Raw genomic sequence first — 57,671 nt, 5'->3', positions numbered from 1 at the left:
GGCTGATTCCGCTGCCTCGGGAGTTCACCGCCGCCCAGGCAATGGCGATCGGCACGGCCGGTTATACGGCGATGCTGAGCATCCTTGCGTTGGAACATAACGGTGTGACGCCTGAGCAGGGTGACGTATTGGTCACAGGCGCCAACGGCGGTGTAGGCAGTTTCGCCATCGCGCTGTTGAGCAAGCTCGGCTACCGGGTGGTCGCGTCCACTGGCCGCACCTCCGAACACGACTACCTTAAACAATTGGGTGCCAGCGACATCATCGATCGCGCGACGTTGTCCGAGCCGGGAAAACCGCTGGCCAAGGAGCGTTGGGCGGCCGTGATCGACTCGGTCGGCAGTCACACGCTGGCCAACGCCTGTGCCGGCACGAAAGCCAACGGCACTGTCGCGGCATGTGGCCTGGCACAGGGCATGGACTTTCCGGCCTCTGTCGCTCCGTTTATTTTGCGTGGTGTGACCCTGGCCGGAATCAACAGCGTGACCCAACCCAAAGCCAAGCGGGTATTGGCCTGGAACCGTCTGGCCAAGGATCTGGACTTTGCCTTGCTGCCGCTGATCAGCCATGAAATCGGTTTGAGTGAGGCGATCGAAGCTGCACCGCGATTGCTCGCCGGTCAGTTACGTGGCCGTGTGGTGGTGGATGTAAATCGCTAACAGCGAAAATCGCAGCACTGCGCCAGCGCCTGCACAGTCCGCAGGCGCTGGCGCAGGCTGCGATCTTTGGATCTAGAGGCCTTCACGCTCCAACAACTGCCGCTTGCGCTCCACCCCCCAACGATACCCGGACAAGTTGCCGTCACTGCGCACCACGCGGTGGCACGGGATCGCCACCGCCAGACTGTTCGCGCCGCAGGCCTGGGCCACGGCGCGTACCGCTTTCGGTGAGCCGATGCGTTGTGCGATATCGGCGTAACTGGCGGTGCTGCCCACAGGAATTTCCCTCAGGGCTTGCCAGACGCGCTCCTGAAACGCTGTGCCGCGTACATCCAGCGGCAAGTCCAGGCCGATCGCCGGCGCTTCGATAAACCCGACAACCTGGGCGATCAACTGCTCGAACCCGTGATCGGCACCGATCAGATTGGCCCGCCGAAATTTGTCCTGCAGGTCGCACACCAATTGGTGCGGATCATCGCCCAGCAGGATCGCGCACACCCCGCGTGCGCTTTGCGCCACCAGAATCGCCCCCAGGGAACACTCGCCGACGGCAAACCAAATGTCGTTGTTCTGGCCTTCGGCACGGTAGTCGCCGGGTTTCATCCCCAGCAACTGATCCGCTGCCTCATAAAATCGGCTGTTGGAATTGAAACCGGCGTCATACAGGGCATCGGTCACCGAGCCTCCATCGGTCAGGCGTTGGCGGACTTTGCGTGAGCGGTGGGCCGTGGCGTAGCCCTTGGGCGTCAACCCGGTAACGGCTTTAAACACGCGGTGAAAGTGGAAGCTGCTCAATCCCGCGGCGCCGGCCAGTTCACTCAGTGCCGGCAGATGTTCTGCGGACTCGATCTGACGGCATGCGGCAGCCACCGTTGCGGCATGTTGGGCGGCGACGTCACTTTGATCCTTCGCCGCGCGTTTGCTCGGGCGGTAACCGGCCGCCCGGGCTTGCTCGGCCGTATCGAAGAATTCGACATTCTGCGGATTGGGCAAGCGCGCCAGACTGCTGGGGTTGCAATAGATGCCAGTGGTCTTCACTGCATACACAAACTGCCCGTCTGCGCGAGGATCGCGCGCGACGACGGCGACCCAGCGCGGATCGTTTTCGGTGGCGATTTTTGTCGTTTGGCGTGTCATGGCTTCTTGTCCGTTGACCTGTTTGATTCAGCTTAATCAGGCGGCGGAGTCGTCACACTCCGGTGCTTGCGGTCAAATTCGAGGATTCATTCAGCGGTACGGAAAGTGAAGTTGATCCGTTGCTCGCCCATTCGCCGGTGCTGACCTTCCTTGATCGGCAAGACACCGTGATAACGCAAGCGGTCAACGCCGCCCCAGACCACGATATCGCCATGCAACAGTGGCACTCGCTGGCTTTTATCGCTGCGTTCAAACCCGCCGAACAGGAACATCGCCGGTAAGCCCAGGGATACCGAAACGATCGGCGCTGTGTAGTCCGCTTCATCCTTGTCTTGATGCAATGACATTTTGGCGCCGGGGACATAGCGGTTGATCAGGCAGGAATCGGGTACGAAATCAGCAAAACCGGCTTCGCGCGCTGCCGCTTGTGCAAGCGCAAAAAACACCGCGGGCATTACCGGCCAGGGAGCGTCGGTTTGCGGATCATTGCGCGTGTAGCGATAACCGCTGCGGTCGGTGGTCCAGCCCCAGGTGCCGCAACTGCTCATGGCGGCCGACATGGTAAAGCCGCCGGGTGTGACCATTTGCCGAAGCGGTGCGGCGGTCAGAACGGCTTCCAGTTCCGGCAGCAGTTGATCCAGCCAGGGTAGGGCAAAGCCTCTCAGCACGCAGGATTGTTCGCCGATCTGCTCGCGCCGAGGTTGCTGCTCGGGCTCGGCGTCGGCAAACAGGTCAACAGTGGTCGGGCTCATGGGTTCATGACGCATCGTGGAAGATGATTCCAAGGGTATGCCGTTTTCCGCTGTGCAGGCGACTCACCCCGTGCCGCAAGGTGACCCGGTAGTAGCCGCGAACGCCTTTTACCGGCCGTTGGTTGACGGCAAAAATCAGTCCGTCACCTTTCTTCAGGCCCATCACTTGGGGGCGAGACTGCATCCGTGGACGTTGCTCGGTCAGTACAAACTCGCCACCGGTGAAATCTTCGCCGGGCTCTGACAGAAGAATCGCCACTTGCAACGGAAAGACGTGTTCACCGTACAGATCCTGATGCAGGCAGTTGTAGTCCTGTGGCCCATATTGCAGCAATAACGGCGTTGGGCGCTCCTGACCGGCGGCATGACAGCGCTCAAGGAACGCCTCGTGCCGTGGCGGAAAACGGATCGGCAAGTCCATCTGCTCGTGCCAGCGATTGGCAATCGGCACCAGTCGCGGGTAGAGCGTACTGCGCATTCGGCAGACGAGATCCGGTAGCGGGTAGCGGAAATACTTGTACTCGCCGCGGCCAAAGCCGTGACGGGCCATGATGACCTGCGAGCGGAAAGGCTCAGGGTTCGCATAAAGCGCGCTGATGTCGTCGCACGCTTCGACGCTCAGCAATGACCGGATGATGGCGCAGCCATCCTGATCGAGTTGCTGGTACAGGCCGTCCCAGTCGAGTGCATCGAGCGTACGCTCGTTAAACATGTGCTGACTCCTTAACCCAGGGTTGAGGTGGCCAGTCTAGGGAGCGCTGCCGTCGTGAACACTCCGGTGCTTGCGGTCGAATTCAACGGACGGAGCAGACTTCCCGGTTGTCGCTCCGAATCCCGTTACAGCGCTTTGCTGACGCTGATGTCGCTGATGACGTCTTCGCTCTGGCCATGAAGGGCGTCCAGTGCGGCTTTGGCCTCTGCTTCGGTGCCGTTTTCAAGTTGGGCAAATTCGAAGCGGCGTTCGCCGTTGAGTTTGTATTTGATGACGTACTTGGTCGTTTGGGCCACGGTCATATCTGCCTGTGTTCGAGTCGGGGGCTTAGCTCAGCTTCGTGGTAGAGCGGCGGATGATCTTGATCGAGTGAGTCAGGGTCGGCTTGCGGGTCACACTGATTGGCCGACGGTTGACGGTGTCGATGGTGATGTTCCAGAAACCGGTGCTCGGTGCAGTAATGCGGGCCGGGAAGGTGTCGAACGCACCGCCATGATAAGTGTGACGGCCGCCATTCTTGAAGCTGCGAAAATTGGCGTCGTTCATCAAGCGGATGTTGCACGTTTGCGAGCATTGGATGACGACGATGTCGTCTTCGTTGAGGTGCTCGCGCTGGTGGATAAATTTCATGAGGCGCCTCCAGAAGGGCTTTTTCTACAAAATCAAAACGATAGCATGGACGATTGGCGCAGTTTATCAGCCCGAACAGGTTATTATCCGGTCGTCGGGCTCCGCTTTGACAATTAAAAACAGTTATTCGGAATTCTATGAGCGATAAAAGCAGTGGTCCTCGGAGAAAACCAGCATTTGTGCTGTCGGAGGGTCTTTATCGGAGGTTTTGTATGAAGTGGGGTGTGTTGGGCTTGCCGTTGGTGTTGGCGATGAGTGGTTGTGCGAGTGTCTCGGAAATCAACGAGACGCTGCCCACCATGAACGTGATTTCAGGCAAGAAGCCCCATGAGTACGCACAATGCCTGGCCGAGAAACTGGCCAGCAGTCGCGGTGCCCTGCAGGTCGAGCCGCAAGAGAAAGAAGGTGTGCGGGTCATCGTGCCGCAAAAATTCTCCTCAGGCCCGGCCGCCGTATTCGATATCGAAGAACGCTCCAGTGGCAGCAGCATCAAGCTGCATGAGCGCATCTCAAATGTGCCGTTACGCCCCATGGATGTACGCAATGCCGCTACCGCGTGCATTTCCGGCTGATAGAATGGCGACAGTCAGCATCGATGCCGTCAAAGCAACGCTTTGGCGGCATTGTCATTTCTGGAGTCGAGCATGAAGCGAGAGCAGGTACGGGAGCGGCACGCAGAGGGTCAAATTTCTGCTACCCACGTGATTCAGAATCCGGCTGATCCGGGAGAATGGATCGTATTTTTCAAGAAAAGCGCCGGGCGCAGCTACTTTCTGGTGGACGATAACGATGAAGTCGAGTCCTTCAATCGTCTCGACGAGCTGATCGAGACCGTGCGCGGTCTCGGGATCAAATTCGCCGAAATTCACATGTAGGGCAGGGCGCCTTACTTGCAGACCACCACGACGCTGCGGTTTTTGTAGTTGCCTACGTCGACGCCGAGGGTCTTGTCGCTTTCCTTGGTCGAAGGCGTACCGTCGGTGCCGACGATTCGATAGCCGGTGCCGGCGCAGGAGGCATCGGCTTTTTCATAGCAGGTGGCCCAGGAATTGGCTTCGCCGGAGCAGTCGATTGACAGGCCTGTTTCGCCATTGTCCAGGTAAGTCTTCTCCGAAGTGGCACAGCCGCTCAGGGCCAGTATCGCAATCAAAGGCAAAAATCTATTCATGTCGTTGTCGTCGTCAGGATGATGGGGCTTAGCCTGTGACAGCGCCGTAATCAAAAGGTTATAGCGAAAGGCCACTTCGTTTCAGCCAATCACAAAAAAGCCCTGCGTTGCGGCAGGGCTGGGTCATGCCAATTGGCTTCAGATCAGGACTTGTCCTTGCCGCGACGTTTCGGGGCCGGGTGTTCGAGTTCCAGCACGGACGCCACTTCAATGGCCAACGCTTCGGTCGGGAATGGCCCGGCGATGTTTTCGCCGCCGACGCTGTCTACCCACCACTGGCCGTCTTTCGCCTGATTGATCAGGAACCCGTTGACACTTTTTGCTACCGACATCTATCTGCCTCGTTGGCTGGTTCAATTGCGCAATGATAACGCCAAACGCACGCAACGGGTGCTGATAGGCGTATGGTGGTTTCGTTTGATTCGCAGGCGCAGGTCGGAAACTCTGCTATCTATAAGAGGCAGCGCGACCTTCTGCGGAACTATCCGCGAGAATATTTCTCTATGATGGCATCGGTTAGCCAGTGCGGGGCATTGTAAGGTGCACGCCGCCTGATTAGACTGCGCCGAAACTCGTACACACAGCCCTTTCAAGGACTTTTATGATCAAGAAATGCTTGTTCCCAGCAGCCGGTTACGGTACTCGCTTCCTGCCAGCGACTAAAGCCATGCCCAAAGAAATGCTGCCGGTGGTAAACAAGCCACTGATCCAGTACGGCGTCGAAGAAGCACTGGATGCCGGTTTGACCGAAATCTCCATCGTCACTGGTCGTGGCAAGCGCGCCCTGGAAGACCACTTCGACATCAGCTACGAGCTGGAAAACCAAATCAAGGGCACCGACAAAGAGAAATACCTGGTCGGTATCCGCAAACTGCTCGACGAGTGCTCTTTCTCCTACACTCGCCAGACCGAAATGAAAGGCCTGGGTCATGCCATCCTGACCGGTCGTCCGCTGATCGGCGACGAACCGTTCGCCGTGGTGCTGGCGGATGACTTGTGCGTCAACCTCGACGGTGACGGCGTACTGACGCAGATGGTCAAGCTGTACAAACAGTACCGCTGCTCGATCATTGCGATCCAGGAAGTCGATCCGCTGGAAACCAACAAGTATGGCGTGATTGCCGGTGACCTGATTGGTGATGATCTGTACCGTGTTCGCAACATGGTCGAGAAACCAGCCCCGGAAGACGCACCGTCGAACCTGGCAATCATCGGTCGTTACATCCTGACGCCGGACATCTTCGACCTGATCAAGCAAACCGAGCCAGGCAAGGGCGGCGAGATCCAGATCACCGACGCCTTGATGAAGCAGGCGCAAAACGGTTGCGTCATTGCCTACAAATTCAAAGGCAAGCGTTTCGACTGCGGTGGCGCTGAAGGCTACATCGAAGCGACCAACTTCTGCTTCGAGAACTTCTACAAGACGGGCAAGGCTTACTGATAGCGTTTGAGCTGCTTGTACTGAAAAGCCCCGACTTGTTCGGGGTTTTTTTTGGTCGAATCAAAGGTAAATATTTCCGCCAGGAAATACTTTTCCTGTTGCCCGATTGATTGGTCGTTGTCATTAATGAAGCTGATTCAATCTTGGCAAGGGAGTGCCAAAGGTATGGTTCGCGGCTGCATTACTGAATGCCCCCGTGAATTTTCTGGCGGTGACAGGGAGTTTGGCTAATGGCGTTAACAAATGAGGCGATTCATAGCGGAGCAAAATCGAAAAGGTGGCTAGGCCTCAGCGTGCTGATGCTGCCAGTGTTGCTAGTGACCGTTGACAATACGGTGCTTGGATTCGCGTTACCAAAGATTGCCGAGGCCTTGCGTCCGAGTGCTAGCCAGCAGTTGTGGATGATCGATGCATACTCGCTGGTGTTGGCGGGATTGCTGGTGTCGATGGGTAGTCTGGGAGATCGAATTGGTCATCGTAAGTTGTTGCTGGTCGGGTCTTTGGGTTTTGCCATTGTGTCGGTGCTAACCGCGTATTCCGATACCACCACGCAACTCATTACTGGGCGAGCTTTTATGGGCGTTTTCGGTGCGATGCTAATGCCCTCAACGTTGGCGTTGATACGTTCGGTGTTCGAGGATCGAGAAGAGCGCCGACTAGCAGTCGCGATCTGGGCTACGACGTTGACGGTCGGCTCGGCACTCGGTCCTTTGGTGGGCGGGGTGTTGCTGGAATTTTTCAGTTGGGGATCGATTTTCCTGTTGGCGGTGCCCGTGTTGGTGCCACTGCTGGTATTGGGGCCATTGTTGTTGCCCGAATCCGAGCGAGATGTTTCAGGACCGTTGGATCCGATAAGCATCCTGCAATCGATGGTAGCCCTTGGTGCCATCGTTTATGGCATTAAACACAGCGCCAGTAATGCTATCGACTGGACAGCGCTGACAACATTTGCAGTAGGCGCAGTGGCGGGCTGGATGTTTGTGCGTCGACAGTTACGTCTGCCAGTGCCGCTGATGGACCTGAGTCTGTTCCGCAGTGGCACCTTTAGCGGCTCTGTCGCGATCAATTTGATGAGTCTCGCGTTTCTCGTCGGCTTCGTATTCTTTACCACTCAGTTCTTGCAGATCGTTCTTCAGATGTCGCCCTTGAGTGCTAGCCTCGCGTTGGTCCCTGGTCAGATCATGGCGATCCTGGTGGGGATGGCGGTCGTGCCTGTCGCGCAGCGATTACCGGTGCATGTGCTGATACCGATTTTGATGGCGTTTGCTGGAGCGGCGTTTTTGCTGGTCGCCAGCATGGGCAGTAGCCTGACCGTTCTCGTGGTGGCTTTTGCCTTGCTGAACATTGGCGTGGGCGCGATCGCGACGGTGTCCAATGATGTGATTTTGTCAGCCGCACCACCGGCAAAGGCTGGCGCTGCGTCGGCCATTAGCGAAACGGCCTATGAAGTGGGCGTGGTTTTGGGGACGACAGTGCTCGGCGGTCTCGTCACCGCCTACTATCGCGGTGCATTGCAGCTTCCGGGGTTTCTGAGCGAAGTGCAGATGATGCTGGCGAGTGAGACGCTGTCTGGTGCCCATCATGTGGCGGCAGACTTGTCGGGTGATCAGGCAAGAGAATTGATGACTCAAGCGGGAAGGGCATTCGAAGGTGGGATCGGATTGGTTTCGTGGGTGACGTTCGGCTTGGCGCTCATGGCGATTTTGATTGCTTGGCGCACTCTGCAGATACCGAAATGCAATCTGCAGAAGGGCATTGATCGATAGCGAAGATCGGGCCGCGCACCTTACGGCACCAGCATTTCAGCGTAATGCTTGCTCAACGGACGTCTGCGGGTATGCTGTTTGCCTGCCGAGGAGATTGAAAATGGCCTACGATTTTGACCTTTATGTGATTGGCGCCGGTTCCGGCGGTGTGCGAGCGGCGCGTTTTTCGGCCGGTTTTGGTGCGAAAGTGGCCGTGGCCGAGAGTCGCTACCTGGGTGGTACGTGCGTGAACGTTGGCTGCGTGCCGAAGAAGTTGTTGGTCTACGGCGCGCACTTCGCTGAAGACTTCGAGCAATCTTCGGGCTTTGGCTGGACCCCGGGCGAGGCGAAGTTCGATTGGGCGACGCTGATTGCCAACAAGGATCGCGAGATCAATCGCCTGAATGGCATCTATCGCAACCTGCTGGTCAACAGTGGCGTGACCTTGCATGAAGGCCACGCCAAAATCGTCGACCCCAACACCGTCGAGATCAATGGCGAACGCTTCACCGCCAAGAACATCCTGATTGCTACCGGCGGCTGGCCGCAGATCCCGGAGATTCCGGGGCACGAGCATGCGATCAGCTCCAATCAAGCGTTCTTCCTGAAAGAGCTGCCCAAGCGTGTTCTGGTGGTCGGGGGTGGTTACATTGCCGTCGAGTTCGCCGGGATTTTCCATGGCCTGGGCGCCGAAACCACGTTGTTGTATCGCGGTGACTTGTTCCTGCGCGGTTTCGATGGAGCGGTGCGCAAGCACTTGCAGGAAGAGTTGACCAAGCGTGGCATGGACTTGCAATTCAATGCCGACATCGAGCGCATTGAAAAACTCGCCGACGGCAGCCTGAAAGCAACGCTCAAGGACGGTCGTCAGCTGGAAGCCGATTGCGTGTTCTACGCCACCGGACGGCGTCCGATGCTGGATAACCTCGGTCTGGAAAACACCGGGGTCAAACTCGACAAGAAAGGCTTCGTCGAGGTCGATGAGCAATACCAGACCGCCGAGCCATCGATCCTCGCGCTGGGCGATGTGATCGGCCGGGTTCAGCTCACCCCGGTCGCGCTGGCGGAGGGCATGGCCATTGCGCGTCGTTTGTTCAAGCCTGAGCAGTATCGCCCGGTGGATTACAAGATGATCCCGACCGCGGTGTTCAGCTTGCCGAACATCGGCACTGTCGGCCTTACGGAGGAGGAAGCTCGCGAGGCCGGTCATGACGTGGTGATCTTCGAAAGCCGTTTCCGTCCGATGAAGCTGACCCTGACCGAGTGTCAGGAGCGCACACTGATGAAGCTCGTGGTGGACGGCAAAACCGACAAGGTTTTGGGTTGCCACATGGTCGGGCCGGATGCCGGCGAGATCGTGCAAGGTCTGGCGATTGCCTTGAAGGCGGGCGCTACCAAACGCGACTTCGACGAAACCATCGGCGTGCACCCGACAGCCGCCGAAGAGTTCGTCACCATGCGTACGCCGGTCGCGGGTTAATCGGCCTTGGCGGCGTCTGGCGCTGTCGCAATGACTGCTGCCAGGCGCACGCTTTCATCGAGGCTCGCCTGAGTCTTCACCAGTTCGATTTCCAGCGCCTTGTTTATCTGCGACTGCTCATCGACGTTCTGCTTCAGCGACTGGCTCTCCAGCAGCGCTGCGCGCAAGCGTTCCTGGAGGAGTGTGCGTTCGCTGTCGATTCGATTGACCTGTTCCAGCAGTTGATCCTGACGGCTATGGGTGTGCTTGAGCTGTTCCTGCAGCAAGCTCAACTCGCGTAACGTGCCGCGGTTTTCGGTGAGCAGGCGCTCGTTGTCGCGGTGCAACTGAGTGATTTCGTCCTGGCGCACCAGGGCGCTTTGCTGAGCCTGGCGCAACTCCATCTGAATCTGCTGCACCTGACCTTCGTGGCGGCTTTGGTCCTGCTCGCGCTGCTCTTTGACGGCGTTGCGGTAGTGTTCCAATGCGTCACGAGCATGCAGGTGTTTTTCTTCGAGGGAGTGGATCTGCTCGTCCTTGTCCTGCAAGCGCAACTCAAAATCGGCTAGCGCCTGGTTCATTCCGGCGTTGCGGGTTTGCTCGGTCTGCAGCATTGAGAGGGTGTTTTGCAGGGTGTCGGATTCCTGCGTCAGCGCCAGGGTTTGAATCTCGTACTGCTGCTGCAATTCGCTGTTGGCTTCCTGGGCTTTCGTCAGCTGGCTTTCGAGGTCTTTTCGTTGCTGTTCGAACTGCGCGCGTGCCTGATCGATGGGTTCTTGCGCCTGCTCTTTGAGGCGCTGAGCCAAGCGTGAAACCAGCCCTGCCAACTCGTCATCGATGGGCTCGGAGGAGGGGGCGGCGGTTTCAGCGCCGTCGTCCAGCTCCTTCAGATAGCGGTGGATGGTGGTTTTCGAGCCAGTATTGCCCATCTCGATCCGTACTGCGTCGATGCTGGGGTTTTCACCGCGAGCCAGAATTGCCAAGCGTGCCGCTTGCACCACTGCTTTGTTTACACCGCCGCGTGCCATGAACTCTCCTACGATTTCGTACTGTGGTACATACCACTAAAGTACATAATGTACCACGCTAGCAATTAACTTTAAATACGTGAAGTATTCATGCGGGATATACTGGTATTACCCCGTGTGATGCACGCTGGCGCGGCTTTTCAGCCCAGAAAAAGTACGACTTCGAGAAGTAAGCCCATGAGCGATCTGGATCGTTACCTGCAAGCCGCAACGCGCGACAACACTCGTCGCAGCTATCGCGCGGCCATCGAGCATTTCGAAGTCGGTTGGGGCGGGTTTCTGCCGGCCACTGCCGACAGCGTTGCGCGCTACCTGGTGGCGTATGCGGGTGAGTTATCGATCAATACGTTGAAGCTGCGGTTGTCGGCGCTGGCGCAGTGGCATAACAGCCAAGGGTTTGCCGATCCGACCAAGGCACCTGTCGTGCGCAAAGTCTTCAAAGGCATTCGCGCACTGCACCCGGCGCAGGAAAAGCAAGCCGAGCCATTGCAGCTTCAGCATCTGGAACAAGTGGTGGCCTGGCTTGAACAGGAAGCGCTCACCGCGAAATCAGAAAACGACCGACCGGCGCTGCTGCGGGCACGACGTGACACGGCGTTGATCCTGCTGGGCTTCTGGCGCGGTTTCCGTAGCGACGAGTTGTGCCGCGTACAGATTGAGCACGTTCAGGCCAGCGCCGGTTCAGGCATCACCTTGTTCCTGCCACGTAGCAAGAGCGACCGCGACAACCTGGGCAAGACCTACCAGACACCGGCATTGCAGCGATTGTGTCCGGTACAGGCATACATCGCCTGGCTGACCGAAGCGGCATTGGTCCGCGGGCCGGTGTTCCGTGGTATCGACCGCTGGGGCAATCTGGGTGAAGAGGGCTTGCACGCCAATAGCGTCATCCCGTTATTGCGTCAGGCACTGGAGCGCGCCGGCATTCCGGCCGAGCACTACACCAGCCATTCGTTGCGACGCGGTTTTGCCACGTGGGCCCATCAAAGCGGTTGGGATTTGAAGTCGTTGATGGGTTACGTCGGCTGGAAGGATATGAAGTCGGCCATGCGCTACGTGGAAGCCAGCCCTTTTCTGGGGATGGCGCGGATTTCGGAAAAGCCGCTGGCGCCCTAGATACCGTTTCCTTCTATTAATACTGCCTGCTAATAGCGAAAACCAATCAGTAGCATGAGGTTTGCCAATGAGCCATCCGTCCGTCGAGTGGGTAGAGTTCACTCCATCAACTTCTTAACCCCTGACGGAGAGTCAACGATGCCTATCATCAACAGCCAAGTTAAACCGTTCAAAGCTACCGCTTACAAAAATGGCGACTTCGTACAAGTGTCGGACGCTGACCTGAAAGGCAAGTGGTCTGTCGTGTTCTTCTACCCAGCCGACTTCACCTTCGTTTGCCCGACCGAACTGGAAGACCTGGCTGACAACTACGACGCGTTCCAGAAACTGGGCGTCGAGATCTACAGCGTTTCCACTGACACCCACTTTGCTCACGCTGCCTGGCACAACACTTCGCCAGCCATCGGCAAAATCCAGTACACCATGATCGGCGACCCGACCCATGCTATCTCCCGCAACTTCGACGTACTGATCGAAGAAGCCGGTCTGGCTGACCGTGGCACCTTCGTGATCAACCCTGAAGGCCAGATCAAAATCGTTGAGCTGAACGATGGCGGCGTTGGCCGTGACGCTTCCGAGCTGCTGCGCAAAATCAAGGCTGCTCAGTACGTCGCTGCTCACCCAGGCCAGGTTTGCCCAGCCAAGTGGAAAGAAGGCGAGGCCACTCTGGCTCCGTCCCTCGACTTGGTCGGCAAGATCTAAGTCTGTGAAAGCATCATCAGGGCGGGTTTCCGCACCTAAGTAAGCTGCAACCGCCCAATAGAAAAGCCCGGGCGAGATTCGCTCGGGCTTTTTTTCGCCTCAAGAAAATCAAGGAAATCGCCCGTATGTTGGACGCCAATCTTAAAGCCCAGTTGAAATCGTACCTGGAACGGGTCACCCAGCCGATCGAGATCGTTGCATCCCTCGACGACGGTGCGAAATCCCAGGAAATGCTCGAACTGCTGAAAGACGTTGCCAGTCTTTCCAGTCAGATTACCCTGCTCGATAACGGTGACGACGCACGCAAGCCATCGTTCTCGATCAACCGCCCGGGTGCCGACATCAGTCTGCGTTTCGCCGGCATCCCGATGGGCCACGAATTCACCTCGCTGGTGCTGGCCTTGCTGCAAGTCGGCGGCCACCCCTCGAAAGCCAGCGCGGAAGTGATCGAACAGATCCGTTCGCTCAAAGGTCAGTTCAGCTTCGAGACTTATTTCTCGCTGTCCTGCCAGAACTGCCCGGACGTCGTTCAGGCGCTGAATCTGATGGCCGTGCTCAACCCGAACATCCGCCATGTCGCCATCGACGGCGCATTGTTCCAGGCCGAAGTCGATGATCGCAAGATCATGGCCGTGCCAAGCATTTACCTGAATGGCGAGATTTTCGGCCAGGGCCGCATGGGCCTGGAAGAAATCCTCGCCAAGATCGACACCAGCGGCGCTGAACGCCAGGCCGAGAAAATCAGCGCCAAAGAAGCCTTTGACGTATTGGTTGTCGGTGGTGGTCCGGCCGGTGCTTCGGCGGCGATCTACGCGGCCCGTAAAGGCATTCGCACCGGTGTGGCGGCTGAACGTTTTGGTGGGCAGGTGCTGGACACCATGGCCATCGAGAACTTCATCTCCGTGCAGGAGACCGAAGGGCCGAAGCTGGCCAGCGCACTCGAAGAACACGTCAAGCAATACGACGTGGATATCATGAACCTGCAACGGGCCACCGCGCTGATCCCGGCGAAGAATCCCGGCGAGTTGCACGAGGTTCGCTTCGACAGTGGCGCCACCCTAAAGACCAAAGCGCTGATCCTCGCAACGGGTGCGCGGTGGCGTGAAATGGGTGTGCCGGGCGAGCAGGAATACAAAGCCAAAGGCGTGTGTTTCTGCCCGCACTGTGACGGCCCGCTGTTCAAAGGCAAGCGCGTAGCGGTAATCGGCGGGGGTAACTCCGGCGTTGAAGCGGCGATCGATCTGGCCGGTATTGTCAGTCACGTCACGCTGCTGGAATTTGATAGCAAGCTGCGCGCCGATGCGGTGCTGCAACGCAAGTTGTTCAGCCTGCCCAACGTCGATGTCATCACCAGCGCACTGACCAGTGAAGTGAAGGGCGACGGCCAGAAGGTGACCGGTCTGGTCTATAAAGATCGCGATTCGGGTGAGTTCAACACGGTGAACCTTGAAGGTATCTTCGTGCAGATCGGTCTGCTGCCGAACACCGACTGGCTAAAAGGCACCATCGAGTTGTCGCCGCGTGGCGAGATTATTGTCGATGCGCGTGGTGAAACTTCGATGCCGGGCGTGTTCGCTGCCGGTGACGTGACGACTGTGCCGTACAAGCAGATCGTGATTGCGGTAGGCGAGGGCGCCAAGGCTTCCCTGAGTGCCTTCGATCACCTGATCCGGACCTCGGCCCCGGCCTGATTTTACCAACGCTGAAACACAAAACCCCATGAGTGATCATGGGGTTTTTTTGTATGCGCAGCAGATCTCTGTAGGAGCCGGCTTGCTGGCTCCTACAGGACGATGTTGTGTTTCAGAGCGGGGCTGGCTGAATGATCTCGACCCAGTAAGCATCCGGGTCCTTGATGAACGCCAGGCTCTTCATGCGGCCGTCGTTCAGGCGCTTCTGGAAATCGCAGCCCAGCGCTTCGAAGCGTTCGCACGCAGCGACGATGTCGGGCACCGAGATGCAGATGTGGCCGAAACCGCGCGGGTCGGTGTTGCCGTTGTGGTAAGCGAAATCCGCATCGTTTTCGGTGCCGTGGTTGTGGGTCAGCTCGAGGATGCCGGGGATCGATTTCATCCATTCAGTGCGGGCTGCGGCATCGGCCGGGATCTGGTTTTTATCGACCAGCGCCAGGAAATACAGGCTGAACTCGGCTTCCGGGAAGTCGCGTTTTTCCACCAGCGAGAAACCCAGGACCCGCGTGTAGAAATCCAGGGACTTGGTGATGTCCTTGACCCGCAGCATCGTGTGGTTGAAGACGAAGTTCTGCGTCGCGGTGTCAGGTTGGGCGGTGACGCCTGGGAAGGTGTTCAATTCGTGCAGGCTCATGGGCCCTCCGGAAAATAAGTGGGGCTAACGAATGGCGCCAATGATACGCAAGGGCGCAGGCATCACCAAACCCGAACCGTCAGCTATTGCCTGACAGACGGGCGAGGCTCAGACTTTATCGCTCAATCCGTGAGTGTTCATTGCAATGATCCGATCCTGTAAAACGCTGTTCGTTCTGATTTTCTGGCTGTCAGGTGTTGCAGGTGCTCATGCTGATGCGCCGGTCGTGACCTGGCCGGATGGTTGGGTCGTTGAATCGACCCCGCCAGATCAGGCCGCGCCTCAGGTGTCCCGGCAGCGCGCGGTGAAAAACGATCAAGGCGGTGCACCGTTGATGGTCATGGAGTTGACCATGACGCCAGTGGAAAGCGGTCATCAGGTCAATTTGCAAGGCGTGTTGCTGGAGATGCGCAAGGCCGTGCAGAAGGACTTCTTTCAGGGCGGCTATCAAAGCGTGTGCAACAAAATCCATCCGGCAACGTTGAGCCGCTTGGCGGCACTGGAAACGACCTGCACGATTACGCAGAACGGGCGGCATGTGCTCTCGCAAACATTGGTCGCGGCGGTGGATGCCGATAAGGCTTATGTTCTTTCGTACGCAGGGCAGGCGGAGGCTTATAAGGCCAGTCAGGAGGAAATAGAGCGTGCTCGCAACAGCTTGAAACTTTAATTGACGCCAAAAATCTCCAGCTCGGCCCGTAATCTTTAGATACCTAAACGGATTAAGCACAAAGTTATTTGGCAAGTAGCGAGTGGATCGATTCAAATCGTTGCATTTAGAGGGTATCCATGAAAAAGCCCTGCAATTGCAGGGCTTTTTTTTTCACCGCGAGTGATTAGCCGCGCAGCCAGGAGTCAACGGTGGAAGCGCCGTATTGTTCCTTCCAGGCTTTCAGGCCGCGGTGATTGCCGCCCTTGGTTTCAATCAGTTCGCCGGTGTGCGGATTCTGATAAACCTTGACCACGCGAGCGCGGCGGGTTTTAGGCGCGGCGCTCTGTTGCAGGCCGGATTTTGCCGGGTTCGGATCGAGAATGGCGATGATGTCGCGCAGGCTCTTGCCGTAGGTTTTCATCAGCCCCTGGAGCTTTTCTTCGAATTCGATTTCTTTCTTGAGCCCGGCATCGTTCTTCAGGGATTCCAGCTGCTTGAGCTGCTCTTGAAGGGCCTTTTCAGCTGCACGAAATTCAGCGAGTCTGGACAATATCTTTACTCCAATAGTGTGTTTGGCTGATACCAACCGCAAACAAAGCTATAAGCCAGGAGCCTTGTAGCGACTCGGTGATAATGGCTCACCTGCTAATTCAGCGCAGGCACGAAAAATTGTAGTAGTTAATGGGCAAAGAGTAAATCCTGACTTTTTCTTCATGTAACGAGAGTAGTCTTTTGATTCAATTTGGTGCGCAGCCCTGTTGCCCGTCGCTTAATGCCGTAAGTTAATGGTGACTTAATGCATTAATGAAGTCTGCACCGGACATCGGCCGACCGAACAGATAGCCTTGCAGAAAGTTCACGCCATGGGCGGTGAGGTAATCACTTTGCTCTTCGGTTTCCACGCCTTCGGCGACAATGCCCAGATCGAGCTTGGCCGAGAGCTCGATGATGGTATCCAGAATATGCCGGGAGAGGGCGTCCGCGCCGATCATGGCGACAAAGCTCTGGTCGATTTTCAGGAAGTCGACATTGAACTGGCGCAGATAACCCAAGCTTGAATGACCGGTGCCGAAGTCGTCGATGGCGATCATCACGCCGAGCTCATGAAGTTGCTCGAACAGCTGAAGCGTGATGGCGGTGGGTTCGATGAGCTCTCGCTCAGTGAGTTCCAGCACCAGGCTGATGGCGCCGGGCGCGAAGGCGGCGAGGAACTCTCGGCAATCGGCGACCAGTTCAAGGTCCTTGCAGTGGCTGGCGGTGATGTTGATGCCGACGTGAAATGGCGCATCGAATGTCGCCGAATGCGGCGCCAGGAGGGCGGCGGTTTGCTGCATCAACGAGCGGGTCATCGGCACGATCAACCCGGAGTGTTCGGCAAACGGGATGAACAGATCCGGACGTACCAGGCCTTCCTTGGGATGGTTCCAGCGCATCAGGACTTCGGCGCCCGACCACTTTTTGCTGTCGCCATGAACCACGGGTTGAAAATACGGAACGAATTCCGCCGCTTCCAGGGCTCGTTGCATTTCATGACTGGGCGACGACGAGCGCTTCTGCAAAACATGGCCGATGAAGCCGGAAACCACGCCGAAAAAGATCAGCAGACTGAACAGTGAAGGATATTCGCTACTCATGTAACGCCAGGTTTCTCCTTCGGGGAAACCGGCCTCCACGCTAAACGCATAACGTGAGGACGTCAGCGTGCTCTGCGCGACGGGTAAAGCGAGCAGGGCGTCGTTGTGGAACTGACCGTCAGCGGACAACCAACTGGAGCCGACTTGCAGTAACAGCACCGTCTTGCCACCGATCATGCGCAACACGTTACTCAGGTGATAACCGTCCAGGGTGCTTAACGCGCCCTGTTTTCCTTCGCCCAGCCGATACACCAGTAAGGCGGTATCGGGGGTGACCAGATTGCCTTTCATCAGCAACAACTGTCCTTGGGTGTAATCCCCGGCATCGATTTTTTCGTGATAATCCCCAAACAGCGAACTGCAATAAATCGTGTTGTCCCACACCAGATTGGTCGAGCGCACGAATGGGCGGCGAGTCACTTGCTCGCGTAACGCCAGGTTGACGTCGATGCAACTTTGCCCGGCCAGCGGTAGCAACTCGCGTGCGGCCTGGGCGGTGTTGTCGAGCATCAACTCGAACTGGCGAACAGCTTCTTCGGCCGTCTGCTCGGTACTGTGCTTGAGCGCGCGTTCCGCCTGCATATAAAGAATGGCGAACCCCAGTAACATCGGGAGCAAACCACTCAATACAGTGACAACAATCCGCTTGCCGCGTTGGCGGCGGGTTTTTACAGTCAGGGGCATTTGCGAAACCTGTAGCGATGAAATAGGGCTCTCAAATGCAGGCAGGACAACGGCAAGCCTCCCCAAAAGAGTTCGGTCAGAAGCCATGATAGTTGGGCTTTGTAGCTTATGCCGCTCATCGGTAGGCCAAATTTGCGGCCAGTTTGATAAAGGCCAGTGCCGCTGGTGAACTCTGGCGTTGATCGAGTACGGCCAGACCGACCTGGCGTGCGATCGCCGGCGACAGAGGTTTTTTCAGGTAACGGTCGTCGTGATACGCGGGCAACGAGCCTTCGGCGACCACGGTCAAGGCATCGCCCCGGCCAACGGTATCCAGTGTGCTGAGTAGCTGCGAGCAGCGATAACGGATGTTGGGCGTCAACCGCGCGGCACTGAACAGGCGGGAAACCAGCTCCGAAGAGCCGGCTTCGGTCAGCACGAAAGGGTCGTGACACAAATCGCTCAGGGTCAGGCTGGCGCGAGCCGCCAGCGGATGATTGGCGGGCAGCAAAGCGACCATCTGGTCTTCAAACAGCGCAACGGTATCGAAGCGTTCTTCAGGCAACACCACGAAGCCGATGTCGATGCGCCGCTCTTCCAGCCACTGGATCACCTGCCGGTCGGGGCCTTCATCAATGTGCACCTCGATGCCGGGGTGAGCGGCGCGGTAGTGCTGCAGGATCGTCGGCAACAACTTGATCGACGAGGTCGGGCCGAACGAGCCGATGCGCAATGTGCCGCGTTTCATGCCCCGAGCATCTGCCGCTTCCTGGCGCAAAGTGTTGGCCAACCCGAGCATTGCCCGGGCGCGCAGTAACAGCTGTTGGCCGATGTCGCTGAGTTCGACCTGAGACTGATGCCGGCGTAGCAGCTCGACGCCCAATTCCTGTTCCAGCGACTTGAGGGCGTGGGACACCGCGGATTGAGAAATACCCAGACGATTGGCCGCCGCCGTAAAGCCGTGCAGCTCGGCGACGAGCGAGAAGATCTCCAGTTGAGTAAGGGTCATGAGTTTTTACTCATTTTACGATGATCAAGTATTAACGGAATGATACCCCATCAAATCGATTGGTCGTTCTGGAGACTTATGACTGCATATGAGCAAAACCTGTCGGGGCCTTCCTATGTCGCGGTTTATTTCAAACTCGCGGCGGTCACCATGATTTGGGGCGGCACCTTCGTCGCCGGGCGATTTCTGGCGGACAGCCTCAGTCCGTTGTTCGCCGCGAGCCTGCGGTTTTTGCTGGCCAGCGTGGCGCTGCTGCTGTTTTTACTGCTGGCGCGCATTCCATTGGCCCGACCCAGCTCCCGGCAATGGTTACAACTGACGCTGTTGGGTTTCTTCGGGATTTTTTTCTACAACCTGTGCTTCTTCTATGGCCTGCATTACATCAATGCTTCGCGGGCGTCATTGATCGTCGCGCTGAACCCTGCCGTGATCGGGCTGGCCTCGTGGTTGCTGTTCAAAGAGCGCATGAGTCGAGCGAAAGTCATCGGCATCGCGATCTGTATTGCCGGGGCGAGCCTGGTGATTGTCAGTCGTCATCCACAGTTGATGGCCGGTCAGGCTGATGCCTGGATCGGCGACTTATTGATCTTTGGCTGCGTGCTCGGTTGGGGCATCTATTCACTGTTCTCAAAAGACCTGAATCAAACCCTGGGGCCGGTGCAAACGGTGACGTATTCGATTTTGCTCGGCACGGTGATGCTCTGGGTGGTCAGTGCCGTCAGGGGAGAGGTGAGTGTCGCGGCGCTGGTCGGCCTCGGCTCGGCGCAATGGTTGAGCCTGATCTATCTGGGCGTGTTGGGCTCGGCGCTGGCGTACATCGGCTATTACGACGGTCTGCGCACAATCGGCGCGACACGCTCCGGGGTGTTCATCGCCTTGAATCCGCTGACCGCTGTGATCCTCGGTGCGTTGCTGCTCGGCGAGCAGTTGACGCTGACGATGTGCCTGGGCGGCGGGCTGATTCTGGCGGGGATTTTCCTCTGCAACAAACCCCTTGCGCGAGCAGGGAAAAAGGGGATTTGATACAGAAGGCGGACAAACCGATTTACGCTGTGTAGAATCCGGTTACGCATATAAGAATAAATGTCTTCTGGCAGCAGAAGCCTCGCCCGTAACAGCCTTGGGTCGACAATGAAGAGTTTTGGGTTTCAATTGATCTACGGTGATTTCCTCGCCCGCAGCGTGCGGGGCATCTCCTGCGCGCCACCCGTCGGTCTCAGCATTGCCAGCAACTAACGATTCGTTAATTGACCAGAAAATGATGAGGCGCCGACCATGGCAGATTTATACGAAAACCCGATGGGCCTGATGGGCTTTGAATTCATTGAGTTCGCATCGCCAACCCCGAACACGCTGGAGCCGATCTTTAAGATCATGGGCTTCACCAAAGTCGCGACCCACCGTTCCAAAGACGTGCACCTGTATCGCCAGGGCGCGATCAACCTGATCCTCAACAACGAACCCAACAGCGTCGCTTCGTACTTCGCGGCCGAGCACGGCCCGTCGGTGTGCGGCATGGCATTCCGCGTCAAGGATTCGCAAAAGGCCTACAAGCGTGCGCTGGAACTCGGTGCGCAACCGATCCACATCGAAACCGGCCCGATGGAGCTGCACCTGCCGGCGATCAAAGGCATCGGCGGCGCGCCGCTGTACCTGATCGACCGTTTCGGTGAAGGCAGTTCGATCTACGACATCGATTTCGTGTTCATCGAAGGCGTTGACCGCAACCCGGTTGGCGCCGGCCTGAAGATCATCGACCACCTGACTCACAACGTGTATCGCGGCCGCATGGCGTACTGGGCGAACTTCTACGAGAAGTTGTTCAACTTCCGTGAAATCCGCTACTTCGACATCAAGGGCGAATACACCGGTCTGACCTCCAAGGCGATGACCGCGCCGGACGGCATGATCCGCATCCCGCTGAACGAAGAGTCCTCCAAGGGCGCCGGGCAGATCGAAGAGTTCCTGATGCAGTTCAACGGCGAGGGCATCCAGCACGTGGCCTTCCTGGCCGACGACCTGGTGAAAACCTGGGATCACCTGAAAAGCATCGGCATGCGCTTCATGACCCCTCCACCGGACACTTACTACGAAATGCTCGAAGGCCGTCTGCCAAACCACGGCGAGCCGGTTGACCAACTGCAAGCGCGAGGCATTCTGCTGGACGGTTCGTCCGAGTCGGGCGACAAGCGTCTGCTGTTGCAGATCTTCTCGGAAACCCTGATGGGCCCGGTGTTCTTCGAGTTCATCCAGCGTAAAGGCGACGACGGGTTCGGTGAAGGCAACTTCAAGGCGCTGTTCGAATCGATCGAACGCGATCAGGTTCGTCGTGGCGTGTTGTCCACCGACTAAACCACCACCGCCGTAAAAACTGTGGGAGCGAGCCTGCTCGCGATGGCGCCAGGTCAGTCAACCGAGAGGTTGAATGTCAGGCTCTTATCGCGAGCAGGCTCGCTCCCACATTTGTTTGGTATGTGTTTAAGGCCTGCGCTGTCGCATCAGGTGCTTGAACCCTTCGAACACCAGCACCAGCACCGCCATCCAGATCGGAATGTAGGTCAGCCATTCTCCGGGCTTGATGCTTTCCCCGAGCAGCAACGCCACGCCAAGCAACAGCACCGGCTCGACGTAGCTCAACAGCCCGAACAGGCTGAACGGCAACAGTCGGCTGGCGATGATGTAGATCACCAGCGCCGACGCACTGATCACGCCAAGCATCGGGATCAACAGCGACAACCACGGATGCTGATCAAACACATTGAACCCTTGCTCGCCGGTCTGTACGAACCAGAAGGCCACCGGCAGCGTCAACGCCATGTCCAGCCACAAACCGCCGAGGTTGTCCGCCGCCAGACGCTTGCGCAGGATGAAATACGTTGGATAGCCGATGCACACCAGCAAGGTTGCCCAGGAAAAACCGCCGACCTGATACACCTCATTGATCACCCCGAGGCAGGCGAAAAACACCGCAATTTTTTGCAGGTAGGAGAGGCGCTCACCATAGGCGAGCCGTCCGGTCAGGACCATGGTCAGTGGCAACAGGAAATAGCCCAGCGACACATCGAGGCTGTAGCCGTTGAGCGGCGCCCACATGAACAGCCAGAGTTGCACGCCGAGCAAGGCCGAAGAAGCGATCAGGCCGGCGATCAGTTTCGGCTGGGCAATGGCTCGCCGAACGAGCTCGACCACGCGCTTCCATTCGCCGGACACCACCATGAACACGGTCATGCACGGCACTGTCAGCAGCATTCGCCAGCCGAAAATTTCCACGCCGCTCAACGGAGTGAGCAGTGAGGTGTAGTAATACATGACGGCAAACAGCACCGAGGCCGAAACCGAGAGAGCGATACCTTTAGACAAACTGTCCTCGCGAAGTTGAAGGTGAAACGGGGGCGGAGGATACGTGGTTTTACGGTCGAATATTGTCCGATCGATCAACACCGATCCATTGTGGGAGCGAGCCTGCTCGCGATGAGTGCCTGACATTCAACATCCCGGTTGACTGATCTGGCGCTATCGCGAGCAGGCTCGCTCCCACATTAGGTCTGTGTTGCTTCAGGTGTTGCGGGGCTTACGGCCCGACACGAAATGGCTCACATCATTGAACCCCGGCGTGGACGCATGCCCCGGTGTCACCAGCGAATCGATAAACGCCTCATCTTGCGCCGTGATCTTCACCGCTTGGGCTTTAGTGTAGGCATCCCATTGCGCTTCCGTGCGCGGCCCGACAATGGCCGAGGTCACGGCGCTGTTGTTCAGCACCCAGGCAATCGCGAACTCGACGATACCGACGCCGCGGTCCTGGGTGTATTGCTGGATCTGTTGGGCGATGCGCAGGGATTCGACGCGCCATTCGGTTTCCAGAATACGTTTGTCGGCGCGCCCGGCGCGGCTGTCGGCATCCGGTTTTACATCCGGCGCATATTTGCCGCTGAGTACGCCGCGCGCGAGCGGGCTGTAAGGCACCACGCCCAAACCGTAGTTCTGCGCGGCGGTGATCTGTTCGTTTTCGGCTTGACGGTTGACGATGTTGTACAGCGGCTGGCTGATGACAGGGCGGTCGACACCCAGTTTGTCGGCCACGCGAATGACCTCTGCGATGCGCCAGCCGCGATAGTTCGACAACCCCCAGTAGCGAATTTTGCCCTGGCGGATCAGGTCGCCGATGGCCGACACGGTCACTTCCAACGGCGTGTTGTGGTCTTCGCGGTGCAGGTAATAGATGTCGAGGTAGTCGGTGCCGAGGCGCGTCAGGCTGGCATCGATGCCATTGAAGATGTGCTTGCGGCTCAGGCCGCTGCGGTTCGGCACGCCGTCCACCGGGCCGAAACCGACCTTGGTGGCGAGCACCCATTCGTGGCGGTTGCCGGCAATCGCCTCACCGACGATTTCCTCGGAGCGGCCGCCCGTGTAGACGTCGGCGGTGTCGATGAAATTGATGCCTTGGTCCCAGGCCTTGTCGATGATCCGCAGGGAATCTTCGGTGCTGGTCTGTTCGCCGAACATCATGGTGCCGAGGGTCAGGGTGGACACCTGCAAACCCGAATGACCCAACGTGCGATAGCTCATGACGAAATCCTTTTACCGGTGGGAAAGGCTCAATCAAATACCAGAACTGTGACAGGGAGCAAACGCAAATCTCAAACATCCCCGGAACAAATGTGGGAGCTGGCCTGCTAGCGATGGCGGTTTGTCAGCAACATCAATGCTGACTGACATTCAGCCATCGCTAGCAGGCTAGCTCCCACAGGGGTTTTGCGGTGCTTAAGCGCGCAAGGTGCGGGTCATGCGCAATGCCAGCAAGCTGCCGCAGACAATCACGCCCGCCAGCAAGTAAAGCGCGGCATCGGTCGAACCGGTGCTGTCCTTGACCCAACCCACCAGGTACGGGCTGAGGAAACCGGCCATCTGGCCCATGGAGTTGATCAACGCCAGACCACCCGCCGCAGCGCCGGCGCTCAGCAGTGCGGTCGGCACCGGCCAGAACATCGGCAGGCCGGTGAGGGCGCCCATGGTAGCGATGGTCAGGCCTAGGATCGCGATGGCGGGCGTGGTGGCGAAGTTCACCGCGATCAGCAGGCCCACCGCGCCCATCAACATCGGCACCACCAAATGCCAGCGACGTTCTTTGCGCAAATCCGCCGAGCGGCCGACCATCAACATGAACACGGCCGCCAGCAGGTACGGGATCGCACTCAACCAGCCAATCACCAGGTTATCGCTGAAGCCCAGGTTCTTGATGATCGACGGCAGCCAGAAGTTGATCGCGTACACGCCGCTCTGAATGCAGAAGTAAATCAGGCCGAACGCCCAGATCGCCGGGTTCTTGAACACCGCCAGCAGCGAGTCGGTGGTGGTTTTCGGTTTGTTGGCGAGGTCTTCGGCATGGTCGGCTTCCAGCACCGAGCGCTCGAACGGCGTGAGCCATTTGGCGTTGGCGTAACTGTCGCTGAGCAGGAAGTAGGCGAGGGCGCCGAGGATTACGGTCGGGATGCCTTGGAGCAAGAACATCCACTGCCAGCCGGCCAGACCGCCCTGGCCGGCGGCGAAGTGGTTGAGGATCCAGCCAGAGAACGGGCTACCGAGCAGGCCGGACACCGGGATTGCCGACATGAACAGCGCCATGATGCGGCCACGGCGGAAGGTCGGGAACCACTGCGAGAGGTACAACACCACGCCCGGGAAGAACCCGGCTTCGGCCGCGCCGGTGAACAGGCGCAAAGTGTAGAACTCGGTCGGGGTGGTGACGAACAGCAGGCAGGTCGACAGCGTGCCCCAGACGATCATCATCAGTGCGATCCAGCGGCGCGGGCCGAATCGGGTCAACGCCAGGTTGCTGGGCACGCCGCACAGCACGTAGCCGATAAAGAAGATCCCGGCACCGAGGCCGTACACGGTTTCGCTGAATTTCAGTGCATCGAGCATCTGCAGCTTGGCAAATCCAACGTTCACCCGGTCGAGGTAGTTGAACAGGTAGCAGATGAAAATGAAGGGGATCAAACGCAGGGTGATGCGTTTGTAGACGGCATTTTTTTCGTCAACGATGGCCTGGGTAGCGGCGGCGCTCTGTGACATGGCGGGCTCTCTCTTTATTATGATTTTTTGCGATGCAAAGGGTAACGTTGATCGCCCTGAGAGTCTCGACCACCCTCAGGGCTGCTGTCTTTGTGCCTGAGCACAGGGTTTGCCACCAAGCCCTGTGCGGGTGAACAACCGCGTTTTCAAGGACCACCACCATGTTCGAACTCGATCACGACCTGGCCCAGGACATCGTCGACCGGGCGATGGCCATCCTGCCGTACAACGTCAACGTCATGGACAGCCAGGGGTTGATACTCGGCAGCGGTGAGCCGGAGCGAGTCAACACCCGGCACGAAGGCGCGCAACTGGTGCTGGCCAACGGGCGCGTGGTGGAAATCGATGCGCAAACCGCTATCCACCTCAAAGGCGTGCAGCCCGGCATCAACCTGCCGCTGTTGCTCGATCAACGGCTGATTGGCGTGCTCGGCATCACCGGCGAACCCGAGCAATTGCGCACCTACGCCGAACTGGTGCGCATGACCGCCGAGATGCTGGTGGGCCAGCGCAATCAGCAGGCCGAGCAGCAATGGCGGCGCCAGCGTTGCGATGATTTGTTGGCGTTGCTGTTGAGCGAGTCCGGGGATTCACCGCGCCTGATCGATGAGGCGCAGCAGCTTGGGCTCAAACCGCAACTGACGCGGGTGCCGTATCTGTTTGAGCTGGGGATGGAGCACGGTCCGGGGCAAACCGTCGACGCACTCAGCGCCTGGTTGACCTCGCGCTACCCGGACAGTTGGTGCGTGAGTTCGGCCAAGTCGTCGTTGCTGTGGTGCCGACCGGCAAACCAGGCGATCGAGAACGACCGTCTGCTGGAAAAACTCGACGGCCTCGGCTGGAATATCTTGCGCATCGCCGTGGGCGGGCAGGCCGAGGGGTTGTCGGGCTTGCGTCGTTGCTATCGCCGGGTCGGCGACTTGCTCGCCTACGGGCGCGATGTGTTGCCGCATTCACGTCTGCTGACGCTGACCCGTTATCGATTGCCGGTGATGCTCTGGCGCCATCGCAACGACGATGCGCTGGACGAATTGCTCACGCCTTTGCGCAAAGTCATCGCCAAGGACGGCAACGGTCAACTGCTGGCGACCTTGCGCAGTTGGTGCGATCACGATGGCCAGAGCCAGGCCTGCGCCGATGCGCTGGGCATTCACCGCAACAGTTTGCGTTACCGAATGGAGCGGATTGCCGAGCTCAGCGGCGTCGATCCGTTGAGGCTCGATGGCATGCTTGCCCTTTATCTCGGTGTGCAACTGCTTCCGCAAACTGACGCGCCCGCGCCTTTGTAGGAGCCGCTGGCGATGGCGATCTCAAGGACGCTTTCGCGAGCAGGCTCGCTCCCACATTTGATTCTGTTCGCTCTTCAATTTTGTGGTCACTGAAGATCCCCTGTGGGAGCTAGCCTGCTAGCGATGAGGCCCTCACATCCAACATCAATGCTGACTGGATCAAAGCCTTTGTAGAAATGAACAATAATCCACCATGCCGCTTGTGCAGCGGACTGGCGTTATTGTTCAGGCCGGCTGGCAGCATGAGGGCATTGGAACTGGAGAATTCGCATGAAAATCGTCATCGCCCCCGATTCGTTCAAGGACAGCCTGAGTGCACAAGGCGTGGCCGATGCCATTGCCCTTGGTCTGGTTGAAGTCTGGCCCAATGCGCAACTGGTCAAATGCCCGATGGCCGATGGCGGCGAAGGTACGGTCGAGTCGATTCTGGCAGCATGCGATGGCGAACTGCGCCGGACCACCGTTCGCGGGCCGCTCGGCGTAGCGGTCGATGCGGCGTGGGGTTGGTTGCCCGACAGTCACACCGCGATCATCGAAATGGCAGAAGCCAGCGGTTTGCAGCTGGTTGCGGTGGACCAGCGCGATGCCTGCATCAGCAGTACGTTCGGCACCGGTGAACTGATCCGCACCGCGCTCGACGCCGGTGCGCAGCGAGTCATTCTCGCCATCGGCGGCAGCGCCACCAACGACGCAGGCGCAGGGGCAATGCAAGCGCTGGGCGTGAAACTACTCGATGCTCAAGGCCAAACCCTGGCACCCGGCGGGTTGGCGCTGACGCAACTGGCCCGCATCGATCTGAGCGACATCGATCCGCGTCTGGCCGAGGTGCGTTTCGACATTGCCGCCGACGTCAACAATCCACTGTGCGGCCCCCACGGCGCCTCAGCGATTTTCGGTCCGCAAAAAGGCGCAACGCCCTCGCAGGTCGAGCAACTGGATCGCGCGCTCGGGCACTTTGCCGAACTGTGCGCACGAACCCTCAACAAAGACGTCAGCGACGAACCGGGCAGCGGCGCGGCGGGCGGCCTGGGGTTTGCCGCCAAGGCCTTCCTCGGTGCGCAGTTCAAGGCCGGGGTGGAAGTGGTCGCCGAACTGGTCGGCCTGGCCGAGGCAGTGATGGACGCAGACCTGGTGATCACCGGCGAAGGCCGTTTCGATGCGCAGACCCTGCGTGGCAAGACACCCTTTGGTGTTGCGCAGATCGCGCGGCAACACGGCGTGCCGGTGATCGTCATCGCCGGCACCTTGGGTGAGGGCTATCAGGCCTTATACGAGCATGGCATCGATGCCGCGTTTGCCGTCGTGAGCGGGCCGATGACGCTGGAACAGGCCTGTGCCGAGGCCCCCCGATTGTTGTGTGAACGGGCGAGCGACATTGCCCGGGTCTGGCGTCTCGCCGCCCGCAAAACCTGATACCCCACGATCCTGTAGGCGCCCGCAGCAAACTGGCTCCTACAGGATTTGTGTGATTCTTGAGTGTTTCATGGGTGAAGCACTCTTGATCCCTTAAAAAATATTTCGCAAATCCCCCGCAGAAATCCTCAAACCCAGCCGATACAACTATCAGGCGCACACAAACCTATTACAACAGTGGCGCCAACCTGAACGGTGTGCCTCAGCGCCCACCCGCCAGTGATTACGGCAAGGACGCTCGAAGCCTCTATCACCCGAGTACCGTCCTATGTCCCTGCGTAATCTGAATATCGCGCCTCGAGCTTTCCTGGGTTTTGCCTTCATTGCCTTGCTGGTGATTGTGCTGGGTGTGTTTGCGGTCAACCGCATGTCGATCATCCGCCAGTCCTCGATCGACATGGGCAGCACCCAACTGCCCAGCGTCGGGTTCCTGGGCAATGTCACCGAAAATATCCTGCGCATGCGCATTCTGTCGTTCCGCATACTGGTCAATCGCGAGCCGGCCAGTTTGCAGGAAGCGGAAACCCGTATCGGCGTGTTGACCGACAAGGCACTCAAGGCCCAGGCCAGCTACGCCGCATTGCCGATGGGCCCGGACGAAGCGGCGCTGTATAAGGTGTTCAGCGCGACTCTGGACAATTACATGCAAGCCCAGCGCGAAATGTTGGACCTGTCGCGCCAGAGCAGACTTGACGAGATGCGCAACCTGATCAACACACGGATCAAGGACGGCACCGACAAGATGGGCGAACAGCTCAATCGACTGGTGACTTACAACACCGAGGGCGCCAAGGCAGCAGGGCTCGTCGCCGAAGACAACTACAACACCGCCGTGAACGGGATCATCGGGGTGTCAGTGGTGGCGGCGCTCATGACCGTGCTGCTGGCCTGGCTGCTGACCCGCAGCATCGTCACGCCGTTGAACCGTGCGGTGCAGGCAGCGGAAACCATCGCCGGTGGTAACTTGACCAAGGCCATTGAAATCGATGGCAAGGACGAACCGGCCCGCCTGCTCGGCGCCTTGTCCACCATGCAAGACAACCTGCGTAAAACCATCGAGCAGATCGCCGGTTCCGCCACGCAACTGGGCGCCGCCGCCGAAGAGCTCAGCGCCGTGACCGAAGAAGCGTCCCGCGGCCTGCAACAGCAAAACAACGAAATCGAACAAGCCGCCACCGCGGTCAACGAAATGACCGCCGCCGTGGAAGAAGTGGCGCGCAATGCGGTGTCGACTTCCGAAGCCTCGAACCAGTCGACCCAGGCCGCTCGTGAAGGTCGTGACCGTGTGGTGGAAACCGTCGACGCCATCCAGACCATGACCCACGACGTGCAAAACACCTCGCTGATGATCGAAGGCCTGGCGGCTCAGGGCCGCGACATCGGCAAGGTGCTGGACGTGATCCGCGCCATCGCCGAACAGACCAACCTGCTGGCCCTGAACGCGGCGATCGAAGCGGCCCGCGCCGGTGAAGCCGGGCGTGGTTTTGCGGTGGTGGCGGACGAGGTGCGGGCGCTGGCGCATCGCACCGCGCAATCGACTCAGGAAATCGAGAAGATGGTCGCCGGCATTCAGAACGGCACGGGGGAGGCGGTGTCGTCAATGCAGCAAAGCAATCAGCGCACCCAAAGCACCCTGGAAATGGCCCGTGCCGCTGGCATTGCGCTGGAGCAGATCACCCAGTCGATCCATCTGATCAACGAACGCAACCTGGTGATCGCCAGCGCGTCCGAAGAGCAGGCACAGGTGTCCCGTGAAGTGGACCGCAACCTGGTGAACATTCGCGACCTGGCTACTCAGTCCGCTGCCGGGGCCAATCAGACCAGCGCCGCCACCCACGAATTGTCGCGACTGGCAGTGGATTTGAATGCGATGGTGGCGCGGTTTGTGATTTGATCGATGGCTCGGAAGTGATAGTTGCGAATATCTGCCGAAGGTGTCGCTGCCCGCGAAAGCTGCCTGAATATCATCGGGTTTTTCAGCCCTGCCACGCAGTGCTGTTAACCCGATTGCCGCTTCTGACAAACCCCTGTACAGATCTCCACCTGTCAACTCTGACAGTATCGCGATTATAAAAACTGCTGCTTAATTCGCTCAAGGCCTCAGTGGCCTCGCAGAACGAGGGGAGCGGCTCGCCGTGCCCGACTGTATCGATCTGCCCGACAGATATTTTGACTGCCATTGCATTCGCAGTGGCTTGAACGATATGAGTGGGAGAGCGATAACATGGCGAGTGACGGCAGAAAACAACCCTTACCTGCGTGGAGCCAACGAGTGCCGGGGCGTGCTGACGCAGATCCGTTTACCCCCCCGGTCGTGGACGCGGTCACACTACCCGGTTTGCCGGCGGGGCTGTTCCCCCGTGCATCCCTTGACACAGGGATCACGTTGGAAATCCCAAGATGGGCCACCGTTCCAACGGATCCAATAGATGTTGAGACAGTAGAAGTCCAGCTCGCGCGTGTTGGCTCTTCCAACTATGAAACTGTCGACACCGCGAGCTACGTTCCTGGCACGACCACATTCCCTATCGAAGTAACGATACCTGCCGACTGGTTATTGAAAGACGAAAACGAAGGCGCATTCAACCTGAGGTATCGCCACGAGAATTATCTCGGGACACCCAGCGAGTCCGCGCCCGTACTTGTTTTCGTCGACAAGATTCCTCCCAATGGCACCGCTGCGCCTGAGAAGCTGACGTTTGCGTTTACAGGCCCGATTGTCGATGCCACGCTCACGGGGATAACAGAGCTGGAAGCGACAGTTCCCGAGTGGACCGGTGCGGCGGAGGGCGACCAGGTTGCTTTCACCGTGGTTGCAGACAAACTGCCTGACGACCCCGAGGACATCGTACCCATCGCCGTGGTCCCGTTGCCGGCGGACCGAAAGATCAAGTTCCCGGTGACACTGATAAAAGACTTGCTCGACGGTAATTACTGCTTTGGCTATGTGATCGTGGACAAGGCTGGCAATCGAAGCCGCATCTCCCTTTACGACTTGATTCCGGTGGCACTCGGCCAGTTCCCCCCCCTTCCATATCCCGCACTCAGCGTGCCCGAGAATGAAGATGACGGCAAAATAGACCGGGCAGACGCCCTGCAGGGGGTCTTCGTCGAGTTTCTAAGAATTTTGCACGCCAAGGCAACGGATCAGATCGCGATCAGTTGGGGGGGCAAGGAGCTTCCTTACCGGACACCGGTGGGCTCCAATCCTCCGAACATGATGAGTGTCTCTGTCATCTGGGAGCATATGCGGGACGAGTACGGCGCAGCGACAGCGCCGGTCATTACGCCTGTGGAATACAAGCTGTACCGTGGCTCGGTGCCCATGGGCGGTGCGACCGGTAACGTCACGGTCGATTTCTCGACGACAGGCCCCGAAAACCCCAAGCCTGAGCCCGGCAACCCGGCCCTTCTCCCGCTGGAGGTGTACGGCGACAGCAATACGGCCAACAAACTGGTCGCGAACGATGAGAACAAGCCTGTCGTCGCGAGGATCGAACTCTATGACCCCCTAACGGCCGGAGATAAAATCCAGGTGTACTGGGACGGAACGGCTATCGGTGCTCCCTATTCTGTCGACCCTGCCACCGACGATCCTGGTGACGAAATCGAGATTGCACTGGATTGGGACATCATCAGGAGGGCAGGCAACAACGCTGCAATGCCGGTGACCTACCAGCTAACCAATACCGCTGTTGCCAACCCTCAGGAACCGTTGGAACCCACCGAAGTTGAAATCACGTTCTTTACCGTGACGTTGCCGTTGGCTATTCCACAAGATCTCTTCAATTCCAGGCTGACTTGCCGCTCATTACATTTTGACGGTACCAAAATCGGCTTCCAGTACCTGATTCCTCCAAGCGACTACCTCAAAGCAGGTATGACCGTGAAGCTCGAGTGGAAGGCAGCACATACCTATGCAACACCCGTCGATGTTCCAGCAGCCGGAAAAACGGTGACATATGGGCCGATTACCGCGGATGAGGCCGTGTCCGGCTTCCTCTGGTTTATCGAGCCTTATGACACTCATATCTTGCCGACATGGGCGAGTGCAACCAACCAGATAGGCAAGGGTGAAGTCCGCTACACGCTGGACATCGGTGGCGTCCCGGTGCCATCCAGCTTCTCGGATACGCAGGTGGGGCTGACACAAGGGATCGGTACCTGTGATCTGACGCCACCCACTTCCTGAAATTTACTCGCACAGCAGCAGGTACCACGCGGTGCCTGCCGCTGTTCTGCGAATGACTCTTGCCTAGCTTGCAGGATAAATCCTACAGATATGTCAGGAAGGTCCTGCATCTCGATAGGAGGTGTCTGGATATTCTGCGGCTCCTTTGTAGGTGGGCTCGTCGCTGATTGTCAGGATGAGCCTGCCTTCGTGTAGTCCAGATCCCATGGAGTCGGTCATGTCTGCCAGTCAGCTTTTTTTGCTAAGCCCTCTTTCACGGGCTTTACGTCTGTTGCCCTTCTTACCGTTTTTAATCATCAGCGAACAAGCTCAGGCCATCCGCTTTATCGATGGCAGCCTGGAGCCCGAGGCCTCCATTGACGGGACAACCCCGCAGGACAAATACAGCGTGTTCAATGGCGCCACCTTGAATGCCGTGGATGCGCAAACGCTGGATATCACTGTGAAAGATTCGACCCTGAACCTGACCGGCACCCAGGTACAGGGTACTGGCACCAACGGGGTGCATCTGGATAGCAGTCTGGCAACGATCGTCGGTAGCCACATTTCCAGTGACAGGATCGGTCTGGTCCTGAGTCACGATTCGGCGAACACCACCGGGTCCACCGCCCACGTAAGCGGCAACAGCACCATCATCGGCACGCGTAACGGCGCGACCGTCAACGGCTTGAGCGAGTTGAACCTGACCAACAGCACGGTCATCGGCACCACGCTGGCAGGCATCCGTATGTTCAATGGCACGGTCAACGCGACTGGCAGCTCGATCCAGGGTGGAACCGTTGGCATTCAATTAAATGCCGACCCGGGCGTCGCTGGCCCCAACACGCTCAACTTGAGTAATACCCGGGTCGAAGGGCTGAACGGCGCGGCGATTCTGGTCGACAATGCCGAGGCTAATATTGCCGTACTGAACAATTCAACGCTGGTCGGCAGCAACGGCATCCTGATGCAGTTGACCAACGGTGCCGAAGGTAATCTTCGGGTCGGCAGTAGCCACCTGGTGGGCGATATCGTCGCGGACGGCAGCAGCACCGCCAATGTGCTGCTGGAAGACTCCGCGACCCTGACCGGGCGCTTGCAGAACGTGCAAAACCTGGGTGTCAACAGCAATGCGCGCTGGATCATGGTCGGTGACGGAGAGGTGGAAAACCTGTCCATGAACGGTGGTGCCATCCAGTTCGGCAATCCCGGCGAATTCTTCAAGTTGAACGTCGGTACGTTGTCGGGTTCCGGCGGTACGTTCCATATGCATACCGATTTCAGGACCGGTCAGGTCGATACCCTGACCGTGACCGGCGCGGCCACCGGCAACCATACCGTGGCGATTGATTCCAGTGGCACGGAGCCCGCGGGCAGCGGCTCCATTCGGGTTATCCAGATCGGAAGCGGCGATGCAACGTTCACCCTGGCCGGTGGCGCTGTGGATCTGGGCGCGTTCTCCTACAACCTCGACCAACTGAGCAGCACCGAGTGGTACCTCAATACCCTCACGCGTGCCCCCAGTTCGGGCACCCAATCGGTGATCGCGCTGTTCAACGCCGCGCCGACCGCCTGGTATGGCGAACTCAGTACCCTGCGTACTCGCATGGGTGAAGTGCGCATGGACCATGGCAAGGCCGGTGGCTGGATTCGCGCCTATGGCAACAAATTCGACATCGACGCCAGCTCGGGCGTTGCTTATCAGCAAGTCCAGCAAGGCCTGTCGTTCGGTGCCGACGCGCCGTTGCCGATGGGGGACGGGCAGTGGCTGGTGGGTGTGTTGGGGGGTTACAGCAAGTCCGATCTGGATTTGAGCCGTGGCACCACCGGTACGATCAACAGCTATTACCTTGGCGCTTACACCACCTGGCTGGATGAGCAGAGTGGCTACTACTTCGATGGTGTGCTCAAACTCAACCGTTTCCAGAACGAGTCCGACGTGCATTTGAGCGACGGCAAGAAAACCAAGGGCAATTACGACAGCCATGGCGTCGGCGGATCCCTGGAGTTCGGCCGTCATATCAAGCTGGCTGATGACTATTTTGTCGAACCCTTTACCCAACTGTCGGGCGTGATCATTCAGGGCAAGAGCTACGACCTGGATAACGGCCTGTCCGCCGAAGGCAGCCGCACGCGTTCGCTGCTGGCCAAGGCCGGGGCCACCGCCGGACGCGACTTCAAGTGGGATGACAAGGTCGTGCAGCCCTACATTCGCGCTGCGTATGTGCACGAGTTCGCCAATAACAACGAAGTGCAGGTCAACGACAACACCTTCAACAACGACCTTTCGGGTTCCCGTGGGGAGTTGGGTGTCGGCGTCGCTGCGGCGTTGAGTGACAAGGTCTCGATACATGCTGATTTTGATTACAGCGACGGCAACAAGATCAAGCAGCCGTGGGGCGCCAACGTGGGTGTGCGATATAGCTGGTAATCGCGATGTAGGTGTTGTCGCTCAAAGCTAGCGTCCACTCGGGCTTGATGGCTGTCCGCAATGACAGCCCTCAGGCCCTTTACGGTGTTGAGGTTTCATTGAATGGTCGGACCTCAGTGACGCCTTCGTCTCTGTGTCTGGCACTTAGCGAAGGAGAACATCAATGTCATCAGAAAAGAAACGCGCAGAAGACGAATCCGTGCTGTTAATGCCCGCACCGTGGACAGAGCCAGAACCACTGAGCGATATCGTGGGCGGTGAAATCAATCTGTTGCCCAGATCGGCGTGGAGCGATCCGGGCAATCCCCTGAAAGTGGAGTTCCTTCCGTGGGCGCCCTCGAATCCGTCACCAACCGGAGCTGAGTCGATTGAAATTTTTCTGGGGACTGCCTCAATCGGCTTCAAGGAGTGGGACGCCCCGATCGCGCCCAATGATCACTTTGTACCCATCAGTGCCGATAAGCTGACTGACGGCGAGCACACACTCACCTACACCATGACAAACTGGCTTGGAACAACCCAAGGCTCCCTTCCGTTTACCGTCACCGTCGACAAACAAGAACCGCGGCTCCACGCCCCGAGTGGATTAGTGTTCCCCGCCGAGGTGCTTCGCCCGAACAAACTCACCGCCCAGTACCTCGATCTCAACACCGACAAGGTCAAAGCCGATCTCCCAGCTTATGTGACCCCACGCCCCGGCGACCGCATCACCTGGTACTGGGGCGCAACCCCGGGCAATCTGGATGTGGGCGGCGTCATCGAGCTCGATAACACTGACTTTTCTGCACCGATTGTCATCACTGTAGAGGGGGACTTGATTCGGGACCGCAATGATGGATTTCGGTACGTGTGGTATCAGGTGCATGACCGAGCGGGTAACCCGAGTGCGCGTTCCGATTTTGTCGAGCTGGATGTTGCGGCCACCCCCATCCCGCGCTCTTTGCCCTGGCCCGACGTTGAACGGGCCGCTGGAACAGGTGAACAACAGACACTTGATCCGTTGCAGGCTGATACCGGTGCGGTTGTGCAAGTCCCCCAGGACGCCGTTATCTACCCGCAAGAGGGAGTGTTCGTGCAATGGGGCGAGCCCGGAACCCCGGGGGCTGTTCGAGTTGAGCAGGCGATTATTCCCGGGCAGCGACGTTACGCGATACCGATGAAATCGGTCGCTGCCTATATCGATAAAACACTGTGGGTGAGCTATGGCGTTACCGATAGTGATAACAGGGAGTGGCCTTCGCTACGTCGCAAGTTGCGGGTTTCAAGATTGAGCAATTTGCCGACGGTACAATGCAATGGCCTCACCGGGGGCAGTTTGAGTTTGAAAACGGTGCCGGCCGAGGGTGCGATTCTGCGATTGGCCAAATGGCCCCTGATAACGAGCGACCAGTGGATCATGATCACCATGACGGGAGTCGGGTCCACGGGGCACGATGCCGTCGAAACCGTGATCACAAAGCGAGTGCTCAGTGCTCAGGAGGTCATTGGCGGAGTGGGTATGCAAAATGACGTCAGGGTCAAAAAGACGTTTCTCAACACGTTGCGCCGCAATGCTCCGCTCACCGGCAAGGTCTACGTGAGCTTTGACGGTGGTGCAACATGGCCACCGGTTTCTTCGCCCAATTTCCCCCTGTTGCAATTGACTTTGATTGATTAAGGCGGCGAGCCTGGCGACCCCGACTCACTGTTTCCAGAAGTCGGGGTACGTTATTCACAGAGATTGTGACATTCAACGCTTGAACAGCAAGACGAAACCGTTGCAGCGTCGGTGCAAAAAGTGAGGCATCAGGAACGCTGCCTGTCTGCGTGGGCGAGGATTTCAGAAAGCGGGGTAGGGCGCGCAGGTGAGAGTACGCTGAGTGTGGGCGGGGGGGTAACGGGGAATGTTGCTGAGTTGCCAGTCGGCAAGCTGAACGCTTTCCTGGCTATCGGGACAGCATTTTTCCGATAGCCAGGAGGAGCGTGGGCTGGTTAGGTATTTGACGGACGTGTGGGCGGGGCGACTCTACCCGTACCAAGTTCTATCCCATTATTGCCGTTTTCGTCGAAGAGGTAATAGCCTGATTCTTCCCGTACTCCGGTGAATTGAGGTTCGACCTTCCTCACGCCTTGCACGGTAGCGGACTGAGGGACACTGCCGGTAGCCGCCCCGTCACGGCCCCCGGCTGGGCCTTGTTTCCCGGGAAGACCTTGTCTCCCGCGATGACCTCGCGGCCAGGTATGCCCGAGAGACTCCGGCTTGCCCGAGTTAGTGAATCTTCTCTTGATCATCGCCATCCACCCGGCTCCCCCTCCCCCCCCACCTCCCGCTGCTGTAAGGCTTGCACGCGTCCCGACACCAACACTAGCACTCGCCACGTCCGTAGTCGCCGTAGCCACCGTAGCCGTCGTAGTCACCGCTTTCGCAGCTTCTTTTGCCGCCAGCTGGGCGGCCTTTACGGTCGATCTCACTGAGGAGATGGCGCCACCACTGACCAATCCACTGACAGCGCCGACGCCATACCCAATGGTAGTCAGCAAACTGTCGTTCGTCATTCCCCCCCAAACTTGCAGACCGACACCTGCAGCTTGCCCCACAATCCCGACGATGGCGACGATGTACATGACCGACATGGGGGCCGACCAGGGCATGAGAATGGCTGAGCCTACGAGAAATATCCCCGCCAAACCCACACCAATCCATGCCTCGATACTCATCCCTCCGCCACCGACGTAAACCGGCAACTCTGGACGTCCCCCTCGAGCTGCGTGGCCACTTGGATCGCTCAGGTTGATCGGATTACCCCGGCAGTACATATACGGGTTGATCCCGCCCTCCGCGAAGGGGCTGAGCGAGTCCGGGCTGTGGAATCGCATCAGGCCGGGGTTGTATGCCCTATAGCCACGTCCCAACAGATACCAGCCGTGAGACCTTTCGCACACCTCGCCGTTGAAGGCCAACAGGCTTTGCAGTTCCTCTTCGTTGAAGAGCTTGCGTGCGCCATAGGCGCTATAGCTCACCCAGCGAACGGAACCGTTCAAGCTCTCGCCGATTACGCTTGGGCTGGCGTCGGTCATCAGCAACAAGGTGCGGTCGTGGTCGTTGAGCCGCTGTTCACCCAGGGGCGTATCGGCCTGATGCAGGTAGTAAGTGCGCTTATCCGCCTGCACGGTATGGTGCACACGATAGCCGCTGTAAAACCGCAGGGTTTCCTCTTGCTGGTCCTCGCGCACGCCTAACAGGTTGCTATGCCCGTCATAACGGTAAGTGCTCAAGGTTTGTTGTCCTGAAACATCTTTCACGGCAAGCAGGCGACCCCTGCTGTCGTAGCTCAATTGTTTACCGTGCTGATCGTTGAGCATGTTGCCGTCGGCATCGTATTCGAATGACTGGCTCGCCGGATAACCGCCTGCGGTATGGGTATGCGTGACCGACGACAGTTGGCATGCATCGTCGCCGGTGTAGGTGAAGCGCGCGATATCAGTGGTGTCATCCTTGAACGTCGTGACGCAGCGTTGGATATTGTCCAGCGCATCGAAGGTGAATACTTGTTGGGTGATGGCATTGCCGTAGACATCGGTGGGCAGGTTTTCGCCAGAGCAGGTGTGCCTGATCAACCGATTGCGCGGGTCATAGGTGAATTCTTCTTTGAGAAGGCTGCGCCCGGCGGTTTGCAAGTGGCGGCTTTGCAACTGGTCATCGGCAAACCAGGTTTGTGTAAGGGTATGGAGCGGTTGGTCCGTCAGTTGAAACGTGCGTTCGATTTCTCGTGTCAGGGTGTCATATTTCACTTCAGTCGTGAGTGAGAGCCGGGTGCGCAGGTTCCGGGTGATGGTCCTGCTGAGCAGGCTCAACCCGTTGTAGGTGAATTCGGCCTCAAGCTCGCCTTGTGTCAATTTTGCCAGGCGCCCGCTGTCGTCGTACTCCATGTGCGTGTCCAGCCCGCCGGCAACGCTGCTACTCATTTGCCGGCCAAGCAACGAGTAAACGTATTGCCTGTCCTGGATCGTTTTACCGTTGTCGACTTGTTTCTCGCTCAACAAATGGCCGTCGGCGCTGTACTTGTACTGGATACCGTTGTCGTCGGTGCCTACCCGGCTGATCGCCGCATCCAGGGGGTCGTAGGCGTAATTCTCCTGGCCTTCCAACGTTGTGATGCTGACGGGTTGCGGGGAGAGCGCCAGGTTGTATTCATGGTCAATATTTTTTCGGGCCGGGGTAACGCGGCGCCAAACCTGCATCTGTCTCTCTTTATAGCGGTACTGTTCAACCCTTGGATTATCCAGTGAACCCACCCGCACCTCGGTCAAGCGTTCGAGTCCGTCGAACGATTGCTGACCTACGACGACGGTGGGCTGATTGGCGTTGCCGGGGGTCACCTGCAAATCAATGGTCAGCTCGCTGGAGCTGTGGTCGGCGAAGCGGCGGTTGACGATCGTTTTGTCGGGAAGCGTGGTACTGGAAACACGTTTCCACGCGTCGTACGCGTAATGGGTCACACGCTCCTGTTCGTCAGTCAGTTGCTTGAGTTGTATGCAATTGCCCAGTCCGTCATAGGTGTAATAGCTGGTGTCGAGCGCCTGCAATTGCTCGCTGAGCAACAAGGTGTCCAGGTGCTGCTTCACCGAGAGCTGGGCATCGGGACTCTGAGTCTGGCGCAGGTGCGCATTCAAGCGCTGGGCGTCAAGGCGTTGCGTCGAAACCACTTTGCCGAAGCGATTGTAGTGGCTGATGGTCAGTCCGCTGACCTGAGGCGGTTGCTCGTCGCTTTGCTGCCAATTGCGCTCTATGGGGCCGTCTTCGCCAAAGGGCGACAGGTCGGTAATGATCGCCACACCGTCCAGGCCGAGGGTGCTGCTCAGCATGCCCCAATTGTCGTACTTGAACGCCTGAGTGATGGGGAGTTGCTTTTCTCCGATCAAATCAAAGTGGGTTTCTTCGATCAACTCGCCGATTTCGTTGTGCACAGCCGCGTAGATCTGACGGGGTTCAGCCCTTGAGTCGGCGTCTGGCTCGATTCGCCCTTGATAAACAGCACGGTTCAAACCGTCGAAATGGGTAATGGTTTTGGCGTTTTTGACATCAGTGACCACCATGCTGGATTGCTGACCGTCGGATGAAGTCAAGGTGTATTCATACGTGCGTGTAGCTTGCGCCTGTGGGTCACCGGGGGACGCCGTTTCGCTGGTCACCCGGCCCAGAGCGTCATAGCGAAGGAGCATCGGCACGTTGGTCAGATCCTCCTTGAGCACCAGTTGGCCCGTGATCAGTGAATAAACCTGCTTGAGGCTGATTTGCGCATGATAGGTTCCATCCTTGTGGTCGAACCCTGTCAGTAGTTCGTCTATTTGCAAGACCGCACCACCGGCCAGCGTGTTATCGGGTTGGCTGTACTGATAGTCGGTGCGCGTGGTCTTGCCGTTAATGATTTGACGCTGACTCAGCAAGCGACCATGCAGGAATACGTCGTTGGGCAGTTGGTTATAACTGCGCAGGGTCTGCTGTAACTCGGTCTCGGTTGTACCGTCGACTTGCAGCAAGGTTTCATCGGTGATGACCAGCCAGTCCTGCAAGTCGCTGTTGGCCAGCGGCTTGAGCGCTTCATGCCGCAGGCGGGTACAAAGGGTCGGTGCGGGTGTTTCGCCCTGGCCGTCAGGTGAGGGGTAAACCGTCGTTTCCTTCAGGCTGCGCACAAAGCCGTGCGGGTCGGCCGGGCAACCGTCGGACGCTTCTATGGGGTAGTAGGCGTAGACGGTCTTGATGCCGCTCGATTCAATCTTTTCAGTTGGATTGCCATTTTCATCAAAGCTTGTCCGTTCAACTTCAGCCCGGAACTTGGTGCCATCGTTGTCCATCTCCCAACGGGTGGTTTTTTCCTTGGGCAACTGGAACTGCGGGACTTGCTGATCGAACGGTCGGTTATCGGCGTAATACGTGGTGGTGACGCGTTTGACGCAGTGTGCCTGGGTCGTCTTTTCCTCGGTTTGCAGATGAAAGCGGTTGTAGGTGCGATCTACTTTGCGCACGGTTCTACTGGTGCGGTTCACCAGTTCTGCGGTGCTGCCGTATTCAAAATCCGAACTGAGGTTGTACGTCGGGTCCATCCCGTCTTCCCAAATGACCGTGGCACCGGCCCCGAGGAAGTTTTTCGCGGTGTAGCTGTAATTGACCACCATTTCCGGTTGACCAAACCCCGGGTCGGCTCGATGACGCGTCACACGGGGCAAGTTAGGTCGGCTGACACCACCGGGATAGGGATGCCCGTTATCGGCATACTCAAGGGTTTCACGGCCCCCGACCGGGGTCTTGACCTCATGCAGGCAGAGAATGCCGCGAATCGGCCCGTTGCCATAACCAAAGCGCCACGAAGCTTTTTCGGCGGTGGGCAAGACGATTTCGGTGACCCAGCCGCTGTTGTTCAGCTTCATTTCATAACGCGCAAGCGGAGTGCCGCCGGGGCCGCCATATGGGCGCACGAGGATTTCGATGAAGTAGCGATTACTGTCACGGTTGATCTGCAGCAATTCACCCTGGGCATCGCTGATCGATTGCAGGCGCTGGCCGCCCATGAACGAAGCGTAGGTGAGGTTGATGCTGTGACCGGCCGGGGAATAGATGCGGCTGGGCAAGGCCACCCGGTCTTTGTCGCTGCCGCCGGTGGTCAGGATTTCAATGATCCCGGACTTGTGTATCACACGGTAAGTGCCATCCAGGTTGTCTTCAAAATGGAAACTGTCGAGTTTCTTTTCCTTGATGGTGGGGTGAGTACCGCTGCCGGTGACCTTGTAGGTTTCGCCGGTGCTCAGGGACAGGATGCTGTTGTGCGGGGTGAACTGGGTCAGGTTGAGGTTCCAGCCCAGGCCCCAACCGGAGTCGATGATCGTATTGATCGGATTGAACGTCAACTTGAGGGGGATTGAGGGACCGCACAGTTGGTTGCTGTTGAATTCGGGAATATCGATGGTTTGGGTGTATTGCCCGGTACGATGGTTGACACCGCCTGTTATGGCACTCATGAAGCCAAAGGCTTGGGAGTTCACAGCGCTCGAATTAGTCATGTTATGTGTCTCATGGGGAGGAACCATTTATAACAATTCAGGATTTTTTCGAAGTTATGGCGTCGTGGGTGGGGCGCCTGATATTTTAATACTCAAGCATGAAAGTTTGTCCCTGAGATGCGACTTGAATTCGATTGATTTCATTTGCAGGCCAGGCTTGATCATCTGTTCAGGTTTGTAGCTAGGTAGATGGTCAAGTTGAATAACTTCTGTGGTGGTTTTTAGTCTTGTTGTTTTAAGTGTGACGATGAAATCGCCAGGGCCTTGAGAGTAGGCTCCGTTTGTGTCACCGTTTTTGGGAGTGCCTTCATAATTTGTCAAGACAACGTCCGTGGCTGAGGGAGCGTCGAGGAATGTAATGGGCCGGACATTGTCATTGAAGTGGCTACAGGGTGAGTCTACTCTCCTAAAGTTGTAGCGGATATACGTATTCGGCAGTGCAGGAAGGGGTAGAGTGCATATTGAGCCATCTTCTTTGGCGAGGATAACTGTGCCCGTTACGGCCGCATTTGAGTATGCAATTGGAATCGCAAGTAATAGCCCGCAAACTGCCGATTTTATGTGATTCATGAAGATAAATCTCTGAGTGGTAACGGGGCTGAGTGTCAAACCAGGTAGTCTTACGTTATCAGGTGCTCGGACTTTGTGAACCTAGCAGTTCTGATAGTATTGCCCAGCGGTATTGCGCAAAACACGAAATTGCGCTCAGAGATACGGTCAAGTGCATAGGCTTGTTATTCAATGGGTTATAGCAGGCAGATGCCGGTTTCGTCGGAACAGGCAGTTAGGCGGGCGCGCTAAGGTAGAAGAATTTCAGCGTTTTGCAACCTAGCAGTTCTGATAGTGGTCATTGAAGATCGTTGTGCCTCAGATTGAGGTCATCGGCATTACAGGCGGAAACGCCATCATCAGCTATCGCAACGAGTCCCCCGGCACTGGGCAGCCAGATGAATCCGAGAGGCAGACGATCGACATAGTCAAACCGGTTTCAGCGCTGTTGCCGGAACTTTTGATCAAAGACTACATCGGCGGCCCGGTGAGCCCGGGACGCTATCCCTCCGGCGCCGCCAGTAGAAAACCGCCGTCCATCAAACTCAAATGCGCCAGGTGTACTGGGTCAGGTTGAGGTTCCCTCCCAGGTCTCAACCGGAGTCAATGGTATTGATCGGACTGAACGTAAAGTTAGTTGCTGTTGATTTCGGGGATATCGATGATTTGGGTATATTGTCCCGTGCGATGGTTGACACCCCTTCCATGGCACTAATGAAACCAAAGGTTTGGGGGGCGACGACTATTTACAAAAATTGTTTTTTCGAGATTATGGTGCTGGAAGTGGTGGTGCCTCTGAGATTCTAATGCTTATGCACGACAGGCTATTTCTTAAGTGAGAAGTGATTTTGCGATATTTCATTTGCAGTCCCGGTGCTATTATCTGACCAACTGCATAGGTGGCAAGGTGGTCAAGTTCAATGTTGCGTGTGGTGGTTTGTCTTTTTGTTGTTGTAAGATATATTAAAAAATTACCTTCAGCTCCGCAAATCCCGCTGTACCTATCGTCATTGTTATTGGGGTAACCTTCATGATCGCTGAACGAGACCTCTGTGGCGGAGGGTACTTCAAGGAAAGTAATAGTACGGGCTTTGTCATTGAAGGATCTGCAGGGGCTGCCGTCTCTTCTGAGGTTGTACCGAACATAAGTATTCGGCAGTACTGGAAGAGGGACGGTACATGTTGAGCCATCTTCTGCCGCGAGGAGAATGGCGCCCGCTACGGCCGCATTTGAGTATGCGATCGGAATCGCAAGTAATAGCCCGCAAACTGCCGATTTTATGTGATTCATGAAGATAAACCTCTGAGTGGTAATGGGGCTGAGTGTCAAACCAGGTAGTCCTACGTTATCAGGTGCTCGGACTTTGTGAACCTAGCAGTTCTGATAGTATTGCCCAGCGGTATTGCGCAAAACATGAAATTTCGCTCAGAGATACGGTCAAGTGCATAGGCTTTTTATTCAATGGGTTATAGCAGGCAGATGCCGGTTTCGTCGGGACAGGCAGTTAGGCGGGCGCGCTAATCTAGAAGAATTTCAGCGTTTTGCAACCTAGCAGTTCTGATAGTGGTCATTGTGCAAGTAGCGAGATAGGGTGAGTTCAAATGCTTCGTTGCATTTTAACTTTCGGGAATCACGCTATGGACTATGTTAATCCTCCGCCGGTTACTGCCGACCCTTCTATGACCGATGTTAATGACCTGGATCAGCTGGATAGATCCAGTGACTTTCCGGTCGTCCAGGTCAAGGAGTCCCATACGCTCAAGCTGGATCCCGCTGCCATCGGTCAAGCCGGGGCCATCGCCATTGTGCCGCCTTATCAGGATATGGCAGTCGGCGACAAAGTGGCTTTCACCTGGCAAGGGTACTTTCAAGGTACGCCCGAAACTGCGCACCGCGAGGTTCTTGAGCTGAAAGCCGAACACATTGGACAGCCCCTGAAGTTCGTTGTGCCTCTGATTGAGATCATCAGCATTCCAGGCGAACACGCCATCATCAGCTATCGCATTGAGTACGCCGGCACTGGGCTGCCAGATGAATCCGAGCGGCAGACAATCGACATAGTCAAACCGGTTTCAGCGCTATTGCCGGAACTGGCGATCAAAGATTACACCGGCGGGCCTGTGAGCCCGGGACGCTATCCCGATGGCTTGGTGCTGCAGATCAAAACTGTTGATACGGGCATTCAGGAAGGCGACTGGGTGCTGGTGTACTGGGCAGGTAGCGAATCGGCAAAAAGCGTGACCAAGGCACTACGTGTCGATCATTCGACCCTCGACAACGGTGATATCGAATTCACTATCGAACCGCGATGGCTGACTGCCAACGCCGGTGCGCGCGTGACGGTGAGTTATCAATACGCACGGGCAGGGCACGCGGAGTCTGGCGAACCCAGGCAACTGGAGATCAGCAAACCGTTGTATCTGCCGCCGCCGCCGGTGGAAAACGTAACTCCGGTCGGGGAGAACCGAGGGGATTTGCAGGCCAACACCAGTGGCGCCTACGTGACCATACCGCAGGATGCAGAAATCGGCACAAGTCACGTAGAGGTGCATTGGGAGGGCAACCCCAATGGCGGGCGTGGCAGCATTTCGGTGCCTGTGGGGGGCACGGGCCGGCGTTTTCATGTTCCGCCTGACTTGATCGCAGCCAACATGTCAAAAGAGGAAAGCGCACGTTTTCCGGTGAGTTACACCGTTACACCGCCTGGCGATAGATCAACTGCATTCCACCTGCGCATCGAGCCTTTGCCTCGCTCGCAATATCCCAATGTGCAATGTACCCAGGCCGTGGGCAATGTAACGCTGCGGCTGTCCAGTGTCCCACAGACCGGTGCCGACTTGACTATTGCGTCGTGGCCATTTATCGCGATTGGCCAACAACTGACGATTCAAGCCACAGGGATCAGTCATGGCTCAGCCCCGGTTTCCATAACGGCGCGCGATAAAATCCCAGTGACAAGCGACGAATTTTACAAGCGGAAAATAGAAGCAAAGCTCTCTCTTAATTATTTGAAATCTCTCAAGCTCAATGAGCAGTTCACGATTAGGGCATGGGTGAGTTTCGACAATGGGGAGACGCTTACGCCCTTTAACGATTTTCGTCTCACGCTGACAAGTTGATAATCCGAGCGTATTAAATATTTTTAATCAATAGCGGGTGCCATCATGGAAAATAAATCAGTCGAAGAAATGCTTGAATGGTTAAGAGTTGAGCCGAGGACCAAAAAATGGGACTCAGTACTTGCTTTTGATCGTGCCAAAACCAATACGGTCCTGCTGCAGGAGTATATCGGTCGGTTTAGTACGGATGATTATCTGGCGCCAATTACTGAAGAGATCCTTGATAATTCGACTCCAACGCAAAAAGAATACATCGTCGACTATGTGTTTGACAGTCCACGTTTGTCGTTTCAGAACGCCAGTCTGCAAAACTCAAAGGCACAGTTGGATATTAAAGTGGTTGGAGGTACACATCTTACATTTTCAAAAGTTGCTGGTGATCTTACCTGGAGTATTGCCAGGATTGCGCTGGAGGATGCTCTGGATGGACCTAAGTTGTCGGCTGAGATCGACTTGGCGGTGAATAATGGGGTGGTGTCCTCCGCTGGGCAAGTGGAGATAAAGATTGACCAGGGCGTGGATTATAAATTGACCTACGTTGATACTCCGCACTTACAAAGGGTGGCGGGGGAACGTATCAAACAACTTTTCAGTGTATTGCCGGAAAAGCAGACAACCTTCGTACTCAATCAACTGAAATTTGAGCCGGATCAGTTTTTAAAGCCGAAGGAGTTCATTGTTCGTACCCACAATAAAAAAGGCTCGGGTGCTCGACTTCAGGCGGATGAGAATGACACTGAAGGGGCAGTGCTGTTGTTTGTCACCATGGAGGGTGGGACAAATGGTGATCTGCCGGCAACTAACAAGGATTTGAGGTATTTGTTGGCGGATGGGTATTCGGCGACGGTGTTGTTAAGTCATGAAATCATCAAGGAAAAGATAATCGTCGCTGGTATGCGGCTCATGAACCAGAGCAATATCGAATTTAAGTATACGCCTATTGAGCAGGATGGAGGTTTTTACGGGATTCGTGCAAGAGAAGGCGCGTTGGTTGAAGATGGCGATCTAATTGTTACGCCGGGTTTTGATCTTAAAATAGATTTTTTGCATATAGAATTTATAAAAAATCCCCATGAGCACCTCCTTAATGTTTTTTCGTTCCTACTTCCTGGTTATATGCTGTCGACAGACCCAGGTTGGGTAACAAAAACTTGTAGTTTGGTGGCAGCAGGCTATTCGTATCAGAGTGCGGTTTGTCTCAGGTTGCAAGGTAAAGAAGTTTGGATTCCCGGTACGATTACGTTTACGTGGAATACCCACTTCCCCCTTGACTTGGTTATTGAGAACGGGGATGTGAAATTTGTACCACGCCCCATTCAACCACCAATTACAGAAATGTTTGCTGTCTCCGCTGGAACATTTGAAGATATTCCGGCAATAAATAGTGCGATTAATCTGGCACTACCGAAGCTTGAAGAGTGGCTACGAACTGCCATTCACGCAGCCTATGATCGATTCATGACTGTATTGCCCCGAATCAACACCTTCACGCTTAACAGCCTGCTGTTCCGCGGTGACAATACGGTGCAACTCGACAACGTACATATCCCAACAGACATGGTCCTGTTCGGCCACGTGGGCCCAACCTTGACCGCCTTTACCCTCAATCGTCTGGAACACGTGATCGGCCACAGCGAAGAATTCAAGTTTGCAACCGTACCCTTGCGCAACGATGTGACCTGGAAGGTCGAGAACATTCCCGGTAGCAGCGGAAACCCCGGCTCCATTGATGCTACCACTGGGCTATACAAGGCACCGACCTCTGACCAGCTCGTGGGTGATCACACACGCCTCAAAGTGACCGCAACGGATGGCACCCACAGCAGTTCCGCGCTGGTCTCGGTGTTGCGACGGGGCATAACCATCAACCCACTGGTTCAAATCGCTACGGCCGGAGATTCCATGGGGAATGAACTATCGGCCGGTAGCCTGGACGGTGGACCGCTGGACTGGTCCGTCGATCCCGCTTCGGATGCCAGGGTCGTGCCCAGCGAAAAACCGGGGGGGGACCATACCTATTTCCCTGGCGAGTTTAAACCGGGTACGGGTTTTAGTATCGACACGATTGAAGTGACCAACCCTAGAACAAGAACAACCGAGTATTCGACAGTTCTGGTGATTCACGGGAAACCATATTTCGCCGTGGATATTTTGAAAGCCGCCAGTTTTTCGGAGAACAGCGTTCAACTCGTTGTACTGACCCCGGATGGTCGTCCTATCGAGCCTGGCGTGCTTGACTTGACCTGGCAAGTCCTGGCGGGTTCGGGGCGAGTGGATGAAAAATCCGGTGTTTTTGAAATAGATCCGGCAGGAACTGACAAGTTCTCAATTATTACCGTGAAACTTCCTGAGATAGTTCCGGGGATGGGGGCTTTTTATGGTTTCAAGATTCTCCCGATACCACTGTTTAGTGTACCGGAAGCCATTCGAATGCTGAGTCTGGATGGGAAGTAAGTTGATATTTTATGAATGTCCGGGAGCACGGCTATGTCTTCTAACTCACTGCAAACTTTATTGAATCAAATGAAAGGCGCTTCGGTAACCCGTGACTGGGGTGCCATTGCAGTCTTCGGTCAGGCGCAACTCAACCGTTTGCTGGAAGAGCAGTACCTGGCGTGGTTGAGTGACTCACGCTTTATCCCGCCTATCAGTGGCAACATCGTGTTGGGTGGTGGGGAGGAGTCCGTTGAATTGGTGGATCTGTTTCTGGGTAAACCGGTGTTGTCGTTTGGCTCCGCTTCATTGAACAGATCCGTTGTTACGCTGACCATGAACATCATCGGCGGCAGTTACACCGCGATGAGTAATTCGGCCACTAGCGCTCCCAAGTTGATTTCAAGTTTCAGTATCGCTGAAGAGATGGGCTACAAGGTCGAGTTGCTGATCAACCTGGGGCAGGTCGAAGGCGAGGTGGACAAGCGGGGCCGCGTCACACTCGATCTGGCCAGTGACCCTGATATGAAATGCAACCTGGGAGACCTGCCGGCTGTACAAGCGAAGATTGCTGCGCTCATTCAATTGCATTTGGCCGCGTTGCCGGTTGACACACGCACCTACGAGCTGGGCCTGTTCGATTTCAGTGGGTTCAACCCCCTGAGCCCGAGAGGGTTCTACATCCGTACCCAGAAAGCCCCAGGCGCTGAAACCCCGTCGTCGCCCAATTTTGGAAAGGGGGCAGTGGTGGTGTTCATCCGTCTGAAAATCAATGATAGAAATGGGGATATGCCCGTTGAAGGCGGTGATTTTCCCTACTTGATCCCGGACGATCAGGCCGCAGGAAAAGATCTGTACTCGGCATCGGTGGTGTTAAGTCAGCAGTACCTGAAACTGCTGGAAGAGACGCAACTGGATGTGCTGAAGAACCTGCTGTTTCCCGGTGAAAACGTCTTTGTCGAAAGTACCAACGGTCGGCATACGCCGTTCGATCTGCTGGTGTTGGGCAATGTCAAGGCCACCGACAAAAGCGTGCGGATCTTGCCGTCGTTCATCAATCTCAAGGATGGCAAGGCGCAACAGTTCACTGCACTTAAGAGCAATGGCGACGCCGTCAATGCCACATGGACCGTAAGTAATCTCATCGAACCCTTGGCGGTAGGGACGATCAACCCTGTGGATGGCTTGTACACATCCTCGGGCACACCGCGGATGGGAAAGGAACGCCTTCCGATTATTGTGACCGCCCACTACGCTGAGGATGGCCAGAAGTCCCGTTCGGCATTGGTGCTCGGTGCGTTTGAGAGCCTGAACGTCTCGCCGCGGGTAATTGTCAGCGGCATCGGCAGCGGGGCCAGTCCGATTCCATTGACGGTGACCAGTCTGACCGGAGGGGAGTTGCTCTGGCCCACGCTGTCACCGGAAGAAGGTGTGCTTACCGTCGTCGATAACAATCACGCGATTTATACGCCGCCTCTGGCTCTGCCAGGCAAAAGTCTGGCGGTACAGACCATCAACGTCAGTGAGAAACTGACCAATGAGAGGATCGACGCCACCATCGTGTTGTTGGCCGGGCCCCACCAATTAGTGGTTGAACCACCGTACGTCGCCGCTGTATCAGCCTCATTCCCGATTCAGTTCCGCACTACGACGCCTGCGGATGCGCTGCGCTGGGAAGTCTTCGGCGAAGGGAGTGTCGATGGGAATGGCTTGTTTACTCCGCCTCAAGCGCCACGCTCACGGTGCAGCGTCGTGAAATCCACCTATTCAGTGAATGGCGTTGATCTGGTAGCCGGTTTCAGCGTTATCCAGCTCACTGAACAACAGGCGCCAATGCCTCAATGGTCAGCGTTGCAGGAATTTTCAATCTCCACCATCGGCGGGCGAACCACAGCGTACGCCAATGGTTTCCAGCAGATCCCGGTGCGGATCACGATTGAAACCAGTTCGACATCGTATGGAGGCCAGGAATATGACATACCGATCAGCGATGCCGAATTGGCGACCTTGGAGATCGTAGACAAATCCACGGGCAATGCAGTGCCTTTTGTGCATGTGGCGCAGGACGGGATTGAATACGGTAGCGGTATCCAGTACGCGGCCAATAAAAAAAGAAACCGGTTCCGGCTCTATGCCCGCACGGACCCGACCCAAGGTTCGCCATTAGCGCCGCCTGATGCAAAAAACAACCGAGTCCGTACCCGAGAGCTTTACATTCAGCTGGCGGTGGGGGGGAGCCGTACGTTCTATGCTCAGTTTAAAAGTGCGGGTAACAGCATATTTAAATCGATTGACAAGAAGGGCGAGAATTTTGAAGTCACGGTACACGGCGAAACATTCGCGCCGCCGGACGCGGACACGGAGCAGGGCAGGAGTCTCTATAAATTTACACGTGATCGTGTGGCCCAGGATCCGAATGGCCATGATGAAGCCCCCGGTAGTGATTCCCCGGAGTGGGATTACTTCAGCTACTATCTTTGGTCTACCGATTATTGGCGCTTAACTTATACTACCGGCGATAGCAAGATTATTGAATTCGTCTCGGCGTCGATTCAGGAGAATATTTCGACGATTCGGTGGGAGAGTGAACTACTTGCAGAAACATTTTTCAGCTATACCGGCTGTGCCTTTAATCCGGCAAACTTCGAGGGGTATGACAGTCCGCGGCCTGAGGTGCTTTCTTTTGACCCCTATTTATGGGGGTTGATGAGAGAGAAAAACAAGGTGTTGAGTGCATCTTTCGAGCCGGACAGTGCGCCGGCGGCTGGAGAGTTTGTGTTCAGCCTGCACCGGGTCCACGATATGCCTTACTGGTATGACGGCGAGGCCAATGGGGACAAGACTAAACTGTTCAGGCAATACCTTGATCGGGGTGTTAAATTGACATTGTTGGACATGGACGGCAATCGACATTCACTACAGGTCTCATTTGATCTTAAAGAACGCGAGGATAGTCGTAATAGACTTATTCTCCGACGTCAGTCTTAGCTCATGAACTTGTGTAAGTAACCTTGCAAAACGATGCAATTCCAAGGGCTTCACTGGCCACAGTGTAATTCTTGGAATCATGCATGCATGTTTGTGTTACCTGAAAAAATACACAATTGATGTTGATGAATTGGATAAATAAGGAAGAACCAACATGACAACTTCCAATGCTGTGCATTCCCAAGCCTTCGGTTTCATGAGTTTTGTCGAAGGCGGAGTTGATGATCGCACCGGACAATACACGGTTTCCATCAGCTTGCCCGAAGTCGAGAGCAATCAGCTTTGCGGCCCCGCCGTCCCCCTTAACCTTGTGTTCAATCCGATCAATATCCTCGACTCCGGTTGGGGCCTGGGCTGGAACCTCAACCTGACCCAGTACACCCCGCACAACAGTATCCTGTCCCTGAGCACCGGCGAAACCTACAAGGTCACCGGCAGCGGCACTCACCCGACCATCAAGGAAAAGAAACTCGACAGCTTTCATTTTGAAGATTACCTGGATGGCACTTACCGTGTGATACACAAGTCCGGGATCATTGAAATCCTCACCACCGGCGGCAGCGACAAAGACCGGGTGGCCTTGCCCAGCCGTATCTATTCCCCGGCCGGTCACTGCATCAACCTCACCTACGCTTCGTTCATGGGCGGTCAGCGCCTGCAATCGATCAGCGATGCCCAGGGTGAATTGCTGTTGATCAATCGCGAGCCTGACAGCCACCTCATCGAAATCCTCGTGCGCCCATACGGCGGCCCCGGCGGCACTCCGCTGGCGCGTTATGAAATGAAGCTGAACAACAGCGGTTGGGTCACCGAAATCGTCTTGCCCACCGCCGAAAAAGCTTCGTGGCGCTTTGGTTATGGCAACGGGCCGATTCGCGGCATTCTCTGCCTGCATGAGGTCAAGACCCCGGTCGGGGGCCGTGAAACCCTTGAGTATGCCGATAGCGGGCATCCCTATCCCGGTGGTGTCAGCCGACCTAACTTGCCCCGTGTGACGCGGCATCGGATCGACCCGGGGTTTGGTCAACCGGAAATGGTGGTCAATTACAGCTACACCGCGAAAAACTTCCTCGGGGCCGGTGCCACGGTCATTTGGGAAGACGGGATGGACCCGACGTACAACCTCGGTTCGGATTTTGAATACGGTACCTTTTCAACCCGGACGGACCGTACCGGCAGAACCGAGCGAAAGGCTGAGTACAGGTTCAATCGCTTTCACTTGCTGATTGAACAAAAGACTACCCAGGGACACTGTGTGCAACGGGTTGCTACCCAGTATTACGCCGATGACAGGCTCTTTGAACAGCAAGTCCCGCAGTTCCAACTGCCCAAGGAAGCCACCACCAGCTGGGAACTCGACAACGACTCCACCAAATACCGCACGGAAATCACTCTGACCGCATTTGATGAGCAGGGTAATCAGACCGAGCAAACTGAGCCGAATGGCATCAAGACCGTTTATACCTACTACCCCAAAGAGGCTTCCGACGGTTGCCCGGCCGACCCGCACGGTTTTGTGCGCAGCCTGAAGGAAACGACGGTTTTCCCTTCGCCCGATGGCGAGGGCGAGGGCGAGGGCGACGCACTTGCGCCGACCCTGCGTACCCGCCTGCGTTATGAAGCGCTCAAACCGCTGGCCAACAGTGACTTGAAGGACTGGCTGGTCAACACCAGTGAAACCTTGCTGCAAGTCGAAGGCACGACCGAAACCCAGCTGCAACAGACTCTTCGCACTTACAACGAACTACCCAACGATGTGTTTCTGCACAGTCGCCCATCGAGCCAGCGCGTCACCCTCAATGGCAATACCAGTGTTTCGGAATACGCCTATCGTTTGCTGAACAGTGCACTGGCAGGCGAAACAGTGTTGGAGACCACCGAAACCTTCACGGGGTTTGACCATGTGGAAGGGGAGACCGACGTTCGAAAGGTGATTGTCTCCGAAGATTCCCTGCTTCATGGCAAGCCACTGCTGACCCGGGATGACAAGGGCGACGCTGCCGTGAAAATTCTCTATACCTACGACGAGCTGCAGCGTGTGCTGACCGAAACAGTATCGCCGGACAACCCGAAGTTCATCGCCACGCGCAGCTATGAGTACTGGCTGACTTCCATGGATGGGCAGCAAGCGAGCCAGGTTGTGACCGATGTCAAAGGGGTAAAGACCCGCACACTTGTCGACGGGCTCAATCGTGCGGTTTACGAAGAACGCCAGAATGCCGACAGCAGCCTGCGGGCCGATGAGTATCGCCCTACGTATTCGGCGCAGTACGACGTATTGGGCAACCTGATCGAGGTGACAGAAGAGGATTGGGAGGGCGAGGAGCAAGTACGTCTGACCAGTCGCTTCGAGTTCGATTCCTGGGGCATGCAGCGTTGCACGATTGGCCCGGACGGAGTCAGGGTGTATGAGGAAACGAATCCGATCGGCAACGCTGACTGGAAGGGGCCGATCCAACGGGCCTGGCGCGAAGGCACAGGCCTGGAACCGAGGGCCAGCGGCATCACCGTCACCTACCTCAATCTGTTTGAAAAACCGGCTCGAATTGAACGTCTTGAGGCCAACGGTCGCTTTGTGAGCGCGCAATCAAACCGCTACGACGGACTGGGTCAAACCGTTGAGGAAATCGATGCGCTCGAAGCCCGGACGCAATATCGCTATGACGCCTTTGGTCGCATGACCACCAATATTTTGCCCGGTGGCGCTACGGTCCGTCGCCGTTATGCTCCTCACAGCAGCGCCGATTTGCCGATCGACATCAGCGTCGACAATGTCGGGCTGGGCCAGCAGGTGTTCGATGGCCTTGATCGTATGAAAAAATCGATTACCGGCGGGCGCGAGCAAGTCTTCAGCTTTGCAGTTGGGCAAACCCAGCCAATGATGACCTTGACTCCCAGCGGGCAGGAAATTCGCTACGAGTATGAGTTCCAGCTCAGTGAGGAGCCGCGTCAGCGTCGCTTGCCCGGCAGTGTCACGGCTGATTACGAGTTCGATCCTAAAAGTGCTCGACTGCTCAATTGCACAGAGCAGGGCCTTATGTTGTCGCGCGAATACTTCAGTACAGGGGAGTTGAAGCATGAGCAGCGTCAGCAGGATGGTGAAACGTATGACATGGCCTATGACTACAGTTTGAAGGGGCGCTTGTTGGCCTATACCGATGTGCTCAATCAGGTTCAGACGTATAAGTACGATGACGCAGTTCGCCTGATTCACACCGAACTGGGCACCACATCATCGGTTTTTGCCTATGACAGCCTCGGGCAAACGAGCAGCATCAGCACAAGCGATAGCGCTAGCGGACAGCATGTAACCATCAGCCTGGAATACGATGATTTCGGCCGGGAAATCAAACGCACCTTCGACCTGGATGGTGTCGAGCAAACACTTTCGCAGGTCTATAACGAAGTCGATCAATTGGTCCAGAGAACGTTGCGTGAAGGCCCGGCGTTGTTGCGTGACGAATCCTATAGTTACGATCCCCGCGGGCGCCTGGTGTTGTATCAGTGTGAGGGCAGTCAAGCGCCGGTGGACCCTTACGGCAACGTCATCCTCAGCCAGGTGTTCCGCTTCGATGTGCTGGACAACTTGACCCGCGTGACCACGGTCTTCCCTGGTGGGACCAACGTTGCGGTCTATGCCTACGAAGGCATTGACCCCGCGCAATTGACCAAAGTGACCAATTCGGCCCCTGGGTATCCGCCCGTTATCGAGCTTGAATACAACCCGGATGGCCATCTGATCAGCGATGAACAGGGACGGATTCTTACTTACGATCCTCTGGGGCGTTTGATCGAGGTCAGCGCCTTGTCGGGCGAGCTACCGAGCGGCTATCACTACGATCCGTTGGACACGTTGTCCGGGAGCGATAGCGGCGATGGCACGCAACAGCGCTTTTACCAGAATGGTGAACTGACGAATCTGGTAGATGGGGCCAACAGCAGAACATTCATGAAGGGTGATGGAGTCGTGCTCGCCGAGCACCAGGCAGGTGATGGCCCAAAGTCTTGATGCTGGCCAGTGATGACAAAAACAGTGTGTTGTCTGAACTAGGCCAGGCGGGGCGCCATGACATTGCTTTTTCACCGTACGGTGAAGGGGCGATGGGTGGGGCGTTGGGCTACAACGGCGAGGTATGTGAAATGCTGACCGGTTGGTATCTTCTGGGCAATGGAACCCGGGCTTATAGCCCTTGTTTGATGCGGTTCCAGAGTCCGGATGATCTGAGCCCGTTTGGTGAGGGGGGCTTTAATTCGTATGGGTACTGCGGTCAAGACCCGATCAACTATGTTGATCCAACGGGGAACTTGCGATTTTTCGCTTGGTTCGCCCGCAAGCTTGGCCTTTCGCAAAAATCCGGGACGCCAAAAACGGTACAAAAAAACGAACCTCCGCAGCAGGCGGCGCCCGGCAAAACCGGAAAGAAAAAACCTCAGGTATCTGCTGGTAAAGTCAAAACTCCAGCGCGGCACGGGCGAGTTAATGATGGGAATATAAAGGGTGGATTTTGGGACGATCAGAGCAAGGGCATTGTCCGGCGCGGTTTTGAGCCCGAGAAACAGCCCCGAACGCCTGTCAGTTCGCCCTCTTCCGAGGGGAAAGGATCCAGTCTTGAAGCTCCAAGCACCGGTTGGCAGATAATGAAGGAAAGGTTAAAAAAGCCTTTTTTGAATGAGGACGCTCGCAACCTTTTCAAACCTTCTACGTCAGGTGAGGGGTCAATGTTTCAAAGTCATGCGAAAGCTATAGGAAAGTACAAAAGTCGTTCTGAGGAGGATATGGCAAGCGTCCGCGAAAACCGCTGATACAACGTATCGTCTCACCCCTTTAACCCGCCGCCATGCTCAAGTTCTACTTGTCCATGGCGGTGGTGTTTTCGACTAATGGTTTTGAGTTATCACAGCGATCAATGCCCGTGCGACACGGAGGTATCGCCACAGGCATTTTCGGGGGAAGGTTGCAGCATGAAGAACGAGGGGCTGACGCAAATTGATGACTTGTCTCAACAAGGATCAATAACGCGCTGACTCCTGCGGCGGCTCCAGTTCAAGGCGTTTGAATCAAGCCCTGTTCCAGTGCCATGACCAACGCGACCCAGCGCGATCTCACGCCAAACTTTCGGCGGATATTGCAAAAGTGGTAATTCACCCCTGCCTCGGTGCAACTGACGATCTGAGCGATTTCCCAGGACGACTTTCCAGCGGCGCTCCATTGCAAGACTTCTTTTTCCCTGGCCGTGAGCGAAATCGCCTTGGGTTGTTTGCATTCCTGAGGCTTGAAACTGACCTGGGCAGGTGAGGACAGATCTGCAGCGGTATTGGCGCGGTACATAGTTGAATCTCCCATTCATCATCATTGACGGCGTGGGCGCGGCGGAATCTTCCTACTTCATAAAGGCGTGGTTCGCGCGGCCGTCCTTCAGGCACCTGAGCAGGGCCGAAGGGAACGGTTTCCTTATATCGCGATTGATCCGGTTTGGAACCTGTCACAAATTACAGGTACAGGGCGTCAAGCAGCAGTGGTGGAAGAGTCTGTCAGGGGAATCGCCGCCTGTTTGCGGTGTGGGACTCGATGTTTTCCTGTCCTGCTGACTGAGCGTTAATTTCTTGATTGGACGGTTTTTTTTTGTTTTAGAGGGCACGGCATAACGGGCAGAAAATGCAGGGCAGAACAGTGCATGAGTGCGTCTTTTTCTCGAACTGCGAGGTTGTGTCCGTCCGTCGCTGTAAAAGCCATGCTGGCGCGTTGCGTGATTTGAGATAGGGTTGAGTCAGGAACTCGCGCGACTGGAGAAATGCATGCGCTATTCAGGCTTGACCCAACGCATCGCAGGAGAAGGCGCTGCGGCCTGGCAGATTCATTACCGAGCATTGGAGTTACGAGAGAAAGGTGTCGATGTGTTGCTGCTGTCGGTGGGCGACCCTGACTTCGATACGCCGCGACCCATCGTTCAGGCGTGCATCGACAGCCTGTTGGCCGGCGATACTCATTACGCAGCAGTACGTGGGAGTCGTGAGTTGCGCGACAGCATCGTCAGCCGTTATCGGCGGCGTAGTGGGCAGACGGTGGATGTCGATGAGGTAATCGTGATGCCCGGCGCCCAGTGCGCGGTGTATTCGGTAGTGCAATGCCTGCTCGATCCGGGCGATGAAGTGATCGTCGCCGAACCGATGTACGTGACCTATGAAGGCGTATTCGGTGCCTGCGGGGCGAAAGTGGTGCCGGTGGCGGTGCGTCCGGAGAACGGTTTTCGCGTCGATCCGGCGGATGTCGCGGCGCTGATCACGCCGAAAACCCGCGCTATTCTGCTTAACAGTCCAAACAATCCTTCCGGCGCCAGTTTGCCGCTGATGATCTGGCAGGAACTGGCGTCGCTGTGTATCCGGTACAACCTGTGGTTGATCAGTGACGAGGTTTACAGCGAACTGTTGTACGAGGGCGAGCACATCAGCCCGGCCAGTCTGCCAGGCATGGCCGAGCGCACCGCGACGATCAACAGCGTCTCCAAATCCCACGCCATGAGCGGCTGGCGGGTCGGTTGGGTGATCGGGCCCAAACCCTTGATTGACCATCTGGAACATCTGTCGTTGTGCATGCTGTTCGGCATTCCGGACTTTGTGCAAAAAGCGGCGCAGGTTGCACTGGATGGCAATCTGCCGGAAGTGGCGATGATGCGCGACGAATACCGTCAGCGTCGCGACCTGGTGTGCGCGAGCCTCAATGCCAGCGCGGGGCTGCGCGCGGTTCGGCCCGATGGCGGAATGTTTGTGATGGTCGACGTGCGCCAGACCGGGGTATGCGCCCAGCGCTTTGCTGAGCGGTTGCTGGAGGGGTATGGCGTGTCGGTGCTGGCCGGCGAAGCGTTCGGGCCGAGCGCGGCGGGGCATATCCGCATCGGGCTGGTGGTGGATCAGCAGAAACTGGCGGACGCGTGTCGGCGGATTGCGTTGTGTGCGACGGATCTGTTGGAGGTACGGCGGGCCTGAGGGATTTGAGTTGTCAATGCCGGCCCCATCGCAGGCAAACCCCGCTCCCACAGGGTGATGAGTCGCTCACAAACGTTGTGTTCGACCCTGATCCTTGTGGGAGCTGGCTTGCCAGCGATGACTGACGGGCGACGCAATTCTCAGCTTTTCCACGCCCGCACATTCACCAGATTCTTCGGTCGCTCACCCGCCAGCGCCGCCAGCAGATTGTCCACCGCACACGTCGCCATCGCTTCGCGGGTTTCATGAGTCGCCGAGCCAATGTGCGGTGTCGCCACCACGTTGTTCAGCTGCAACAGCGGTGAGTCAGGATTCAACGGCTCACGCTCGAACACGTCCAGTCCCGCC

42 protein-coding genes (2 of these 42 cut by a window edge) are annotated in these 57,671 nt (G+C 56.8%); 24 read left to right on the top strand and 18 right to left on the bottom strand.

From position 1 onward, the window contains the following. Nucleotides 1–659, top strand: partial view of an MDR family oxidoreductase gene (locus tag F8N43_RS07220; RefSeq protein WP_150653479.1) — the 3' portion only. It extends 325 nt beyond the left edge of the window; 659 of the gene's 984 nt are visible here — the last part of the coding sequence; its start codon lies off the left edge, out of view; its stop codon occupies nucleotides 657–659. A 72-nt stretch (nucleotides 660–731) separates the two neighbouring features. On the opposite strand, the gene ada is transcribed toward F8N43_RS07220, so the two are convergent. The 5 genes from ada to F8N43_RS07200 all read right to left on the bottom strand — a co-directional run bounded on the left by ada (nucleotide 732) and on the right by F8N43_RS07200 (nucleotide 3,890). After that, nucleotides 732–1,796, bottom strand: coding sequence for a bifunctional DNA-binding transcriptional regulator/O6-methylguanine-DNA methyltransferase Ada (gene ada, locus F8N43_RS07215; protein WP_150653478.1), 1,065 nt, complete (start codon nucleotides 1,794–1,796; stop codon nucleotides 732–734). Between the two features lie 86 nt (nucleotides 1,797–1,882). Continuing rightward, nucleotides 1,883–2,563, bottom strand: coding sequence for a DNA oxidative demethylase AlkB (gene alkB / locus F8N43_RS07210; RefSeq protein ID WP_150639042.1), 681 nt, complete (start codon nucleotides 2,561–2,563; stop codon nucleotides 1,883–1,885). Continuing rightward, nucleotides 2,553–3,260 (bottom strand): 2OG-Fe(II) oxygenase, encoded by a 708-nt coding sequence (locus F8N43_RS07205; RefSeq protein WP_150653477.1) that lies wholly within the window; start codon nucleotides 3,258–3,260, stop codon nucleotides 2,553–2,555. Before F8N43_RS07205 ends, alkB begins: the two co-directional genes overlap by 11 nt. A 125-nt stretch (nucleotides 3,261–3,385) precedes the next feature. Further along, nucleotides 3,386–3,562, bottom strand: coding sequence for a hypothetical protein (locus tag F8N43_RS29315; protein WP_191623635.1), 177 nt, complete (start codon nucleotides 3,560–3,562; stop codon nucleotides 3,386–3,388). Nucleotides 3,563–3,587: 25 nt separating this feature from the next. Then, nucleotides 3,588–3,890 (bottom strand): DUF1883 domain-containing protein, encoded by a 303-nt coding sequence (locus F8N43_RS07200; protein ID WP_150581206.1) that lies wholly within the window; start codon nucleotides 3,888–3,890, stop codon nucleotides 3,588–3,590. A gap of 212 nt (nucleotides 3,891–4,102) precedes the next feature. Between F8N43_RS07200 and F8N43_RS07195 the strand changes: the two genes are divergently transcribed. Beyond that, nucleotides 4,103–4,462, top strand: coding sequence for a hypothetical protein (locus F8N43_RS07195; RefSeq protein WP_150629860.1), 360 nt, complete (start codon nucleotides 4,103–4,105; stop codon nucleotides 4,460–4,462). A 72-nt stretch (nucleotides 4,463–4,534) separates the two neighbouring features. Further along, the gene (locus F8N43_RS07190) at nucleotides 4,535–4,765 is read left to right on the top strand and encodes a hypothetical protein (protein WP_150629858.1); all 231 of its coding nucleotides are present in this window, start codon (nucleotides 4,535–4,537) and stop codon (nucleotides 4,763–4,765) included. Nucleotides 4,766–4,776: 11 nt separating this feature from the next. On the opposite strand, the gene F8N43_RS07185 is transcribed toward F8N43_RS07190, so the two are convergent. Both F8N43_RS07185 and F8N43_RS07180 read right to left on the bottom strand, forming a co-directional pair. Continuing rightward, nucleotides 4,777–5,058 (bottom strand): hypothetical protein, encoded by a 282-nt coding sequence (locus F8N43_RS07185; protein WP_150629856.1) that lies wholly within the window; start codon nucleotides 5,056–5,058, stop codon nucleotides 4,777–4,779. A 143-nt stretch (nucleotides 5,059–5,201) separates the two neighbouring features. After that, a complete protein-coding gene (locus F8N43_RS07180; RefSeq protein ID WP_084323334.1) occupies nucleotides 5,202–5,390 on the bottom strand; it encodes a hypothetical protein in 189 nt (62 codons plus the stop codon). 269 nt (nucleotides 5,391–5,659) lie between these two features. Here F8N43_RS07180 and galU point away from each other — a divergent pair, with 269 nt between their 5' ends. The 3 genes from galU to gorA all read left to right on the top strand — a co-directional run bounded on the left by galU (nucleotide 5,660) and on the right by gorA (nucleotide 9,724). Next, entirely contained in the window at nucleotides 5,660–6,499 is an 840-nt protein-coding gene (gene galU, locus F8N43_RS07175; protein ID WP_054050566.1) for a UTP--glucose-1-phosphate uridylyltransferase GalU, read from the top strand. A 230-nt stretch (nucleotides 6,500–6,729) separates the two neighbouring features. After that, nucleotides 6,730–8,265 (top strand): MFS transporter, encoded by a 1,536-nt coding sequence (locus F8N43_RS07170; RefSeq protein ID WP_150653476.1) that lies wholly within the window; start codon nucleotides 6,730–6,732, stop codon nucleotides 8,263–8,265. Between the two features lie 100 nt (nucleotides 8,266–8,365). Continuing rightward, nucleotides 8,366–9,724, top strand: coding sequence for a glutathione-disulfide reductase (gene gorA / locus F8N43_RS07165; protein ID WP_150653475.1), 1,359 nt, complete (start codon nucleotides 8,366–8,368; stop codon nucleotides 9,722–9,724). Here the strand turns inward: gorA and F8N43_RS07160 are convergent. After that, on the bottom strand, nucleotides 9,721–10,731 hold the full coding sequence (locus F8N43_RS07160) for a DNA-binding protein (RefSeq protein ID WP_150653474.1): 1,011 nt from the start codon (nucleotides 10,729–10,731) through the stop codon (nucleotides 9,721–9,723). The two genes, gorA and F8N43_RS07160, sit on opposite strands and share 4 nt — an antisense overlap. A 177-nt stretch (nucleotides 10,732–10,908) precedes the next feature. Here F8N43_RS07160 and F8N43_RS07155 point away from each other — a divergent pair, with 177 nt between their 5' ends. From F8N43_RS07155 to ahpF, 3 genes are all read left to right on the top strand, one after another. Further along, nucleotides 10,909–11,847, top strand: coding sequence for a site-specific integrase (locus tag F8N43_RS07155; protein WP_150629850.1), 939 nt, complete (start codon nucleotides 10,909–10,911; stop codon nucleotides 11,845–11,847). A gap of 138 nt (nucleotides 11,848–11,985) precedes the next feature. Then, nucleotides 11,986–12,549 carry an alkyl hydroperoxide reductase subunit C gene (gene ahpC, locus F8N43_RS07150; protein WP_008155117.1) on the top strand — a complete coding sequence of 188 codons (564 nt, stop codon included), beginning with the start codon at nucleotides 11,986–11,988 and terminating at the stop codon, nucleotides 12,547–12,549. A gap of 125 nt (nucleotides 12,550–12,674) precedes the next feature. Then, nucleotides 12,675–14,240, top strand: a complete 1,566-nt coding sequence (gene ahpF / locus F8N43_RS07145; protein WP_150629848.1) for an alkyl hydroperoxide reductase subunit F — start codon at nucleotides 12,675–12,677, stop codon at nucleotides 14,238–14,240. Nucleotides 14,241–14,352: 112 nt separating this feature from the next. Here the strand turns inward: ahpF and gloA are convergent, their stop codons facing one another. Then, nucleotides 14,353–14,874 carry a lactoylglutathione lyase gene (gene gloA / locus F8N43_RS07140; protein ID WP_150639039.1) on the bottom strand — a complete coding sequence of 174 codons (522 nt, stop codon included), beginning with the start codon at nucleotides 14,872–14,874 and terminating at the stop codon, nucleotides 14,353–14,355. A 145-nt stretch (nucleotides 14,875–15,019) separates the two neighbouring features. Between gloA and F8N43_RS07135 the strand changes: the two genes are divergently transcribed. Further along, nucleotides 15,020–15,544: a DUF4946 domain-containing protein gene (locus tag F8N43_RS07135; RefSeq protein WP_150639038.1), complete on the top strand. Its 525-nt coding sequence runs from the start codon at nucleotides 15,020–15,022 to the stop codon at nucleotides 15,542–15,544. Between the two features lie 166 nt (nucleotides 15,545–15,710). On the opposite strand, the gene F8N43_RS07130 is transcribed toward F8N43_RS07135, so the two are convergent. The 3 genes from F8N43_RS07130 to F8N43_RS07120 all read right to left on the bottom strand — a co-directional run bounded on the left by F8N43_RS07130 (nucleotide 15,711) and on the right by F8N43_RS07120 (nucleotide 18,832). Continuing rightward, nucleotides 15,711–16,076, bottom strand: coding sequence for a histone-like nucleoid-structuring protein, MvaT/MvaU family (locus F8N43_RS07130; protein WP_150629842.1), 366 nt, complete (start codon nucleotides 16,074–16,076; stop codon nucleotides 15,711–15,713). A gap of 232 nt (nucleotides 16,077–16,308) precedes the next feature. After that, a complete protein-coding gene (locus F8N43_RS07125; protein ID WP_150653473.1) occupies nucleotides 16,309–17,844 on the bottom strand; it encodes an EAL domain-containing protein in 1,536 nt (511 codons plus the stop codon). A gap of 115 nt (nucleotides 17,845–17,959) precedes the next feature. After that, on the bottom strand, nucleotides 17,960–18,832 hold the full coding sequence (locus tag F8N43_RS07120; RefSeq protein WP_150629838.1) for a LysR family transcriptional regulator: 873 nt from the start codon (nucleotides 18,830–18,832) through the stop codon (nucleotides 17,960–17,962). Nucleotides 18,833–18,910: 78 nt separating this feature from the next. Here F8N43_RS07120 and F8N43_RS07115 point away from each other — a divergent pair, with 78 nt between their 5' ends. Then, nucleotides 18,911–19,855, top strand: coding sequence for a DMT family transporter (locus F8N43_RS07115; protein ID WP_150639036.1), 945 nt, complete (start codon nucleotides 18,911–18,913; stop codon nucleotides 19,853–19,855). A gap of 252 nt (nucleotides 19,856–20,107) precedes the next feature. Beyond that, nucleotides 20,108–21,184 carry a 4-hydroxyphenylpyruvate dioxygenase gene (hppD, locus tag F8N43_RS07110; protein ID WP_150629835.1) on the top strand — a complete coding sequence of 359 codons (1,077 nt, stop codon included), beginning with the start codon at nucleotides 20,108–20,110 and terminating at the stop codon, nucleotides 21,182–21,184. 126 nt (nucleotides 21,185–21,310) lie between these two features. On the opposite strand, the gene rarD is transcribed toward hppD, so the two are convergent. From rarD to F8N43_RS07095, 3 genes are all read right to left on the bottom strand, one after another. Further along, nucleotides 21,311–22,192 (bottom strand): EamA family transporter RarD, encoded by an 882-nt coding sequence (gene rarD / locus F8N43_RS07105; RefSeq protein WP_150639035.1) that lies wholly within the window; start codon nucleotides 22,190–22,192, stop codon nucleotides 21,311–21,313. 195 nt (nucleotides 22,193–22,387) lie between these two features. Continuing rightward, nucleotides 22,388–23,401: an aldo/keto reductase gene (locus F8N43_RS07100; RefSeq protein WP_150629831.1), complete on the bottom strand. Its 1,014-nt coding sequence runs from the start codon at nucleotides 23,399–23,401 to the stop codon at nucleotides 22,388–22,390. Between the two features lie 195 nt (nucleotides 23,402–23,596). Continuing rightward, nucleotides 23,597–24,907 (bottom strand): MFS transporter, encoded by a 1,311-nt coding sequence (locus F8N43_RS07095; RefSeq protein ID WP_150629829.1) that lies wholly within the window; start codon nucleotides 24,905–24,907, stop codon nucleotides 23,597–23,599. Between the two features lie 161 nt (nucleotides 24,908–25,068). Between F8N43_RS07095 and F8N43_RS07090 the strand changes: the two genes are divergently transcribed. The 6 genes from F8N43_RS07090 (at nucleotide 25,069) to F8N43_RS07065 (ending at nucleotide 35,868) form a co-directional block, all read left to right on the top strand. After that, nucleotides 25,069–26,196, top strand: a complete 1,128-nt coding sequence (locus F8N43_RS07090; RefSeq protein WP_150653472.1) for a sugar diacid recognition domain-containing protein — start codon at nucleotides 25,069–25,071, stop codon at nucleotides 26,194–26,196. Between the two features lie 270 nt (nucleotides 26,197–26,466). Beyond that, a complete protein-coding gene (locus F8N43_RS07085) occupies nucleotides 26,467–27,609 on the top strand; it encodes a glycerate kinase (RefSeq protein WP_150653471.1) in 1,143 nt (380 codons plus the stop codon). 268 nt (nucleotides 27,610–27,877) lie between these two features. Further along, the gene (locus F8N43_RS07080; protein WP_150653470.1) at nucleotides 27,878–29,503 is read left to right on the top strand and encodes a methyl-accepting chemotaxis protein; all 1,626 of its coding nucleotides are present in this window, start codon (nucleotides 27,878–27,880) and stop codon (nucleotides 29,501–29,503) included. Between the two features lie 330 nt (nucleotides 29,504–29,833). Then, the gene (locus tag F8N43_RS07075) at nucleotides 29,834–31,801 is read left to right on the top strand and encodes a hypothetical protein (protein WP_150639032.1); all 1,968 of its coding nucleotides are present in this window, start codon (nucleotides 29,834–29,836) and stop codon (nucleotides 31,799–31,801) included. Between the two features lie 217 nt (nucleotides 31,802–32,018). Then, nucleotides 32,019–34,211 (top strand): autotransporter outer membrane beta-barrel domain-containing protein, encoded by a 2,193-nt coding sequence (locus F8N43_RS07070; RefSeq protein ID WP_150653469.1) that lies wholly within the window; start codon nucleotides 32,019–32,021, stop codon nucleotides 34,209–34,211. A 163-nt stretch (nucleotides 34,212–34,374) separates the two neighbouring features. After that, nucleotides 34,375–35,868, top strand: coding sequence for a hypothetical protein (locus tag F8N43_RS07065; RefSeq protein WP_224787793.1), 1,494 nt, complete (start codon nucleotides 34,375–34,377; stop codon nucleotides 35,866–35,868). A gap of 314 nt (nucleotides 35,869–36,182) precedes the next feature. Here the strand turns inward: F8N43_RS07065 and F8N43_RS07060 are convergent, their stop codons facing one another. Next, nucleotides 36,183–41,207: an RHS repeat domain-containing protein gene (locus tag F8N43_RS07060; protein ID WP_191630106.1), complete on the bottom strand. Its 5,025-nt coding sequence runs from the start codon at nucleotides 41,205–41,207 to the stop codon at nucleotides 36,183–36,185. Between the two features lie 2,229 nt (nucleotides 41,208–43,436). Here F8N43_RS07060 and F8N43_RS07055 point away from each other — a divergent pair. The 5 genes from F8N43_RS07055 to F8N43_RS07035 all read left to right on the top strand — a co-directional run bounded on the left by F8N43_RS07055 (nucleotide 43,437) and on the right by F8N43_RS07035 (nucleotide 55,142). Beyond that, nucleotides 43,437–44,918: a hypothetical protein gene (locus F8N43_RS07055; RefSeq protein ID WP_150639029.1), complete on the top strand. Its 1,482-nt coding sequence runs from the start codon at nucleotides 43,437–43,439 to the stop codon at nucleotides 44,916–44,918. 45 nt (nucleotides 44,919–44,963) lie between these two features. Beyond that, nucleotides 44,964–47,372 (top strand): hypothetical protein, encoded by a 2,409-nt coding sequence (locus tag F8N43_RS07050; protein WP_150639028.1) that lies wholly within the window; start codon nucleotides 44,964–44,966, stop codon nucleotides 47,370–47,372. Nucleotides 47,373–47,405: 33 nt separating this feature from the next. Further along, the gene (locus F8N43_RS07045; RefSeq protein ID WP_150639027.1) at nucleotides 47,406–50,339 is read left to right on the top strand and encodes a hypothetical protein; all 2,934 of its coding nucleotides are present in this window, start codon (nucleotides 47,406–47,408) and stop codon (nucleotides 50,337–50,339) included. A 154-nt stretch (nucleotides 50,340–50,493) separates the two neighbouring features. Next, nucleotides 50,494–54,348 carry an RHS repeat domain-containing protein gene (locus F8N43_RS07040; RefSeq protein WP_150639026.1) on the top strand — a complete coding sequence of 1,285 codons (3,855 nt, stop codon included), beginning with the start codon at nucleotides 50,494–50,496 and terminating at the stop codon, nucleotides 54,346–54,348. Further along, nucleotides 54,348–55,142: an RHS repeat-associated core domain-containing protein gene (locus tag F8N43_RS07035; protein ID WP_150639071.1), complete on the top strand. Its 795-nt coding sequence runs from the start codon at nucleotides 54,348–54,350 to the stop codon at nucleotides 55,140–55,142. The genes F8N43_RS07040 and F8N43_RS07035 overlap by 1 nt, the downstream gene beginning before the upstream one ends. Nucleotides 55,143–55,383: 241 nt before the next feature. Here F8N43_RS07035 and F8N43_RS07030 read toward each other — a convergent pair whose 3' ends face one another. Continuing rightward, the gene (locus tag F8N43_RS07030) at nucleotides 55,384–55,683 is read right to left on the bottom strand and encodes a helix-turn-helix transcriptional regulator (RefSeq protein ID WP_224787792.1); all 300 of its coding nucleotides are present in this window, start codon (nucleotides 55,681–55,683) and stop codon (nucleotides 55,384–55,386) included. A 452-nt stretch (nucleotides 55,684–56,135) separates the two neighbouring features. Between F8N43_RS07030 and F8N43_RS07025 the strand changes: the two genes are divergently transcribed. Continuing rightward, nucleotides 56,136–57,323: a pyridoxal phosphate-dependent aminotransferase gene (locus F8N43_RS07025; protein WP_150653468.1), complete on the top strand. Its 1,188-nt coding sequence runs from the start codon at nucleotides 56,136–56,138 to the stop codon at nucleotides 57,321–57,323. Between the two features lie 140 nt (nucleotides 57,324–57,463). Here F8N43_RS07025 and F8N43_RS07020 read toward each other — a convergent pair whose 3' ends face one another. After that, nucleotides 57,464–57,671 carry the 3' end of an NAD(P)-dependent oxidoreductase gene (locus F8N43_RS07020; RefSeq protein ID WP_150653467.1) on the bottom strand. It continues 770 nt past the right edge of the window, so 208 of the gene's 978 nt are visible here — the last part of the coding sequence; its start codon lies off the right edge, out of view — the gene reads right to left on this strand; it ends in the stop codon at nucleotides 57,464–57,466.

Source organism: Pseudomonas fluorescens (assembly GCF_902498065.1).
Classification (GTDB): Bacteria; Pseudomonadota; Gammaproteobacteria; order Pseudomonadales; family Pseudomonadaceae; genus Aquipseudomonas; species Aquipseudomonas fluorescens_BJ.
Note: the sequence above shows the minus strand (reverse complement) of the source record. Positions and strands in the feature narration are given on the sequence as shown.

Coding starts and splice junctions, on each gene's coding strand:
- ada (WP_150653478.1), bottom strand. CDS start 1,796: ATGACACGCCAAACGACAAAAATCGCCACCGAAAACGATCCGCGCTGG.
- alkB (WP_150639042.1), bottom strand. CDS start 2,563: ATGCGTCATGAACCCATGAGCCCGACCACTGTTGACCTGTTTGCCGAC.
- F8N43_RS07205 (WP_150653477.1), bottom strand. CDS start 3,260: ATGTTTAACGAGCGTACGCTCGATGCACTCGACTGGGACGGCCTGTAC.
- F8N43_RS29315 (WP_191623635.1), bottom strand. CDS start 3,562: ATGACCGTGGCCCAAACGACCAAGTACGTCATCAAATACAAACTCAAC.
- F8N43_RS07200 (WP_150581206.1), bottom strand. CDS start 3,890: ATGAAATTTATCCACCAGCGCGAGCACCTCAACGAAGACGACATCGTC.
- F8N43_RS07195 (WP_150629860.1), top strand. CDS start 4,103: ATGAAGTGGGGTGTGTTGGGCTTGCCGTTGGTGTTGGCGATGAGTGGT.
- F8N43_RS07190 (WP_150629858.1), top strand. CDS start 4,535: ATGAAGCGAGAGCAGGTACGGGAGCGGCACGCAGAGGGTCAAATTTCT.
- F8N43_RS07185 (WP_150629856.1), bottom strand. CDS start 5,058: ATGAATAGATTTTTGCCTTTGATTGCGATACTGGCCCTGAGCGGCTGT.
- F8N43_RS07180 (WP_084323334.1), bottom strand. CDS start 5,390: ATGTCGGTAGCAAAAAGTGTCAACGGGTTCCTGATCAATCAGGCGAAA.
- galU (WP_054050566.1), top strand. CDS start 5,660: ATGATCAAGAAATGCTTGTTCCCAGCAGCCGGTTACGGTACTCGCTTC.
- F8N43_RS07170 (WP_150653476.1), top strand. CDS start 6,730: ATGGCGTTAACAAATGAGGCGATTCATAGCGGAGCAAAATCGAAAAGG.
- gorA (WP_150653475.1), top strand. CDS start 8,366: ATGGCCTACGATTTTGACCTTTATGTGATTGGCGCCGGTTCCGGCGGT.
- F8N43_RS07160 (WP_150653474.1), bottom strand. CDS start 10,731: ATGGCACGCGGCGGTGTAAACAAAGCAGTGGTGCAAGCGGCACGCTTG.
- F8N43_RS07155 (WP_150629850.1), top strand. CDS start 10,909: ATGAGCGATCTGGATCGTTACCTGCAAGCCGCAACGCGCGACAACACT.
- ahpC (WP_008155117.1), top strand. CDS start 11,986: ATGCCTATCATCAACAGCCAAGTTAAACCGTTCAAAGCTACCGCTTAC.
- ahpF (WP_150629848.1), top strand. CDS start 12,675: ATGTTGGACGCCAATCTTAAAGCCCAGTTGAAATCGTACCTGGAACGG.
- gloA (WP_150639039.1), bottom strand. CDS start 14,874: ATGAGCCTGCACGAATTGAACACCTTCCCAGGCGTCACCGCCCAACCT.
- F8N43_RS07135 (WP_150639038.1), top strand. CDS start 15,020: ATGATCCGATCCTGTAAAACGCTGTTCGTTCTGATTTTCTGGCTGTCA.
- F8N43_RS07125 (WP_150653473.1), bottom strand. CDS start 17,844: ATGCCCCTGACTGTAAAAACCCGCCGCCAACGCGGCAAGCGGATTGTT.
- F8N43_RS07120 (WP_150629838.1), bottom strand. CDS start 18,832: ATGACCCTTACTCAACTGGAGATCTTCTCGCTCGTCGCCGAGCTGCAC.
- F8N43_RS07115 (WP_150639036.1), top strand. CDS start 18,911: ATGACTGCATATGAGCAAAACCTGTCGGGGCCTTCCTATGTCGCGGTT.
- hppD (WP_150629835.1), top strand. CDS start 20,108: ATGGCAGATTTATACGAAAACCCGATGGGCCTGATGGGCTTTGAATTC.
- F8N43_RS07100 (WP_150629831.1), bottom strand. CDS start 23,401: ATGAGCTATCGCACGTTGGGTCATTCGGGTTTGCAGGTGTCCACCCTG.
- F8N43_RS07095 (WP_150629829.1), bottom strand. CDS start 24,907: ATGTCACAGAGCGCCGCCGCTACCCAGGCCATCGTTGACGAAAAAAAT.
- F8N43_RS07090 (WP_150653472.1), top strand. CDS start 25,069: ATGTTCGAACTCGATCACGACCTGGCCCAGGACATCGTCGACCGGGCG.
- F8N43_RS07085 (WP_150653471.1), top strand. CDS start 26,467: ATGAAAATCGTCATCGCCCCCGATTCGTTCAAGGACAGCCTGAGTGCA.
- F8N43_RS07080 (WP_150653470.1), top strand. CDS start 27,878: ATGTCCCTGCGTAATCTGAATATCGCGCCTCGAGCTTTCCTGGGTTTT.
- F8N43_RS07075 (WP_150639032.1), top strand. CDS start 29,834: ATGGCGAGTGACGGCAGAAAACAACCCTTACCTGCGTGGAGCCAACGA.
- F8N43_RS07070 (WP_150653469.1), top strand. CDS start 32,019: ATGTCTGCCAGTCAGCTTTTTTTGCTAAGCCCTCTTTCACGGGCTTTA.
- F8N43_RS07065 (WP_224787793.1), top strand. CDS start 34,375: ATGTCATCAGAAAAGAAACGCGCAGAAGACGAATCCGTGCTGTTAATG.
- F8N43_RS07060 (WP_191630106.1), bottom strand. CDS start 41,207: ATGAGTGCCATAACAGGCGGTGTCAACCATCGTACCGGGCAATACACC.
- F8N43_RS07055 (WP_150639029.1), top strand. CDS start 43,437: ATGGACTATGTTAATCCTCCGCCGGTTACTGCCGACCCTTCTATGACC.
- F8N43_RS07050 (WP_150639028.1), top strand. CDS start 44,964: ATGGAAAATAAATCAGTCGAAGAAATGCTTGAATGGTTAAGAGTTGAG.
- F8N43_RS07045 (WP_150639027.1), top strand. CDS start 47,406: ATGTCTTCTAACTCACTGCAAACTTTATTGAATCAAATGAAAGGCGCT.
- F8N43_RS07040 (WP_150639026.1), top strand. CDS start 50,494: ATGACAACTTCCAATGCTGTGCATTCCCAAGCCTTCGGTTTCATGAGT.
- F8N43_RS07035 (WP_150639071.1), top strand. CDS start 54,348: ATGCTGGCCAGTGATGACAAAAACAGTGTGTTGTCTGAACTAGGCCAG.
- F8N43_RS07030 (WP_224787792.1), bottom strand. CDS start 55,683: ATGGGAGATTCAACTATGTACCGCGCCAATACCGCTGCAGATCTGTCC.
- F8N43_RS07025 (WP_150653468.1), top strand. CDS start 56,136: ATGCGCTATTCAGGCTTGACCCAACGCATCGCAGGAGAAGGCGCTGCG.